Raw genomic sequence first — 55,300 nt, 5'->3', positions numbered from 1 at the left:
GCTTGCCGACCGCACCCACAACATGCGTACCCTGGGCTCGCTACGCCCGGATAAACGCCGCCGCATCGCCCGCGAAACGCTGGAAATCTACAGCCCGCTGGCGCACCGTTTAGGTATCCATCACATCAAAACCGAGCTCGAAGAGCTGGGCTTTGAGGCGCTGTACCCGAACCGCTACCGCGTCATTAAAGAGGTGGTCAAAGCGGCGCGCGGCAACCGTAAAGAGATGATCCAAAAGATTCTCTCGGAAATCGAAGGGCGTTTGCAGGAAGCGGGGATCCCCTGCCGCGTTAGCGGTCGCGAAAAGCATCTGTACTCGATCTACTGCAAAATGGTGCTTAAAGAGCAGCGTTTTCACTCGATCATGGATATCTACGCCTTCCGCGTTATCGTCCATGATGCCGATGTCTGCTACCGCGTGCTTGGCCAGATGCACAGCCTCTATAAACCGCGTCCAGGTCGTTTCAAAGATTACATCGCTATTCCGAAAGCGAACGGCTATCAGTCTTTGCACACCTCGATGATCGGCCCCCACGGCGTCCCGGTCGAGGTACAAATTCGTACCGAAGACATGGACCAGATGGCGGAGATGGGGGTCGCGGCGCACTGGGCTTATAAAGAGCACGGCGGCGAAAGCAGCACCACCGCGCAAATCCGCGCCCAGCGCTGGATGCAGAGCCTGCTGGAGCTGCAGCAGAGCGCCGGCAGCTCGTTTGAATTTATCGAGAGCGTTAAATCCGATCTGTTCCCCGATGAGATTTACGTTTTCACCCCGGAAGGGCGCATTGTCGAACTGCCCGCTGGCGCCACGCCGGTGGACTTCGCCTATGCGGTGCATACCGATATCGGCCATGCCTGCGTCGGCGCGCGCGTCGACCGCCAGCCCTATCCGCTGTCGCAGCCGCTCTCCAGCGGTCAGACTGTCGAAATTATTACCGCGCCGGGCGCACGTCCGAATGCCGCCTGGCTGAACTTTGTCGTCAGCTCGAAGGCGCGCGCCAAGATCCGTCAGTTGCTGAAAAACCTCAAGCGCGATGACTCGGTCAGCCTTGGCCGCCGTCTGCTTAACCACGCGCTGGGCGGTAGCCGCAAACTCGCCGAGATCCCGCCGGAGAATATCCAGCGCGAGCTCGACCGGATGAAGCTGGCCTCGCTTGACGATCTGCTGGCGGAGATCGGTCTGGGCAACGCCATGAGCGTGGTGGTGGCGAAAAACCTGCAGCAGGGCGAAGCCGCTGCGGCGCCGGTGCCGGCCAATGCCTCAAACCACGGCCATCTGCCGATCAAAGGCGCCGATGGCGTGCTGATCACTTTCGCCAAGTGCTGTCGCCCTATCCCCGGTGACCCGATTATCGCCCACGTCAGTCCCGGCAAAGGGCTGGTTATCCATCATGAATCCTGTCGTAACATCCGCGGCTACCAGAAAGAGCCGGAGAAATTTATGGCGGTTGAGTGGGATAAAGAGACCGCTCAGGAGTTCATTACGGAGATCAAGGTGGATATGTTTAACCACCAGGGCGCACTGGCTAACCTGACGGCGGCGATCAACACCGCCTCTTCCAATATCCAGAGCCTGAATACGGAAGAGAAAGATGGCCGCGTATACAGCGCCTTTATCCGCCTGACCGCCCGCGACCGCGTGCATCTGGCGAATATCATGCGCAAAATACGCGTCATGCCGGACGTGATTAAAGTCACCCGTAACCGAAATTAGCTTTTAGACAAAACATTCGAATTGCATCAAGGCGGCAAGCGAATGACAGATCTGCCGGGAGCAGATTTGAACGCTGCCTGCAGCGCCCCCGTCAGGGGCGAGGCCCAGGGATGGGCCGCGTGATCCGCAGCGGCTAAAGAGGTAATTCGAAGGATTAAGAGTAATGAATTCACAGCGTTATGCGCGTATCTGCGAGATGCTCGCCAGGCGTCAGCCTGACCTGACGGTCTGCGTGGAGCAGGTCCATAAGCCCCATAACGTCTCTGCGGTCATCCGGACCGCAGACGCCGTTGGCGTACACGAGGTGCACGCGGTCTGGCCGAGCAGCCGGATGCGCACCATGGCCTCCGCCGCCGCGGGCAGCAACAGCTGGGTGCAGGTGAAAACCCACCGTACCATCGCAGATGCCGTCGGCCACCTCAAAGGCCAGGGTATGCAAATCCTCGCCACCCATCTTTCCGACAAAGCCATCGATTTCCGTGAAATCGACTATACGCGTCCAACCTGCATCCTGATGGGTCAGGAGAAAACCGGCATCACTCAGGAAGCGCTGGCCCTGGCGGATCAGGACATTATTATCCCGATGATCGGCATGGTGCAGTCGCTGAACGTCTCCGTCGCCTCGGCGCTGATCCTGTATGAAGCCCAGCGGCAGCGACAGAATGCCGGGATGTACCAACGCGCCAACAGCATGCTGCCGCCGGAAGAGCAACAGCGCCTGCTGTTTGAAGGCGGCTATCCGGTGCTGGCCCGCGTCGCGAGACAAAAAGGGCTGCCTTACCCCCACGTTAACGAGCAGGGCGAAGTGGAAGCCGATGCCGCGTGGTGGGCCACCATGCAGGCTGCGAGGTAAACCCGATGTCAGGCCGCCTGTTAGATGCCGTTCCGCTCAGTTCACTCACCGGCGTCGGGGCTGCGCAGAGCAGCAAGCTGGCGAAGATCGGCCTGCATACGGTACAGGATCTGCTGCTGCACCTGCCTTTGCGCTACGAAGATCGCACCCATCTTTATCCGATAGCCGATCTGCTTCCCGGCGTTTATGCCACCGTGGAAGGCGAAGTGCTCAACAGCAATATCACCTTCGGCGGCCGCCGAATGATGACCTGCCAGATCAGCGACGGCACCGGCATCCTCACCATGCGCTTTTTCAACTTCAACGCGGCGATGAAAAACAGCCTCGCGACCGGTCGACGCGTGCTGGCCTACGGTGAAGCCAAACGCGGGAAGTACGGCGCCGAAATGATCCACCCGGAATATCGCGTCCAGGGCGATATGAGCACCCCGGAGCTGCAGGAGACCCTAACGCCGGTCTATCCGACTACCGAGGGCATTAAGCAGGCGACCCTGCGCAAGCTCACCGATCAGGCGCTCGAGCTGCTGGAGACCTGCGCTATCGGCGAACTCCTGCCGCCGGAGCTGGCGCAGGGGATGATGAGCTTGCCGGAGGCGCTGCGCACCCTGCATCGTCCGCCGCCATCGTTATTGCTTAGCGAGCTGGAAAGCGGCAAGCACCCGGCGCAGCAGCGCCTGATTCTGGAAGAGCTGCTGGCGCACAACCTCAGCATGCTGGCGCTGCGGGCAGGCGCCCAGCGCTATCACGCCCTGCCGCTCGGCGCCAACGATACCCTGAAAAATCAGCTGCTGGCCTCCCTGCCCTTTAAGCCCACCGGCGCGCAGGCGCGGGTCACCGCCGAGATCGAGCGCGATATGGCGCTGGACGTGCCAATGATGCGCCTGGTGCAGGGCGACGTCGGCTCCGGTAAAACGCTGGTCGCCGCCCTGGCCGCGTTGCGCGCTATCGCCCACGGCAAACAGGTGGCGCTGATGGCGCCCACCGAACTGCTCGCCGAGCAGCACGCCAATAACTTCCGCAGCTGGTTTGCACCGCTGGGCATTGAAGTCGGCTGGCTGGCGGGCAAACAGAAAGGCAAAGCCCGCCAGGCGCAGCAGGACGCGATCGCCAGCGGCGAGGTGCAGATGATTGTCGGCACCCACGCCATCTTCCAGGAACAGGTGCAGTTTAATGGCCTGGCACTGGTGATTATCGACGAACAGCACCGCTTCGGCGTACACCAGCGGCTGGCGCTGTGGGAGAAAGGTCAGCAGCAGGGTTTCCATCCGCATCAGCTGATCATGACCGCCACGCCGATCCCGCGCACCCTGGCGATGACCGCCTACGCCGACCTTGATACCTCGGTTATCGACGAGCTGCCGCCGGGCCGAACCCCGGTGACCACCGTCGCTATCCCGGACACCCGGCGCAGCGATATTATCGACCGCGTGCGCAACGCCTGCACCCACGAAGGCCGCCAGGCCTATTGGGTCTGTACCCTCATCGAAGAGTCCGATCTGCTGGAGGCCCAGGCGGCGGAAGCCACCTGGGAGGAGCTCAAGCTGGCGCTGCCGGAGCTGAATATCGGTCTGGTGCACGGGCGGATGAAACCGGCGGAAAAGCAGGCGGTGATGCAGGCTTTCAAGCAGGGCGAAATGCACCTGCTGGTAGCCACGACGGTCATTGAAGTCGGTGTCGACGTGCCGAACTCGAGCCTGATGATTATCGAAAACCCGGAACGTCTGGGTCTGGCGCAGCTGCACCAGCTCAGAGGGCGCGTCGGGCGCGGCGCGGTCGCTTCCCACTGCGTGCTACTCTATAAATCGCCGCTCTCTAAAACGGCGCAGAAGCGTCTGCAGGTGCTGCGCGACAGCAACGACGGTTTCGTCATCGCCCAGAAAGACCTTGAAATTCGCGGTCCCGGCGAGCTGCTCGGCACCCGCCAGACCGGCAACGCCGAGTTTAAAGTGGCGGATTTACTGCGCGATCAGGCGATGATCCCCGACGTTCAGCGCATTGCGCGCCACATTCATGAACGCTATCCGCTGCAGGCCCAGGCGCTGATCGAGCGCTGGATGCCGGAAACCGAACGCTATTCCAACGCGTAGCGCGCTTTTGCCGCGCTGCGGGCAATTTTTCTACACAATGAGTGGATTATGAAACGAGAACTGGCCATCGAATTTTCGCGTGTCACCGAAGCCGCCGCGCTGGCGGGCTATAAATGGCTGGGCCGCGGCGATAAAAACTCCGCCGACGGCGCCGCGGTGAACGCCATGCGCATTATGCTTAACCTCGTCAATATCGACGGCACCATCGTCATCGGCGAGGGCGAAATCGATGAAGCGCCGATGCTCTATATCGGCGAAAAAGTGGGCACCGGCAAGGGCGATGCGGTGGATATCGCCGTCGATCCCATCGAAGGCACCCGGATGACGGCGATGGGCCAGGCTAACGCCCTGGCGGTGATGGCGGTCGGCGATAAAGGCTGCTTCCTCAACGCGCCGGATATGTATATGGAAAAGCTGATTGTCGGCCCGGGCGCTAAAGGCGCTATCGACCTCAGTCTGCCGCTGGAAGAGAACCTGCGCAATATCGCCCGCGCGCTGAACAAGCCGCTGGGCGAGCTGACCGTCACCGTGCTGGCGAAACCGCGCCACGACGCGGTGATTGCTCAGCTGCAGCAGCTGGGCGTGCGGGTGTTCGCCATTCCCGATGGCGACGTCGCGGCCTCCATTCTCACCTGCATGCCGGATAGCGAAGTCGACGTGCTGTACGGCATCGGCGGCGCGCCGGAAGGGGTGGTTTCCGCCGCGGTGATCCGCGCGCTCGACGGCGATATGCAGGGCCGCCTGCTGGCTCGTCACCACGTGAAGGGCGACAGCGAAGAGAATCGTCGCATCGGTGAAAACGAGCTGGCGCGCTGCAAAACCATGGGCATCGAAGCGGGTAAAGTGCTGCGCCTTGATGAAATGGCGCGCAGCGATAACGTCGTCTTCTCCGCCACCGGCATCACCAAAGGCGATCTGCTGGACGGCATCACCCGTAAGGGCAATATGGCCACCACCGAGACGCTGCTGATCCGCGGCAAGTCGCGCACCATCCGTCGGATCCAGTCGATTCATTACCTCGACCGTAAAGATCCGGACGTCCAGCAGCACATCCTGTAATACCGCTTTCTCTCCTCCAGGCAACCGTCCGCGGGCGGTTGTCCTGTTCTTCGTTTATATTTGATCAATAGAGCTTTCTTGCGCCTGCGGGGTGGAAATCTTGCCCGTCTGGGCCGAAGATAAAGCATCGCTTGGCAACAGGAGAAGACGATGGCGGACTGGGTTAGCGGCAAAGTGACAAAAGTGGAGTACTGGACGGACGCCTTGTTCAGTTTATACGTGCGGGCGCCGGTTCAGCCGTTTACCGCCGGGCAATTTACCAAGCTCGGGCTGGAAATCGACGGCGAACGCGTGCAGCGCGCCTACTCCTACGTCAACGCTCCCGGCAATCCCGATCTCGAGTTCTATCTGGTCACCGTCCCGGAAGGCAAGCTGAGCCCGCGTCTGGCGGCGCTGAAGCCGGGCGATGAGGTCCAGGTGGTGAGCGAAGCGGCTGGCTTCTTCGTCCTCGAGGAAGTACCGGATTGCGATACCCTGTGGATGCTGGCGACCGGCACCGCGCTTGGGCCTTACCTGTCGATTCTCCAGGAAGGCAAAGATCTTGAGCGCTTTAACCATCTGGTGCTGGTCCATGCCGTGCGCTACGCCGCGGACCTGAGCTATCTGCCGCTGATGCGCGAGCTTGAGCAGCGCTACGCCGGCAAATTACGCATCCAGACGGTGGTCAGCCGCGAAACCGTGGCAGGCTCGCTGACCGGCCGGGTGCCATTCCTGATTGAAACCGGGGCGCTGGAGGAGGCGGTCGGCCTGCCGATGACCAACCACACCAGCCATGTGATGCTGTGCGGCAACCCGCAGATGGTGCGCGATACCCAACAGCTGTTAAAAGAGACCCGGCAGATGACCAAACATCTGCGTCGCCGGCCGGGCCACATGACGGCGGAGCATTACTGGTAATCAGGCGTCCGCTTTCCAGCGCACGTCCTGGGTCTCCTTGCCGAACTTATTCTCGCCCTGGGTGCCGACAAACGCCCCCAGGTCGATCAGCATCATGACGATAATCAGCGTCGGCACAAAGCGCCCGACGCCCCACTGCCAGACCTGCGGCAGCATCGCCCAGTTCCCCGCCAGCAGCATCCACGCCAAAATCATCAGCAGCGCCCACAGTCCGGATTTGCCGCGATCGTGCAGTCGCTTCACCACCACCGCCGCCGTCGGCCACAGCAGGCAGACGATAATAAACGCCGCCGTCTGCAGATTAAGCAGATTGCTCCCTGCGAGGGTGAACAGAGCGCTCATGGTCACCAGCCAGATGGCAATCCAGATCCAGAAATCGCGGCGGCCAATGCGCCCTTTAATTGAGAATAACCACTGCTGTAGGGTCATGCGTTTTTCCTTATCATCATCGTCTGCGTAGTTTACCCTGGCGTCGTGACTTTTTGACAAGCGCCGCGCTTCCCGATTTAATCGTCAGCAGGCAAAAAAAGGAACGACGGGCATGAAGAAGTGGACAATCTTGTGTTTCAGTGGGCTGATGGGCCTTGCCGTCGGCCCGCACGCGTTGTCCGCAGAAAGCGAATCGACGACCGCTGCCCCCTACCTGCTCGCCGGCGCACCGAGCTTTGACCTGTCGATCAGCCAGTTCCGGGAAAAATTTAACGCCGATAACCCGAAGCTGCCTCTGAATGAATTCCGTTCCATATCAACCAGCCGCGATCGGGCTAACCTGACCCGCGCCGCCAGCAAGATAAACGAAAATCTCTATGCCTCCACCGCGCTGGAGCGCGGCACGCTGAAGATCAAATCCATGCAGATCACCTGGCTGCCGATCCAGGGGCCGGAGCAAAAAGCGGCGAAGGCCAAAGCGCTGGAGTATATGAGCGCCATGATCCGCGCCTTCGTGCCCACCCTTAGCCCGGCGCAGAGCCAGCAAAAACTGCAGAAACTGCTGACCGCCGGCAAAGGCAAACGCTACTTCGCCGACACCGAGGGCGCCGTGCGCTATGTGGTGGCAGATCATGGCGAAAAGGGTCTGACCTTCGCTATTGAACCGATTAAGCTGGCGCTATCTGAAACGCTGGAAGGTAACAATAAATGACAAAAAGCAAAGCCTTTCCAGTGACGAGTCTCTATACTGTTTCACAGACCATGCTGCCCTCGGGGGCGGCTATATTCCTTAATTCGCTTAAGTAGCGTGGAGAATTAAAATGCGACATCCTTTAGTGATGGGTAACTGGAAACTGAACGGCAGCCGCCACATGGTAAACGAACTGGTTGCGAACCTGCGTACCGAGCTGGCTGGCGTAAGCGGCTGTGCAGTTGCCATCGCCCCGCCGGAAATGTATCTGGACCTGGCTAAGCGTGCGGCAGAAGGCAGCCACATCCACCTGGGCGCGCAGAACGTTGACGTGAACCTGTCCGGCGCTTTCACCGGTGAAACCTCCGCCGAAATGCTGAAAGATATCGGCGCGCAGTACATCATCATCGGCCACTCCGAGCGTCGTACCTACCACAAAGAATCCGACGAGCTGATCGCGAAGAAATTCGCCGTGCTGAAAGAGCAGGGTCTGACTCCGGTACTGTGCATCGGTGAAACCGAAGCGGAAAACGAAGCGGGCAAAACGGAAGAAGTTTGCGCGCGTCAGATCGACGCGGTACTGAAAACACAGGGCGCTGCCGCTTTCGAAGGCGTGGTTATCGCTTACGAACCCGTATGGGCTATCGGTACCGGCAAATCCGCGACCCCGGCTCAGGCTCAGGCGGTGCACAAATTCATCCGTGACCACATTGCTAAAGCTGACGCCAAAATCGCTGAGCAAGTGATCATCCAGTACGGCGGTTCCGTTAACGCTGGCAACGCAGCAGAGCTGTTCACCCAGCCGGACATCGACGGCGCGCTGGTTGGCGGCGCTTCCCTGAAAGCAGACGCTTTCGCGGTGATCGTGAAAGCTGCAGAAGCGGCGAAAAAAGCCTAATCCGCTTTTCCCGGCGGCGACACGCGACCGGGATGACTGATAAATCTCTGAAGCCCGGCTTCGCACAGCGCAAGCCGGGCTTTTTTTGCCGCTACAGTTTCCCCAACAGCTGATACCAGGCGTAGTCCAGCGGCAGCAAAATCAAATAGCTCACCGCCGCCAGCGCCAGACACAGCAGCATCCCCGCCCTCGCCGGGACCTTGCCTAACCCCATCGCGACCACGATCGGCGACGCTTGATACGGCAGCAGCGGCGTGGAATAGCCCAGCACCTGAATCATAATTACGCTCAGCAACGGGAAGCCGGTGGCGTCGGCAAAGCTCTGGGCAAAGGTGGTGTAGAGCGCCGGCACGCCGTTGGCGGTCATAATAAAGTTCAGCGCGCTGGTTATCCCGGTCAGAGCGAGAAAGCTGGTGAAAGGATTGTCTTTATCCAGGGGCATCACTTCCAGCAGCGCATTGCCCACCACGCCGCCAATCCCGGTTTGGGTGACGGTGATCGCCAGCCCCAGAATCCCGGCGACGTAGATGCAGGTGCGCATATTCACGCCGCTGGCAAACTCCTCGCCGCTGATAAAGCCCACCCGCGGCAGCAGCGTTACCACCGCCGCCGCCAGGCCGGTCCACGCAGGGCCAACGCCGTGCCAGCTCTCGGTCACCCACAGCGTGAGGACCACCGCCAGCAGCCACGCCAGACGCTTCTCGTCGCGGCTCATCGCCGGCAGCGGCGCCAGGTCGCGCGGCGGATGCGGCTTACCAGGAAACAGCCAGCAGATTAGCGCCACCAGCGCCGCCCCTTTCAGCCAGCCAAGCACCGGCGTATGCAGCAGTAAATAGGGGACATAATTCAGGTGGATACCGTACGAGCCTTCCGCCGCGCCGCTCATCACCAGATTCGGCACGTTGGCGGGCAGAATGGTCGCCGACAGCTGAAAGGTGCCGAATCCCACCGCCAGCGCCAGGCCGAACCAGCCGCGGCTACCGTCGGCAATGCCCGCCCGGCGGGCCATCGCCGCCACGATCGGCATCAGCAGCGCGATGCGCCCCATGTTGGAAGGCATCACGAACGCCAGGGCGTAGCTCAGGAGTACCACGCTGGCGACCATCCGCGGCCAGGAGTCGGTTAGCCGCGCCGACAACGCCTGCGCCGCCCGGTCCGCCAGCCCGGTTTTACGGATCGCGATGCCGAGCACAAAACCGCTGAACACCAGCCAGAAGGCCGAGGAGGCAAAGCCGCCAAAGATCACCTCCGGCGGGGCGATTTTCGCCATCATCGCCGCAGCGAAAAACAGCAGCGCGGTGATAAACTCCGGCAGCAGCGACGTCGCCCAGAGCACAATGGTGACGCCGACAATCAGTGAAGGGAGGAACAGCGGGTGGGTAAGCCAGAGCGACATGCCTGTCTCCTGTCGTTTTTTTCAGCAAGAATACGACGACAGGTAAGACAGGTAAACGCCAGAACTAGTGGTTTGCGTTAAGGATGGCGCAGCGATGATCCTGAATCTCTTCCGCCGAGGCCCGGTTCAGGGAGAGCAGGTTACGCTCCGTCGCCAGCAGCACCAGCGAGCCGTCGCTCTGCTGGGCCATCGCCAGCGCGAAGCGTCCCATATGCTGACGCGCCTCCGGCACCTCTTCCGCCAGCATCAGGAATGGGCTGCGCTGGGCCAGCTCCGCCTCCGTCACCCGGCGCGCCAGGTATTCATGGCCCTCAAGCCCACCCGGTAGCGGCAGCCAGCGGCTGCTGATCGCCGCCGCATCCTTATCTAACTGCGCGCGCACATCGGGGCGCAGGCAAGAGATATGAATATGGAAATGGTTTTGCGTGCGTCCGCTGCGCGAGTTGATTGCCAGCGATACCGCGTTATCCGGGACCGGCGCGCCGTGGCGCTGGCTCATGATTTCACGCCCCTGCCAGGCCTGCCAGAAGAAGTTGGGCGTCAGCGGATCCAACAGCAGCGGGCTTTCGGTGCCGTTAATGCGGTAGGTCGGCATCAGCAAATACTGCAGCGGGCCGTTACGGTCTTTAAACAGCACATAGCCGCCCTTGAGGTTCACTTCGGCGCACGGCGACGGGTTTTGCTGCTGTTGCTGATGGGGAACGCACTGCTGCAGCACAATCTTGCGCAACGCGTCCGGGTTGCCAGAGTGCAGCCAGTAGTAGCCGCCGGCCAGCGCCGCGAGGATCGCCACCAGCAGCGCCAGCAAAAAGTATCTTACTCTTCTCATTTTCATTCCCTGTTAAGCCTGAAGCGGAAGAGTAACGTAATTTGATGACTAAATGAAAACAGATGACGGGCGGGGCGCTTTTCCGGATGGCGTCTGGCGCGTTGCCCGGGCTACGCTGGCGGCCTGAAGGCCCGCGCAAGCACAGCCGCCGCAGGGCGATGGCAGCAAGCCCCGCCGGAGCGGGGCTGGAGAGGTTTAACGCTGGCTAATCTGGTCGAAGGTGCCGCCGTTGGAGAAGTGCGCTTTCTGCGCTTTCGTCCAGCCGCCGAACTCCTGATCGATGGTGAACAGCTTCAGTTTCGGGAATTCATTAGCATATTTTTTCGCCACGTTCGGATCGCGCGGACGGTAGAAGTTCTTCGCCGCAATCTCCTGGCCTTCCGGCGAGTAGAGATACTTCAGGTACGCTTCCGCCACCTGGCGGGTGCCTTTCTTATCCACGACTTTATCGACCACCGAAACGGTCGGCTCAGCCAGAATCGACTCACTCGGAGTCACGATTTCAAACTTGTCTTTGCCCAGTTCGTTGGTCGCCAGCAGCGCTTCGTTTTCCCAGGCGATCAGCACATCGCCGATCCCACGTTCTACGAAGGTATTGGTCGAACCGCGCGCGCCGGAGTCCAGCACTTCCACGTTTTTATACAGCGCCTTGACGAACTCCTGGGCTTTCGCCTGGTCACCATGGTTCTGATGCAGGGCATAGCCCCAGGCCGCCAGGTAGTTCCAGCGAGCGCCGCCGGAGCTTTTCGGGTTCGGGGTAATGACCGACACGCCCGGTTTGATCAGGTCGTTCCAGTCATGGATCTGTTTCGGGTTGCCCTTACGGACGAGGAACACGATGGTGGAAGTATAGGGCGCGGAGTTATCCGGCAGGCGCTTCAGCCAGTTTTTATCGATACGGCCGCGCTCGGCGATCGCGTCGACGTCGTAGGCCAGCGCCAGCGTAACCACATCCGCTTCAATACCGTTAATCACCGAGGTCGCCTGCTTGCCGGAGCCGCCGTGCGACTGGCGGATCACCACGTTGTCGCCGGTCTCCTGCTTCCAGTGCGCGCTGAACGCTTTGTTGTACTGTTCGTACAGCTCGCGCGTTGGATCATAAGATACGTTTAATAGCTGAATGTCTTTTGCCAGAACGCTGGCGGATGCCAGCAACAGAGTTAACCCTACGCCCCACTTATTCATCGCACCGCTCTCTTTATGTCGTGTTGTGATGGGCTAAGCGTGCCAGAAAGCGATTCAATGATTAAAGAATAAAAAAAGATTGGCTATAACTTGCGAGTATAAAGGAAGGGATAAGGATCACCCCCTCCCTGGCGGGAGAGGGCGCGAAGCGATTAGACTTCTTCCATGCGGCCCAGCAGCGCCTGCAGACGCTCCTGCCAGCCCTGCTGCTGCTCTTTCAGCTGGCTGTTTTCGCGCTCCAGCTCTTCACGACCATGCTGCGCGCTCTGAACTTCCTGCGCCAGGGTGTTGTTCTTTTCTTTCAGCTCTTCGATTTCCATCTGCAACAGAGTGATGGTATCAATCGCCTGCTGAACCTTAGATTCTAATTTCTCAAACACTTCTAATGACATCGTCATACCTCTCCTGAACTTGCAAGGCGTTGATAGAAACTGGTGTTTCGTATACGCGGTCCCGCCTTAACGAAAATTAGCGCACATAGCGGTGTTATCGTCGATTGTATGAATCCCCGCCTCCCCTGTCCAGCGGCAAGCCGCGCAGATTGCGGTTTGCAACACTTTTCAGTCTTTACCTGGTACTTTCAGCGCAGTTCGCTCGTACTTCATGAGCCATTGTTAATTTTATGGTTAACAAAATGCGAGGTGAAACGCTCCGGCAGCGCGCTCAATGCGCGCGAATGGCGCGAAAACGCTCATTTTCTTGACGTGGTACACACATTTGAAGTTCGATATTTCTCGTTTTTGCTCGTTAACGATAAATTAACACTATGCCTACATGGCAATATGGTCGTCTGTGACCACCCTACATACAATAATCATCACCACGCTTCAGGATTCGATTATGAGCCAAACATCAACCTTAAAAGGCCAGTGCATCGCAGAGTTCCTCGGTACCGGGTTGTTGATCTTTTTCGGCGTTGGGTGCGTGGCTGCGCTCAAGGTCGCGGGAGCCAGCTTCGGACAATGGGAAATCAGCATCATCTGGGGTCTGGGCGTCGCCATGGCGATCTACCTGACCGCCGGGGTATCCGGTGCGCACCTTAACCCTGCGGTGACCATCGCGCTCTGGCTGTTCGCCTGCTTCGATGGCCGCAAAGTGGTTCCTTTTATTATTTCGCAATTCGCTGGCGCCTTTTGCGCTGCGGCATTAGTTTACGGGCTTTATTACAATCTTTTCCTCGATTATGAAACCACCCACCATATGGTACGCGGCAGCGTGGAAAGCCTTGATCTGGCTGGCATCTTCTCCACTTACCCGAACCCGCATATCAATTTTGTGCAGGCCTTCGCGGTAGAGATGGTGATTACCGCTATCCTGATGGGCGTCATCCTGGCGCTGACCGACGATGGCAACGGCGTGCCGCGCGGCCCGCTGGCGCCGCTGCTGATCGGCCTGCTGATCGCGGTGATTGGCGCCTCTATGGGCCCGCTGACCGGCTTCGCCATGAACCCGGCGCGTGATATCGGCCCGAAAGCCTTCGCCTGGCTGGCCGGCTGGGGTGATGTCGCCTTCACCGGCGGCAAAGATATACCTTATTTCCTGGTGCCGCTGTGCGCACCGGTGGTCGGCGCGGCGCTGGGCGCGTTCAGCTATCGTAAGCTGATTGGCCGCCACCTGCCTTGCGACACCTGCGTGGACGAAGAGCAACAGAGCCCCTCCTCTTCCACCACTCAACATAAAGCTTCGCTGTAATCTGACTACGGGACACCGACTATGACCGACAAAAAATATATCGTTGCGCTTGACCAGGGCACTACCAGCTCCCGGGCCGTTGTGATGGATCATGATGCCAATATCGTCAGCGTCTCCCAGCGAGAATTCGAACAAATTTATCCTAAGCCAGGCTGGGTCGAACACGACCCGATGGAAATCTGGGCGTCCCAAAGCTCGACGCTGGTCGAAGCGCTGGCCAAAGCGGATATCAACTCCGATCAGATCGCGGCCATCGGTATCACCAACCAGCGTGAGACCGTGGTGGTGTGGGAGCGTGAGACCGGCAAACCGATCTATAACGCCATCGTCTGGCAGTGCCGCCGCACCGCAGAGATCTGCGAGCAGCTCAAGCGTGACGGGATGGAGGAGTATATCCGCAAGGCCACTGGCCTGGTGGTGGACCCCTACTTCTCCGGCACCAAGGTGAAATGGATCCTCGACCATGTCGAAGGTTCCCGTGAGCGTGCGAAGCGCGGTGAGCTGCTGTTTGGCACCGTGGACACCTGGCTTATCTGGAAGATGACCCAGGGTCGCGTGCACGTCACCGACTACACCAACGCCTCGCGCACCATGCTGTTCAACATCCACGACCTGGACTGGGACGATAAGATGCTCGACGCGCTGGATATTCCGCGCGCCATGCTGCCGGAAGTGCGCAAGTCGTCCGAAGTGTACGGCCAGACCAACATCGGTGGTAAAGGCGGGACCCGTATTCCTATCGCCGGGATCGCCGGTGACCAGCAGGCGGCCCTGTTCGGCCAGCTGTGCGTCAAGGAAGGGATGGCAAAAAATACCTATGGCACCGGCTGCTTTATGCTGATGAACACCGGCGAAAAAGCAGTGACCTCCACTCACGGTTTGCTGACCACCATCGCCTGCGGTCCGCGCGGCGAGGTGAACTACGCTCTGGAAGGGGCGGTGTTTATGGCTGGCGCCTCCATTCAGTGGCTGCGCGACGAGATGAAGCTCATCAGCGATGCGTTCGACTCCGAGTACTTCTCCACCAAAGTGAAGGACACCAACGGCGTGTATGTCGTGCCCGCGTTCACCGGTCTTGGCGCGCCTTACTGGGACCCGTATGCCCGCGGCGCGATTTTCGGCCTCACCCGCGGCGTGAACTCGAACCACATTATCCGTGCGACGCTGGAGTCCATCGCCTATCAGACCCGCGACGTGCTGGAAGCAATGCAGGCTGACTCCGGTATCCGTCTGCACGCCCTGCGCGTGGACGGCGGCGCAGTGGCCAACAACTTCCTGATGCAGTTCCAGTCCGATATCCTCGGCACCCGTGTGGAGCGTCCGGAAGTGCGCGAAGTCACAGCCCTGGGCGCCGCCTATCTGGCCGGGCTGGCGGTCGGCTTCTGGCAGAACCTTGATGAGCTGCAGGAGAAAGCGGTGATTGAGCGCGAATTCCGCCCGGGCATTGAAACCACCGAGCGCAACTATCGCTACAGCGGCTGGAAGAAAGCAGTGAAACGCGCCCTGGCGTGGGAAGAGCACGACGAAGCGTAAGATTGTTGAGGTATTCCCGGCTGGCGGCGTAAACGCCTTGGCCGGGATACAACCAGCAGGCCGCACACCCCGTAGCCCGGCTAAGCGCAGCGCGAGCCGGGGAGAAGCCGCGCCAACGCATAAATCCCGGGGTATCCCCGGGTTGCGGCGTAAACGCCTTACCCGGGCTACACAGCCCGCAGACCGCATAATCAGGTAGCGCACCGCCTCCGGGTTTTTATCAGCCAAACACCGGCAGCAGCAGAAACAGCTTAATCACCAGCGCGTTGACGATATCGATAAAGAACGCCCCCACCATCGGCACCACCAGGAAGGCCATGTGCGACGGGCCAAAACGGTCGGTAATCGCCTGCATATTGGCAATCGCCGTCGGCGTTGCCCCCAGACCAAACCCACAGTGGCCCGCCGCCAGCACCGCGGCATCGTAGTTTTTGCCCATCATCCGGTAGGTGACGAACACCGCATACAGCGCCATCGCCAACGCCTGGACCGCCAGGATAATAATCATCGGCAGCGCCAGGGAGGCCAACTCCCACAGTTTGAGGCTCATCAGCGCCATGGCGAGGAACAGCGACAGGCTGACGTTGCCCAGCACCGACACCGCGCGATCGAACACCCGATACAACCCCGCCAGCGCCAGGCTGTTGCTAAGGATCACGCCGATAAACAGCACGCAGACGAAGGTCGGCAGCTCAAAGACGCTGCCCGCCAGCAGTTGCGCAACCACCTTGCCCAGCGTCAGACAGATGGCGATCAGGGCGATACTCTCGATCAGCACCAGCGACGTGATGACACGCCCCACGTCCGGCTTTTCAAAGGCGGTCGGCGCCACCTGATCGTCCGGCGTCCCGTCAGGAGAGGAAGAGTGCTTCACCAGGTAACGCGCCACCGGGCCGCCGATCAGACCGCCGAGCACCAGGCCGAAGGTCGCGCAGGCCATCGCCACCTCCGTGGCATTGGCAAAACCATAGCGCTCAATGAACAGCTTGCTCCACGCCGCGCCGGTGCCGTGGCCGCCGGAAAGGGTGATAGTGCCGGCCAGCAGACCCATCAGCGGATCCAGCCCCAGCAGCTTCGCCATACCGATACCGAGGGCGTTCTGCAGCAGCAGCAGACCAACCACCACAATCAGAAAGGTACCCAGCACCTTGCCGCCCGCCCGCAGGCTGGCGAGGTTGGCGTTAAGCCCGATGGTGGCGAAGAACGCCAGCATCAGCGGATCTTTGAGGCTCATATCGAAATCAATTTCGATATCCATACTTTTTTTCAGCACCAGCAGCGCCAGCGCCACCAGCAGACCGCCGGCAACAGGTTCAGGAATGGTGTATTGCTTGAGGAGGGGAACGGTTTGGACGAGTTTTCTGCCGAGTAACAGCACAAGCGTTGCGGCAACGAGCGTCGATAAGGTATCGAGATGAAACATAAAAAGCTCCTTATGGCGCATGATCCATTCACACGCGACGATATTCCTGGTGTCTTTAGCTTCTCATCATGAGGAGTCAGAGGGGGATTTTACGCAGAACGGCGGAAAAAATGACAGAAAAACATATTTTGTATCCTGAATGATGCGATTTAGCATACAAAATGTTAATTATCTCGTTGCGCATATTCACGGCATAAATTTTTATGGGCAAACGCTGGCAAACGTTTGCTTTTGGTCTACAGTCCGATAAAATTCCCGCTTTGCCACCTTGGGATTGCTTGTGATGTCCGTTAACACCGCAGAGTCAGAAAATGCGCAACCGGTTGCGCATAAACCAGCCAGCGAATTAATCTACCGCCTCGAAGATCGCCCACCGCTACCGCAAACCCTGTTCGCCGCCTTCCAGCACCTGCTGGCGATGTTTGTCGCGGTGATCACCCCGGCGCTGTTAATCTGCCAGGCTCTCGGTCTCCCGGCGCAAGATACCCAACATATCATCAGCATGTCGCTGTTCGCCTCGGGCGTGGCCTCCATTATTCAGATCAAAGCCTGGGGCCCGGTCGGTTCCGGACTGCTCTCCATCCAGGGCACCAGCTTCAACTTTGTCGCCCCGCTCATCATGGGCGGCACCGCGCTGAAAACCGGCGGCGCCGACGTCCCGACAATGATGGCCGCCCTGTTCGGCACCCTGATGCTGGCCAGCTGCACGGAAATGGTTCTCTCCCGCGTCCTGCATCTGGCGCGCCGCATCATTACCCCGCTGGTCTCCGGCGTGGTGGTGATGATTATCGGCCTGTCGTTGATTCAGGTCGGATTGACCTCCATCGGCGGCGGCTACGCGGCGATGGCCGACCACACCTTCGGCGCGCCGAAGAACCTGCTGCTGGCGGGCATCGTGCTGGCGCTGATCATCATTCTCAACCGCCAGCGTAATCCCTATTTGCGCATCGCTTCGCTGGTGATTGCCATGGCGGCGGGCTATCTGGCGGCGTGGTTCCTCGATATGCTGCCGGCCAACACCGCCCCGACCAACAGCAGCCTCATCACCGTTCCGACGCCGCTGTACTATGGCCTCGGCATCGACTGGAGCCTCCTGCTGCCGCTGATGCTGGTGTTTATGATCACCTCCCTTGAAACCATCGGCGATATCACCGCCACCTCCGATGTCTCCGAGCAGCCGGTCTCCGGTCCGCTGTATATGAAACGCCTGAAAGGCGGCGTGCTGGCTAACGGCCTCAACTCCTTTGTTTCCGCGGTCTTCAACACCTTCCCGAACTCCTGCTTCGGCCAGAACAACGGCGTGATCCAGCTGACCGGCGTCGCCAGCCGCTACGTCGGCTTTGTGGTAGCGCTGATGCTGATCGTCCTCGGGCTGTTCCCGGCGGTGAGCGGTTTCGTACAGCATATCCCTGAGCCGGTGCTTGGCGGCGCCACGCTGGTGATGTTCGGCACCATCGCCGCGTCCGGCGTGCGCATCGTCTCCCGCGAGCCGCTGAATCGCCGGGCGATCCTGATTATCGCCCTGTCGCTGGCGGTGGGCCTCGGCGTGTCGCAACAGCCGTTGATCCTGCAGTTCGCACCGGACTGGCTGAAGAATCTGCTCTCCTCCGGCATCGCCGCCGGCGGTATCACGGCGATTGTTCTGAATTTAATTTTCCCGCCGGAAAAAGCCTGATTTAACGCGCCCCCGGTCGTGCCATCGGCCGGGACGCCCCCCTGTTGTCCTCCACCGCCTGCTCCGTCACGGAAATAAACCACGCCTGCCTTGAGAAGTGCGCCTAAATCGGGCATAACACGGTTATGTGCATCTCACAGAATGGAAGACCATGAAATTTCTTGGAAAGCTGATTCTCTGGCTGCTAGTCGCTCTGCTGCTCGTCATGGTTGGCGCGTGGTTCCTGCTGCAAACCCACTGGGGCGCCCGCCAGGCCAGCGCCTGGCTCAGCAATGGCACCGGCTGGCAGGTCTCCTTCGATGCGATGGATCATGATTTCTCCTCCCCTCTGCATGTGCAGTTGCAAAACGTCACCTTTGGCCGGGAAGGCAAGCCGGCAACCCTGGTGGCGAAAACGGTCGATATTGGCTTCAGCACCCGCCAGTTTAGCGACCCGCTGCATGCGGATGAGATTGTCCTTAACGACGGCACCCTGAATCTGTCCCCCCACTCTGCCGACCTGCCGTTCGCTGCCGACCGGCTGATGTTGCGCAATATGGCTTTCAATAGTCCGGAAACCGGCTGGGCGCTCAGCGCGCAGCGCGTCACCGGCGGCGTCAGTCCATGGGCGCCGGAGGCAGGCAATGTGCTGGGGAAAACGGCGCAGATCCAGATGAGCGCGGGTTCAATGACGCTCAACGGCGTCGAAGCCAGCAACGTCCTGATTCAGGGCAAGATTGATCAGGGCGAAGTCACCCTCTCCACCCTCGGCGCCGATGTCGCCCGCGGCACCTTAACCGGCAATGCGAAACGCAGCGCCGACGGCAGCTGGCTGGTGGATAACCTTCAGCTAAATGAGATCCGACTGCAGAGCGCCGCCTCGCTGGCCGACTTTTTCGCGCCGTTAACCACGGTCCCCTCTCTGCAGATTGGCCGCCTGGATATCACCGACGCCCGCCTGCAGGGGCCGGACTGGGCGGTAACCGACCTCGACCTGAACCTGCGCAACCTGACGCTCAGTCACGGCGGCTGGCAGAGCCAGGACGGCACGCTGTCGATGAATGCCAGCGAATTTATCTACGGCTCGCTGCACTTTTTCGACCCGATCGTGAATGCCGAATTTTCACCCCAGGGTATTGCCCTGCGCCAGTTCTCCTCGCGCTGGGAGGGCGGCATGGTGCGAACCTCCGGCAACTGGCTGCGCGCCGGTAACGCGCTGGTGCTCGACGACACCGCCTTCGCCGGGCTGGAGTACACGCTGCCGGCGAACTGGAAGCCGCTGTGGATGACGCCGCTGCCGGCCTGGCTGCAAAGCCTGACGCTGAAAAAATTCAGCGCCAGCCGCAACCTGATCATCGATGTGGACCCTGCCTTCCCATGGCAAATTACCGCTCTCGATGGCTATGGCGGCGAGCTTCAGCTGGTGAAAAACGGCAGCTGGGGGGTGTGGAACGGTAGTGCGACGCTGAACGCCGCGGCGGCGACTTTTAACCGAATTGACGTGCGCCGCCCTTCACTCAAGCTGAGCGCCACGGCGTCGACGCTCAATATCACTGAGCTCAGCGCGTTCACCGAGCGCGGTATTCTGCAGGCCACCGCCGCGGTATCCCAGCTGCCGCAGCGCCAGGTCAATCTGAGCTTGAACGGCCGCGGCGTGCCGCTGAATATTCTGCAGGCCTGGGGCTGGCCTTCGCTCCCCATCAGCGGGGATGGCAATCTCCAGCTGACCGCCAGCGGCAGCGTGCAGGCCGATGCCCCGCTCAAGCCGACGGTCAACGCACAGCTTAGCGCCGTGAACATGGAGAAACAGCAGGTGGCGCAAACGATGCGCAACGGCGAGGTCAATACCGCCCCCGCCGCGCCAGCGCCCGCTCCCGTCACGCCATAGCGATATCCCATCACCCTCTCCCCCACGGGAGAGGGAAGGCTTCTCAGCAAAAACGCCGCTCTGGCTACGCCCTCTCCCTGTCAGGGAGAGGGTCTGCAGGCATTCTGAAACCTGTGTGCAATAAGCGGCTATCTGTGCCTATTTACCGCTACTGGTTCCCTTCAAATATCAGAGTTGCTATAACCAAAATACTGGAAGTCGATAAAAAACCGCTCCCTGTCCCTACAAAAATATAAAAGGATCAATCATGCCTGAAATACGTCAGCGTATTCTGGAGAATATGCAAAAATTCTCCCGGGCCATGATCGGCGCCGTATTGTTCTTGCCGGTCATTGGCTTAATTCTGGCCCTCAGTTCAGTATTAACTAATCCGACATTAATTGCTGAAACCAGTTTCCTGCACCAGCTTGGGCAGATGCTCGGCGACACCTTTTGGCCTTTATTTGGCAACCTCGGCTTATTATTTTGCGTCGGCATTAGCTATGGTCTGGCAAAAGATAAAAAAAACGAAGTCGCGCTGGTTGCGGTGATGTGCTTCATTATGTTTCTTGGCGCCAACCACTCCTGGCTGGAACACACTCACGGACTCGCCGAAAAAATTAACGGTGAATATTATGGCACCGGGCAAACCCAGCTGCTGGGCTTTGTGGTGGTGGATATGGGCGTTTTCCTTGGCATTATTCTCGGCTGCACCATCGCGTGGGTGCACAATAAAGTCTCTACCATTGACCTGCCCGGCGCGCTGTCGATGTACGGCGGCGCCAAGCTGACGCTGGTGGCGATGACGCCGGTGGTTATCTTCTACGCCATCGCCTTTACCTGGATTTGGCCGTTTATGACCCACGGCATCTCCGCCCTCACCGGCTTTATGAAAAATGCCGGGGTCGCCGGGGTCTTCGTCTATGGTTTCTTTGAAAAATTTCTTATCCCGACCGGCCTGCACCATTTTGTCTGGTCCCCCTTCCAGCTCACCCAGATTGGCGGCACCCTGAACGTGGACGGCCAGGTGGTCTCGGGTACCCAGGCCATTTTCCTCGCCTATATGCGCCACCCGGATCTGACCCCGGTGATGAATGAGGCCCTACGCTTCTCACAGCAAGGGATGACCACCATCTTCGGCCTCGCCGGCGCCTCGCTGGCGTTCTACCACACCGCGAAGCCGGAGAAAAAAGTCATGGCTAAGGCGATTCTGCTGCCGGCGATTATCACCTCCATGCTGACCGGCATCACCGAGCCGATTGAGTTCACCTTTTTGTTTGTCTCGCCGCTGCTGTGGGTGATCCATGCGACGTTAACCGCCGCCTCGCAGGCCATTTGCGACCTCTTCACCGTACGCCCCTGGGGCGCATCGGGCCTGATCGAATTTCTGATCTATAACCTGCCGCTGCCGGTCTCCTTAACGCGCTGGCCGGGATATGTCCTTATCGGGATCGGCCAGTTCGCCGTCTACTACGTGATTTTCCGCACCCTGGTGGTGAAGCTGAATCTGAAAACGCCGGGCCGGGAAGATGACGAGAGCGTGAAGCTCTACAGCAAAGCGGAGTACCGCCAGAAAGTCGCGCAGCCGCAGTCGGTTACCGATGACATTATCCGCGGCCTCGGGGGCAAGGAGAATATTCTCTCCGTCGATAATTGTTTTACTCGTCTGCGCGTAGCCGTGCGCGATATGGCGCAAGTTGATGACGCGCAATTAAAAAATACCGGCGCCAACGGCGTGGTGCGCAATCGTAATGAAGTTCAGGTTATTTATGGCGTAAAAGTGGGACAGGTACGTTCCCGGGTTGATAACTGGTTAGCAGAAAATTAATGAGGAGTTTGTATGAAATTAACCGTATTAGGCGGGGGCGGCGTTCGCTCTGCATTTTTAGCGAAATCTCTGGCCTATAATGCTCACCGCATTGGTTTAACGGAGGTGGTTTTTCTCGATAACTCTGCGGATAATCTGGCGATATTCGGCGAAATTGCCCGCTATGTATTTACGACCATTCGCCCGGATATTCATTTCACGACCACCACCGACCCGGTCGCGGCGCTGCAAAACGCCAATTATATTATTACCACCCTGCGGGTCGGCGGCGATGAAAGCCGCATTCGCGACGAGCGCATTGCGCTGCAGCATAACACCCTCGGCCAGGAGACCACCGGCGCCGGCGGCTTCGCGATGGCCATGCGCTCGATCCCGGCGATCCTCGGCTATTGCCGGCTGATCGAAGCCCATGCCGCCGAAGACGCCATTCTGTTTAACTTTACCAACCCGTCAGGTCTGGTGACAGAAGCGATCGTCAAGTCCGGCTTTAAGCGTCGGGTCTATGGGATCTGCGATGCGCCTTCCGAGCTGATTCGTGAACTGCCGGCGATCCTCGGCTGTGAGGAGCGCGACCTGAGCGTGGAATGCTATGGGCTGAACCATTTCTCCTGGTTTACCCACTTCACCGTGCGCGGGGAAGCGGTGACCGAGCGGCTGATCGCCAGCCCGGCGCTGTACCAGAAGACCGCGATGCAGTACTTCTCACCCGAGCTGGTGCGGCTGTGCGATAACCAGTTACTCAACGAATATCTCTATTATTACTACTATCGCGACGAGGCGCTGAAGGCGATTCAGGGGGCAGGTGAAACGCGCGGGGAGCAGATCGCCCGTATCAATCAGGAGATGCGCCAGGCGCTGCGCACCGTGGATGCCAGAACGCAGCCGGAAGCCGCCTTCAATATCTGGATGCAGCACTACCTGCGCCGGGAAAACAGCTATATGCAGAACGAATCCCGGCAGGAGAAATTTCATACCCGCGAGCCGCTGACGCTGCGGCAGTTTATCGAAGAGCCGGACACCGGCGGCTATGCCGGGGTGGCGCTGGATATTCTGGAAGCGGTGAACAGCACCACCACCAAGCGGATCGTGGTGTCGATCCAGAATAATGGCACGCTCGACTTTTTGCGCCCTGACGACGTGATTGAGATCAGCTGCGACCTGAGCCGGGAGGGCCTCAAGCCGGTCACGCCGACGAAGGTGCCGACGGCGCAGAAGAATATGATTTCCTGCGTGAAAGAGTATGAGCGGCTGGCGGTAGCGGCGATCCTGCAGCAGGATAAGTCGCTGGCGGTGCGGGCGCTGATGGCGCACCCGCTGATCGGTTCCTGGTCGCTGGCGAAAACCCTGGTCGAAGCTTATCTCGACGATAAGCAGTTCGCCGCCTGGCGGTAAATCACTGACCGGACCTGGACGCGTAGGCCGGGTAAGGCGCAGCCGCCACCCGGCAACATGGCGGCGCGGCGCCTGATATATTGCCCGGCGGCACTGCGCTTAGCGGGGCTAGCTATTGCTACGTGCGCGGGTAAACCACATCTTCAGTAGCCGCTCAAAGCCTAGGATGCAGTAGCCGAAAAACGGGTTGCTCCAGTAAATATCATCGTCGAATTTCTGCGGATCGTGAATGATAAACGCCGTATCCGCAGCCTGCGCCAGCGGGCTCTGATAATCACCGGTAAAGCAGACCAGGTTGATCTCCTTCCCCTCCATGGCCTTCACCCAGTTGAGCGCCGAGCTGCTGCGCCCGGATTTAGAAATGATCCAGATGGAGTCGAAGCGAGCGGCGTTTTTCTGCTCAAGGATTTCGTAATCCGGCCACAGCGCCAGGCTGGCATTCACCCCAGTGACGAGAAACTTGTTATAAATATACTGGGCAATCAGCTGCGAAAAGCCGCTGCCGTGGATCAGGACGCGCTGCTGCGCGAGGCTTGCCAGCAGCGGCGTCAGCGCCTCCGCCGGCTGAATGCTCATATAGTCGATATCGTTGGTGACATCGAGCTTCGGCATGGTGATATTGAACTTGATGAAATAGACCAGCTCCAGCCAGCCGCTGAACTTAAGCTTTTTCGCCAACCGCACCAGCGAGGAGGGGTTACTGTAGCACTGCTCCGCCACGGCGCGGATCCCCTGGCGGATACACAGCTCCGGGTCGTTCTGGATAAAGCGCAGCACGGTCATTTCCGTTTTGCTTAGCTTCACGTCACGAAAGATATTTTCTAAGTCCATGGCGGGCTCCTCTCAGCGGCAGCATACGCTATCACCGTTCAGGAATAGCGTCTGCGGCCTGAGTCACCAGACTGAAATGAATGTTACTTTTTGTACAAAAATGGAATAAAAAAACCCTCTCCCCCGGAACGAGGGTGAACAAAGCGAGAATAATGGGGAGGGTGGCGCCGTCGCCCATGATGCCGTAGCACATTTTCTCTTTGACGGACAAAACAGGATCTTTCATATGGGCACAATTCCCTTGGCGGCACCACAGATGGGTACCGGTTACATTTTTTATCAGCCTTTGCCGCAGGAAGATGAATTAGGTCATTATCAGAATATGTTTCATGTATTTTGCGATCGCGTTAGCCTGAAAAGAGTATGAAAAAGTGTAACTCATGGATTTTGAACGGATTTGTCTCAGACTGTTCTGCAAAGTCCAGTTTTAACAGTAAAAAAGTGCGTTCAGGTATGTGGTAAACGGCTGAAAGTAGCTATAATGCGCCCCGCCTCCATGTAGCAATCGAGGCGCGGAAGATCGTCATCTCCGGTGAGGTGGCTGGACTTCAAATCCAGTTGGGGCCGCCAGCGGTCCCGGGCAGGTTCAACTCCTGTGATCTTCCGCCAGTTTGCCTCTGCTCGCCCACAGCCACGCCCAACCAAACTGAGTCGCAAAACCCATCATCTCAGCCAATCATTTTCATTCAAACCCTGCGTTATTTTGTCTCCTGCAAACCCGTTACACTGACGCAAAGGCCGCGTGTCGTTGCCAACCGAAACAGGAGAGCCATGATGACCCCCGAACTGAGACACTGTTTTTCCATTACCATCCAGGTTGATAAACCGGTGATAGTCTCCCGCAGTCCGCAGACCGGCAAGCGCCAGCTGATCCCGATTCTCGGCGGCAGCGTCTCGGGTCAACTGCGCGGCCACGTGCTGCCCGGCGGCGTCGATAGCCAGATTATCGGGCCCGACGGCACATGCAGGCTATCCGCCCGCTATGCCCTGCAGGTGGAGGAAGGGACGGTGTACGTGGAAAACAACGGTATCCGCCGGGTGCCGGCCCACTATCATGACCAACTGTTCGCCGACGATATGCGCTTTTTTAGCACTATTCCGCCGGAAGATATCTATTTTCGCACCGTCCCCACCTTCGAGGTGGATACCCCCGCGCTCAGCTGGCTAACCACCTCGCTGTTTATCTGTGCTGGCGGGCGTACTCAGGATGGGGTGATGCTCGATTTCTATCAGGTGGGCTGATTTTCACTTTCTGCATATAACTGTTATTGCCGTTAACCCGTTTTTCCCCTCCCGGCACCGGTCTACTATCGCGTCATCGCTTTATTCACCCGATTCACAGACCGGAGCAGTTATGAAAGCTATCGCCATTACTCAAGCCGCCGCTGACGGCGACAATATCCCTTTTTTAACCGAGATCGACCTGCCGGTCCCCTCCGCCCACGGGCGTGACCTGCTGGTTGCCGTGAAGGCGGTCTCGGTCAATCCGGTAGACACCAAAGTGCGCGCCGGCTTCCAGGGCGACACGCCGCGGGTGCTGGGCTGGGACGCCGTTGGCGTGGTGCAGTCCGTCGGCGAGGAAGTGACGCTGTTCGCGCCAGGCGATGAGGTCTGGTACGCCGGCGCCCTGGGCCGGGCCGGCAGCAACAGTGAATATCAGCTGGTGGATGAGCGCCTGGTGGCGCACAAACCGCGCACCCTCGATAACGCCTCCGCCGCCGCGCTGCCGCTGACGGCGATCACCGCCTGGGAGCTGCTGTTTCACCGTCTCGGCGTCACGGAAGGCGGTAACGCGGGCGACACGCTGCTGATCGTCGGCGCGGCGGGCGGCGTGGGCTCGATCCTGACCCAGCTGGCCAGCAAACTGACCGCCATGACGGTGATCGGCACCGCCTCGCGTCCGGAGAGTCAACGGTGGGTCCGCGAGGCGGGCGCGCACCATGTTATCGATCACAGCAAGCCGCTCGCCGACGAGCTGGCGCGTATCGGCATCAACGCGGTGACCCATGTCGCCAGCCTGACCAACACCGACCAGCACTTCAACGCGCTGATTGACGCCCTCGCCCCGCAGGGCAAGCTGGCGCTGATTGATGATCCGGAGACCCTGGACGTGGTGCCGCTGAAAGCCAAAAGCCTCTCCCTGCACTGGGAATTTATGTTCACCCGCTCAATGTTTGAGACGGATGACATGATCGCCCAGCATCAGCTGCTGACCCGCGTGGCGGCCCTGATTGACAACCACACGATCAAAACCACCCTCGGCGAACACTACGGCGCCATCACTGCCGACAATCTGCAGAAAGCGCATCGCCAGCTGGAAACCGGACGCGCGGTGGGCAAGATTGTGCTGGAGGGATTTTAAGATGATAACCCTGCTCGCCGTGCTCAAGGCGAAACCAGGCCAAACGGACGCGCTGCGCCAGGCCCTGCAGAAGCTGCTCCTGCCGACGAGACAGGAGCCGGGCAATCTCGACTACGCGCTGTTCCAGCTGCGCGACGCGCCGGACACTTTCTACATGCGCGAAGCGTGGCGTGGGCAGGACGCCCTTGATGCGCATGTAGAGATGCCCTATTTTCAGGCGTTTGTTATGCAGATGGAGCGTCTGCTGGCTGAGCCGCTGCGGCTGGACTACCTGACGGCGATTGAGCCCTAAGCGGACCAGCAGGTGGGGGGCGACAAATCACGCCCTTCGCCTGCCAGGCTCAAAAATTGGCGGGAAGCGGTTGGGCGATAGTCATCAACACCCCGCGGTGGATAATAATATAACCGCCTTTGCGCAGCTCCGACAGAATCGACATAATGCGGCTACGCGACAGGTTGGTACGCCGCTGGATAAACCTTAATACATTGATCTGTCTACGGTACGTCTCCGAATAGACCGCCAGTTCCATTAACAGGATGCGCACCATCTGGTAAGAGTCCACCCCCAGCAGCTCCCGCTCGCGCATGCTCAACACCATCAACCGCTGCGTCAGGATATGGGCCATCTCCTGCCACAGGTTTTTCTCATTCAGGATATTGACCGCGGCCTGATGCGCTATCCAGCGCCCGCTTAAATCCGTCTCAGCAAACAGAGAACAGTGGCGTTTATCCGGGAGCCCGTTAAACACGCCATAATTATCAATTAATCCCAATATTGCCGGGGCGAGGATCGTCGATATCACCAGTTGATTTTCCGCAAAGCAAACTGAAGCCACGCCTTCTTCGAGGAGAATGAAGCCGGATTCGCTTTGGGCCAAGGGAAAATGGTAATAGTTTGACTGCGCCAGTTCAAAAGGGGTGCTGACAGGCCGGAACGCGGATAATAAGGATTCCACCGCAGGTAACGGTTTTGTTCGTCGTCCATAAAAAAAAGAGGGTAATGACCGGGAATTCTGGCCGTTGGCGTCAGGTTTCGACATCGTGTTGTGTCATTAAGTCAGGTTGAAGGGCATGATTTTCAGCGGTAATAGTATCAACACGCGCAATCATGAATAAAAACCAAGTCGTTTCCATAATAAAAAGAGTGTAAGCATTATTATCGGCATAAGCGGTTTACCTCGATGTTACATCACTAAAAAACAATAATTTTCGTAAATATTTATACGGTTTAGCCGCTTAAATGATAAACCTGTCTTATAAATTGCGACTCCGGTGACTCGCTCGCTTACGCCGTGCCTGATGCCGCTTTCCCCCTCGCATCTCTCCCAGTCCAGGCTACCCTTATCGATGCCACTGACCACCCGCATCCATCTCCCGCTCTATTCGATCAAGAGGTTTCGCTATGCTGATCAACGCTATAGGTACCTACTCCGCCAGCCAGCCGCTGGAATCAATGGCCATCACCCGCCGCGAACCGGGGCCGCAGGATGTGCAGATCGCCATCGCCTACTGCGGCGTCTGCCACTCCGATCTCCACCAGGCGCGATCGGAATGGGCGGGAACGCTCTATCCCTGCGTGCCGGGGCATGAAATTGTGGGCCGGGTCACCGCGGTCGGCGACGCTGTCTCGCGCTACGCCGTCGGCGATCTGGTGGGCGTCGGCTGCATGGTCGATAGCTGTCAACAGTGCGAGGAGTGCGCTGAGGGGCAGGAGAACTACTGCGACCATATGGTGCTGACCTACAACGGACCGACCCAGGACGCGCCGGGCCACACCCTGGGCGGCTATTCACAGCAGATCGTGGTTAAAGAACACTACGTGCTGCGGATAACCCATCCCGAAGCGCAGCTGGCCGCCGTCGCGCCGCTGCTGTGCGCCGGGATCACGACGTACTCGCCGCTGCGCCACTGGCACGCCGGGCCGGGTAAAAAAGTCGGCGTGGTCGGCATCGGCGGCCTTGGGCATATGGGAATCAAGTTGGCCCACGCCATGGGGGCTCACGTGGTGGCCTTTACCACCTCCGAATCCAAGCGTAATGCGGCCAGAGCGCTGGGCGCCGATGAGGTGGTGGTGTCGCGTAACGAAGACGAAATGGCGGCCCACGTCAAAAGCTTCGATTTCATCCTCAACACCGTGGCGGCGCCGCATAATCTCGATGCCTTCACCACGCTGCTGAAGCGCGATGGCACCATGACGCTGGTGGGCGCTCCGGCCACGCCGCATCCGTCGCCGGAAGTGTTCAATCTGATCATCCGCCGCCGGTCGATTGCCGGGTCGATGATTGGCGGGATCGCGGAAACTCAGGAGATGCTCGACTTCTGCGCTGAACACGGCATCGTCGCCGATATCGAACTGATCCGCGGCGATGAGATCAATGAAGCCTGGGAAAGAATGGTCAAGGGTGACGTGAAATACCGCTTCGTGATCGACAGCGCGACCCTCGCCGGCTAAGCGCCGCGGCGAAAGGTGCGCCGCCATTCGGTCGGACTGACGCCAAAGCGCGCCTTAAACTGCTGACGCCAGGTGACGGCAGAGAGATAACCCACCGCCTCCGCCACCTGCTCAACCGGCAGATCGCCCGCCTCAAGCAGGCTCTGGCTGCGGCGCAGGCGTTCGGCGGTCAGCCAGTCGGTAATGCTCATCCCGGTCGCCCGGGCGAAGTGGCGGGTCAGGCTGCGGCGGCTCATCGCTACCACCCGGGCCAGCGAATCGAGATTATGCGGCTCGGCAATATGCTGCTGCAGATAATCCAGCAGGCAGTTGATTCGCGCATCGCGGGTGTTTTTCGGCACCGGCTGGGCGATGAACTGCGCCTGGCCGCCCTCACGGTGCGGCGAAACAATCAGCCGCCGGGCGATCTGGTTGGCCGCGAGGCTGCCGAAACGCTGGCGGATGATGTAGAGGCAACAGTCCAGCGCCGCCGCGGTGCCCGCCGAAGTAATGATCCGCTGGTCGTCGACGTACAGGGCGTTGATATCCAGCCGCACCTGCGGAAACCGGCGCTGAAAATCCTGCTCAAACTCCCAGTGGGTCGCCGCGCGTTTCCCGTCCAGCAGCCCGGCGTAGCCCAGGACGAACGCGCCGAGGCACAGACCGACGATTTCCGCGCCGTTATTCCGGGCCCGCACCAGGCTTTCAAGCAGCGCCTGCGGCGGGCGGCGGTCAACCTCGCCCCAGTAAGGCACCACCACGATATCCGCCTGTTCCAGCACGGCGTAATCGCCGCTGGCGTACAGCGCAAAGCCGTCGCGGGCGCGCAGTAGCCCCGGCCGCTCGGCGCAAATGTGCAGGTTAAAGCGTTTGCTTTCAGAGACCGAATCGCCAAACAGCATGCAGGGAACGGCGTAATGAAACGGGCTAAAGCCCTCTACGGCAACAATCGCCACGTCGGTGAGTTTCATCGTTCCTTCCCCTTGCGCACGTTAATAAACCACGGTTTCCCCATCCTGCGGGATACACACTACCTCGGCTATCTGATTATCCAGCGCATACTGGCGCATCTCTTCCCGGCTCACCAGGCAGTGGTTGACCGCTTCCATGTGAATCGCCATGATTTTCGCTTCCGGCAGGGTGAAGTGTACGTTCAGGAGATCCTCTTTGCCCATGATAATCGGGCCAAAGCCGATGACGTGGGCGTAGCCGGCGTTGAGGACCACCACGTCCGGGCGCAGCTTCAGCAGGTCGGCTGCAATTTCATCACGCCAGATGGTATCCCCCACCAGCCACAGCGTCTTCTCCTGCGGATGGCGAAACAGCACGCCGCAGGCCTCGCCCAGGCGTTCGGCCATCGCCGGCACCGCGTAGGTGCGATCGCTGCCGTGCTGGCCGGAGGTGGTTTTCAGCAGGCGCACGCCGGCAAATTCGCTGTCTGCCGTCAGCAGGCGGATATCCAGGAAACCCTGGCTGCGCAGCAACGCGCCGTCGGCTTCGTGCTGGACGAACACCGGCAGGGTTTTCGGGATCGCGGCGATCGCCGCCTCGTCCCAGTGATCGTCATGGGTATGGGTGACGATCACCGCGTCAACGTCGATGATTTTATCGCGGGAAAAAGGCAGCGCCACCAGCGGGTTGCGCAGCTCGCTGCGCGCGGTGCCAGGAAAACCCGGCCAGGCGCCCTTGTCCGCCAGCATCGGATCGATCAGAAACTTTTTCCCGGCGTATTCAATAATCTGGGTCGCGTTACGGATATGGGTGATGTTCATGTTGGCGTTCCTCAGGGGGGTGATTTGACGAACATCGTACTGAGTACCAGCCTGGCGCAATAGGGGCATTTGGGCAAGGATCGATGAAATCGGGCCAACCTGCGGCGATTGCTATCCGCCTCCGGCTATGTTGTTCTGAAGGCTCCATTTTTGACAGGAGTGGCAGGATGAAGAAAAAACTGACCGCCGCCGATATGCACGACCCGCAGGTCATCGCCGAGACGCCGTGGTTCAGCATGCGCAAGGTGGGTATTGATATCGCCCCCGGCGAGCGCCGCGACTTTTACGCCATTCACTATCCGCGCCCGGCGGTGGGGATTGTAGCTATCCAGGATGACAAAGTGCTGCTGATTCGCCACTACCGCTACCTGATCGACAAGGTGGTGTGGGCCATTCCGTCAGGCGGCGTTGACGAAGGGGAAGATCCGGCGGCGGCCGCGCTGCGCGAGCTGCGGGAAGAGACCGGCTGGCAGGCGCAACGCGTCGAGGAGATCATGCGCTTCAACCCCTCCTACGGCAGCAGCGACCAGCTGTTTATCACCTGGCTGGCCACCGGTTTACGCTGGGTGGGGATGGATGCGGATCAGGATGAAGTGATGGAAACCGGCTGGTTTACCTTTGAGGAGATAAACCAGCTGATCGCCCGCGGCGAAATGCCGGACGGGCTGTCGCTGGTGCCGCTGCTGCAATTGATGGCGCAACCGCGCACCGGGCAGGCTACGGCTTAAGCATCCGCCAGCGGAACCACAGCTGGGCAACCAGGATCAGCACGCCGCCGATAATCTTCTGCAGCGGCAGCTGTTCGCCATACCACAGCGCGGCGGCAATGACCGTCAGCAGCGGTTCGAGCACCATAATGATCGCCGCGCTGGCCACCGCCGCGTACTTCTGCCCCTTCATCTGCAGACCGAAGCGCAGGCTGGTGGCGATGACAATGCTGGCCACCAGCCAGCCGAAGGTCGGCAGGGTCATCGGCTGGTCCCAGCGTTCAACGGCAGCGGAGAGGGTCAACCCGACGATACCAGTGATCGCCAGCTGCACGGTGGTCAGGGGGATCAGCGGTACTTCGCGCGCGCAGCGGCTGGTGTAACAGAACCAGATGGACTGCACCAGCGCCGTCAGCAAAAACCAGCCCTGGCTGGGATGGAAGACTATCGGCATGTGCAGGCTGAGCAGGCCCAGGCCCACCACCGCGATCGGCAGGCACTCCCACCAGGCCCGCGGCGGACGCACCTTCATCATCACCCACGCGGTCAGCGGGACGAACATCATCGACAGGCTCATGATAAACGCCCCTTCGCCGAGCGACGCCGTCGTGGAGACCGAGTAGATCCACAGGCAGAGGTTGAGCGCAAACCATAGCCCGCTGATGATGAGCTTTGGCCAGTGCTGCTTTTGCGGGCGAAACCCGCGGCAAAACGGCAGCAGCAGCAGCGCGGCGAAGAAAAAGCGCAGCCCAAGGAACGCGAATACCGGCATGCCGGCGATCGCCTCGCGGGAAAAAATCCAGCCGCAGGCGGCAATCACCGTCGCGGCAATCAGCAGCAGATCGGCCTGCCGTTGGCGTACCATACGCGCCTCTCCCTGTAAGTTGGCTTACCAGCCCGGCACCGCGCCGCCGTTGAAAATAGTCTCTGCCGCCTTCGCCACCTCCGGCGTCTGGTACGACTGCATAAACTCTTTCACGTTTTCCGCGTCTTTATTGTCTTCACGGGTCACGATGATGTTCACGTAGGGCGAGTTTTTATCTTCGATAAAGATGCCATCGCGAACCGGCGACAGCCCGGTTTGCTGCAGGTAGGTGGTGCTGATGATGGCCACGTCGACTTTAGGATCGTCGAGTACGCGCGGCAGTTGCGCCCCTTCCAGCTCCATAATTTTCAGATGATGCGGGTTGTCGGTGATATCCACCGCCGTCGGCAGCAGGCCGGTACCGGCTTTGAGGGTTATCAGCTTCTCTTTTTGCAGCAGCAGCAGCGCCCGCCCGAGGTTGGTCGGATCGTTGGGGATAGCGATCGTCGCGCCGTCTTTCAGTTCGGCGACTGACTTTATCTTGCGCGAATAGCCGGCCATCGGGAAGACGAAGGTATTGCCTACCGCCACCAGATGGTAGTTATGCGCTTTGTTGTCCTGCTCAAGGAAAGGCCGATGCTGGAAGACGTTGGCGTCCAGATCCCCGGCGTTGGTCGATTCGTTAGGCAACAGCGAGCCGCTGAACCCCACCAGCTCAACCTCCAGACCATACTTCTCTTTGGCCACTTTCTTCGCCACTTCCGCCACATCCTGTTCAGCGCCGTTAATCACGCCGACCTTAATGTGCTTCGCTTCATTACCCTTTTGGTCGCAGCCGACCAGCGCCAGACCCGCCAGCATTACCGCGGCGGCGGCACGTAAACGTAATCTCATCCTCTTCACCCTGTCCGTCCTGACTGTCATTGTTTTTTTCGTGCAAAACTATAGCGACTTTCGGGTGGGGTAATAAACAGCAAACCACGCAACCGGAAATAAAATCATCTTCGCCAGGCGCGAAGCGCTAGCCCCGTCGCCACTCGCCCGGCGTCACGCCATAGCGCATTTTGAAGCGCTTCGAGAAGGACGCCAGCGATTGAAAGCCACAGCGTTCGGCAATGACCTCGAGGTTGGTCTGACGCTCCAGGCGCAGCAGCCGTGCGGCCAGCGCCATTCGCAGCTGCGACAGCCACGCCTGCGGCGTCAGGTGATAAACGCGGGCAAAATGGCGGGCAAAGGTGGCCCGCGACAGAAAGGCGCGGGCGGCCATGGTTTCCAGCGTCCACGGCTGCTCCGGGGTCGCCATCACCGCCAGCACCGCCGGCATCAGGCGCTCATCGCTCATCAGACGCAGCAGCCCGCCTGGCGGCTGCTGCTCGCCAAGCAGCATGCGCAGCAGCAGCACCAGCAGCGTATCGCCGAGGCTGCGCACGATAGCGCTGCCGCCGGGACGCTGCGCCAGACTTTCGCGGACCAGTATGTTAAGCAACGGCTGCAGCTCCGGGCAGTCTTCGCGCGCATCGGTATGGAGATGGATCAGCGTCGATGCCTCAGTGAACAGCCAGCTGACGTGCGGACCAAAATAGAATTCGCCGCACAGCATCTCCAGCGCCCCCTCCGCCGGGCCGGCGCGCATTTCCGTCACCGTGCCGTTAAAGCGATGCGCCACCGGCAGCACCTGGCCCCACTCCACCAGGCTCTCCATCAGGTGCGGCGAACCGTGCGGCAGGAGGACCACATCTCCCGCGCGCAGGTGATGGGTCTGGCCGCCGACGTTGAGCCGCCCCTCGCCGCGCAGCACCACGTGCCATGGCACCACGCCGCTGCGCATTTGCTGGTGCCCGGCCTGCCAGCGGCCGCCGAAGCGACAGTGCAGGTTCACTTCGCAGCGCGGCGCCAGCAGCGCCAGCAGATGACTGAGACTGTCCATGCTTCTCCTGAGACGATAAGACAAAAAGGTGAGACGAAGACCGCCAGTCTAGCATGCGGCAACCGCCTAAGATGACCCCAATGCCAACACACACCCTCGAAAACAACAGGAGTTAACCATGAGCCGTTTAGCTGATATCCGTGAACAAGACGCCACCGGCAAAGCCGCCGATATTTTCGCCGGGATCAAAAAAGCGATGGGCAAAGTTCCGAATGCCTACCTGACCATCGGCGGCCACTCGCCGGCCGCGCTGCAGCAGGCGCTGGCGCACAATGCGATGCTACATAAAGGCAGCCTCAGCGCCCAACAGCTGGAAGCCATTAACCTGTCGGTCAGCGAAGCCACCGGCTGTGACTACTGCCTGGCCGCACATACGCTGATGGCGAAAAAAGCCGGCTTCAGCAGCGAACAGATCCACGCCCTGCGCCGCGGGGAGTATGCGGAAGAGGCACAGCTTGATGCGCTGGTGAAATTTGCGCAGACGCTGGTGACCACCACCGGCACGCTGCCGGAAGCCGACGTCGCCGCGCTGCGCAACGCCGGTTTTAGCGACCAGCAGGTGATTGAGATTATCAGCGCCATCAGCGCAATCTTGTTCACCAATATGGTGAACCGGGTTAACGACACGGTGGTCGACTTCCCGAAAGCCGAATAATCCGTCGCGCAGCGCCGGTTTTACAGCCCCAGGTCGCTGAGCCCCGGATGATCGTCCGGGCGACGCCCCTGGGGCCAGTGGAACAGGCGCTCGCTTTCGGCGATCGGCAGATCGTTGATGCAGGCGTAGCGCGTCTGCATCAGCCCGTGCTGATCAAACTCCCAGTTTTCATTGCCGTACGAGCGAAACCAGTTGCCGCTGTCGTCGCACCACTCATAGGCGAAGCGCACGGCGATGCGATTTTCCTGCCATGCCCACAGCTCCTTAATCAGCCGATATTGCTGCTCCTTACGCCATTTTCGCTGCAGGAATTCGACAATTTGCCCCCTGCCATGGACAAACTCGCTGCGGTTGCGCCATTCGCTGTCCATGGTGTAGGCCAGAGCGACCTTTTCGGCATCGCGGCTGTTCCAGCCATCTTCCGCGGCGCGGACCTTCTGAATAGCGCTGTCGCGGGTAAACGGCGGTAACGGGGGACGTTGTTCGGTCATGCTGACTCTCCTCTGCGGGCTAATTGCTGCTGCAGGCGCTGATTCTCCTGCTCCAGGTCATGAATACGTTGCTGCAGGTTCTGGCTGTACTCCGCCACCTGCTGCGCGCTGTAGCGCGGCGTAATGTGCTGCGGGCAGTTCCAGTCAAACGCCTGCAGATGAAAAAGAAACAGGCGCTCGATGCGGGCGCGATAGTTGGCCGGCGCCACTTGCGCCAGCAGCGGCGGGTGGTTCTCTGCCGCCACGACCTCGACGGTGGCGTAGATTTTCAGCCTGGCACGGCGCGGATAATCCATCAAAAACAGGCAGGCCCGGTCGCTGCCGCGCAGGTTGCCGGTGGTGATGTACTGACGGTTGCCGCCGAAATCCGCCATCGCCAGGGTGGTATCGTCCAGCAGATGCAGAAACCCCGGCGGGCCGCCGCGATGCTGAATGTAGGGCCAGCCGCTCTGCGACACCGTCGCCAGATAAAAGCTGTCGCGGGTGGCGATCATCCCCGCTTCGCTGTCGCCGAAGCGGTCGGCCTGGCGTCGGCTGTGCGGCGTTTGCCACAGCTGGTCGCTGCCCATTTCATGCTGCACATCCATCACGTCCGGGGTGATGGCGATATCGAGAAAGGTTGCTGCCATAGCGCCTCCTGTTGTCTGGCGCCATCATGGACTGTACTGCGAAAAATGATAATACTGGTTTCGTGGCAATCATCTTTCCAAAAATCGGGAGAATAATGGATCGATTAAGCACGATGGCGCTGCTGGTGAAAGTGACCGAGCTGGGGAGTATGTCGGCGGCGGCGCGGGCGCTGAATATGCCGCTGACCACCGTCAGCCGCCATATCGGCGAGCTGGAGAACGCGCTGGGGGTGCGCCTGCTGGCGCGGACCACCCGCAAACTGACGCTCACCGACGCCGGGGTCGATTATGTCGCTGCCGCGCGGCGGATCCTTGAGGAGGTGGAAAACGCCGAACGCCAGGCGACGGGCGAGTATCAGGAACCGAAAGGCGAGCTGGTGATCTCTGCGCCGACAATGTTTGGGCGCCAGCACGTTCTCCCGGTGATCGCTGAATTTATCGCCCGTTACCCGCAGATTCACGTCCGTTTGCTGCTCAGCGATCGTAACGCCGACCTGGTGGGCGACCATATCGATCTGGCGGTGCGGATAGGCGACCTGGCGGACAGCAGCATGGTGGCCACCCGCCTCGGCAGGATGCGCATCGTGGCCTGCGCCCATCCGGCGCTGCTGGCGAAATACGGCGAGCCGCAGCGGCCGCGCGATCTGGCGGCGCTGCCGATCATCCGCATTGAATCGCCGATGCCCTATCGCGGCTGGCGCTTTCGCGCCGCTGAGCGCGAGGACCAGTTGATTAACCTGCCGCCGGCGTTATCGGTCACCACGCCGGAGAGCGCTGCCGATGCCGCGCGGCTGGGGGTGGGCGTAGCTCGCTTACTGCACTATCAGGCACTGGACGGCCTGCGACAGGGTGAGCTCCGTCTGCTGCTGGAGCGCGTCGAGCCGGAGCCGGCGCCGGTCCATTTGCTGTATACCGCCCGGGACCTGGCGCCGCTTAAGCTGCGAAAATTTATCGATTTTGCCGCGCCGGCGCTGCGTCAGGCGCTGCTGCGCATCGCCGGGGCCGCTTAGTGCGTCGCAGTCTTCAGCGGCGCCTCCTTTAACAGCCAGGAGAGGACAAACGCCACCGCCATAATGCAGGCCGCCATGAGGAACGCCGCGTGGATCGCCGCGCCGAAGGCGTCGAGATAGTCAAGGCGGATATCCGCGGGCAGGTGCTGCACCGCCACCGGATTCATTCCCGGCGGCAGTACCGCGCCTTCCGGCAACAGCTTTTGCAGGTTGCTCTGCAGCACGTGCGTGAACACCGCGCCAAACAGCGCCACGCCGATGGAGCCGCCGATCGAGCGGAACAGGGTCACGCCGGAGGTGGCGACGCCGTAAAGCTTCGCCGGCATCGCGTTCTGTACCGCCAGGACCAGCACCTGCATCACCAGCCCCAGACCGGCCCCCAGCACGCCGGTAAACAGGTACAGCTGCCACAGCGGTGAGTGAATGGTGATCCGGGTCAGCAGCACCATGCCGGCCACGCCAAGCAGGGTACCGAGGATCGGAAACAGGCGATATTTACCGGTACGGCTGATAATCCGCCCGCTGATAATCGAGGTCAGCAGCAGGCCGCCCATCAGGGGGATCAGCTGCAGCCCGGCCTCGGTGGGGGTCGCCTCCTTCACCACCTGCAGATAGAGCGGCAGGAAGGTGACTGATCCAAACAGCGACATGCCGATAACGAAGCCGATCAGACTGCACAGCAGGAAGCTGCGGTTGCGGAACAGCGACAGCGGAATAATCGGCTCGGCGGCCATTCGCTCTTCGTAGATAAAACCGATGACCCCCACGATGCCGAAGGCCAGAATGCACCACAGCTGCGGGTCATTCCACGCATGAACGCTGCCCCCTTCCGAGGTAAACAGGATGATGCACAGCAGCGCCATGCTGAGGTAAATCGCCCCCAGCCAGTCAATCTCATGCTGGCTGCGTTTATTGCTGCTGTGGAATACCGCGCCGATCACCAGCAGCGCGAAGAGGCCCAGCGGCAGGTTGATGTAGAAGATCCAGCGCCAGGAGGCGTGCTGCACCAAAAAGCCGCCGATCAGCGGGCCGATCACCGTCGCCAGGCCAAAAACGCCGCCGAACAGCCCCTGATAGCGGCCACGGCTGGCGGGCGGGATGACGTCGGCCACCGCCGCCATGCTGATGACCATCAGGCCGCCGCCGCCGAGCCCCTGCAGGCCGCGCATCAGCACCAGCTGGGTCATGTTCTGCGCCAGCCCGCAGAGGGCGGAGCCGACAAGAAACAGCCCAATCGCCACCTGCAGCACGATTTTGCGGCCGAACAGATCGCCGAATTTACCGTACAGCGGCACCGCGATGGTGGAGCTGAGGATATAGGCGGTAACCACCCAGGAAAGCTTGTCCAGCCCGCCCAGTTCGCCGACAATCGTCGGCAGCGCGGTGGAGACAATGGTCTGATCCAGCGCGGAGAGGAGCATCACCAGCAGCAAGGCGCTAAACAGCAGGCGTATCGACTGCACCGGTGGGTTCGCGACTTGAGAAGTCATCACAACACTCGCTTGAAATTAATTAAATGCATAATTAATATTTAGTGAAAGAATGAGTCGGGTCAAGAGATCGCCATATCATGACAGCACAAAAGGATCAGGATACCCCCCGCCGCCCGGGGCGGCCGCGCGGTAAAAAACCGGGTACCGCCAACCGCGAACAGCTGATGGACATCGCCCTGACGCTGTTTGCCCGCGACGGCGCGGCCCGCGTGTCGTTGAACGCCATCGCCAAAGAGGCCGGGGTGACGCCGGCGATGCTGCATTACTATTTCAGTTCGCGGGATGCGCTGGTGACGCAGCTGATAGAAGAGCGCTTTATGCCGCTGCGCAACCACATCAGCCGCATCTTTGTCGACCATCCGCAGGACCCGGTGCTGGCGCTGACGATGATGGTCGAGACGCTGGCGCACATGGCGGAGAAAAACGCCTGGTTCGCGCCGCTGTGGATGCAGGAGATCATCGGCGAGATGCCGATCCTGCGTCAGCATATGGACGCCCGCTTCGGCGAGGAGCGTTTTCAGGTGATGCTGGAGGCGGTGCGCCGCTGGCAGCGGGAGGGCAAGATTAACCCGGCGCTGTCGCCGGAGCTGCTGTTTACCACGGTGATTAGCCTGGTGCTGGTGCCGTTTTCGCGCATCCACAGCGATCCGCGTTTACAGGCGGTCGACCGCCAGACCATCGTCAGCCACGCGCTGGCGTTAATGGGCCATGGCGTCGGGGGTTAAGGCGTGGTTTTGACGCTTTTGTAGCCCGGATAAGGCGCCACGCGCCGCCATCCGGGATTTTCCCTGCTCGCGCTACGCTTAGCAGGGCTACAAAAATAACGGCACAACCGTAAATTTCCCTGCTCGCGCTACGCTTAGCAGGGCTACAGAAATAACGGCACAACCGTGAATTTCCCTGCTCGCACTGCGCTTAGCAGGGCCAGCACTCCCGTGTTATGTCCGGGCAGATTGCGCTCCCGATATTTCTTCTGCGTTATGCCTGGCATGGCGCAGGGAGCGCACAGGGGGCGGCCAGTCGCCGCCGCCCCCTGTACCCCCGGGCTCCGGCCAGCAAAATCGCCGCTACGCGGTACCTTCGACTTATCCCTGCAGGCTTCGGGTCGGGCCGAGGCAGCGTCCATGCAAAACACGGCCCTCAGCCCGCATCCATGCGGGCTGCCCCGGCCTTCCGGGAACGTCTCAGCGATTTTGAGGCCGCCAGCACCGGCAGTTTCAGTCGCGCAAGTGGGTATATCAACAACAGGCCGCTCGGCATCATGGCGGGCACAGCACGAACCGTAGGCCGGGTAAGGCGCAGCCGCCACCCGGCAAGAATACAGGTGCCGTGCCTGATATCCTGCCCGGCGGCGCTGCGCTTGCCGGTCCTGGGTGGGGCGAAACGACGGGAGAACTGTGTAGGCCGGATAAGGCATTTATGCCGCCATCCGGCACAATCACAGGTACGGTACCTGACCGCCCGGCGATATCAGGACCGTTACAGCGCCTTCGACAAATAGTGACGCTGCATCCCCGCATGCGGGAAGTCGGGCAGCGACATCTGCAGCTGATAGCCTAATTTCTGATAAAACGGCAGCGCCTGGAAGCTAAAGGTATCCACCAGCAGATGGCTGCAGCCCAGCGCCTGCGCCTGCCGCTCCGCCTCGTGCATCAGCTCGCTCCCCAGTCCGCGACCGCGCGTCGCTTCGCTGACCCACAGATACTCAATGCACAGCCAGTTGCCCTTGCGTTTGGCAATCAGCCCGCCCTGCATCACCCCTTGCGCATCGCGGGAGTAAACGCCCAGATCGCCAAACTGCGCCGCATCAAGATACTGCTGATTATAGTGCCGCAGACCGGCAAACAATTCTTGTTGGTCGTCGGGATTAATGCTTTTTGTAATGATTAACGCCATTAACTATCTCCAGTATCGCAGTGCCGAAAGGTTATTTTCCCTCTCCACTTTCACAAAAAATTCTTATTTTCTCCATGATTATTTGCCTTAATTTTTTGCGTTCTAAAAGTAAGCAAAAAAACCTTTCCATTATCGCGGCGGATCGTATAATGGGAAAAAATGAGAATGATCATTCTCACCACAAAACCAGAGGAGATGCGCTTTTCACCTCCTGAAGGCCTAAGAGGTTGGCTTCAGCGGAGACACAATAACAATCACGTTCAGGAACATCTGTGTTCCTTTTTTGTCATTTTCGCTTAGCCGAAAATGCCTCAGCGCCCAACCTATTCCCTCGTTTTTAAATAAACGGGGCGGACGTCTTATATCTTGAGAAAATATAATGAAATACATCATAGCTCCCATCGCGACAGCATTATTTCTCCTCAGCGGATGCGATAATGCGCAGACATCTGCCCCGCAGCAACCCACGCCGGAAGTGGGCGTGGTCACTCTGCAAAGCCAGCCGGTTCCGGTAGTCAGCCAGCTCACCGGCCGCACCACCGCCTCGCTCAGCGCCGAAGTACGCCCGCAGGTGGGCGGCATCATCCAGAAGCGCCTGTTTACCGAAGGCGATATGGTGAAGGCCGGGCAGGCCCTTTACCAGATCGATCCCTCCAGCTATCGCGCGACCTGGAATGAAGCGGCGGCGGCGCTGAAACAGGCCCAGGCGCTGGTGGTCTCCGATTGCCAGAAGGCTCAGCGCTACGCGTCGCTGGTCCGGGATAACGGCGTCTCCCGCCAGGATGCCGACGACGCCGCCTCCACCTGCGCCCAGGACAAGGCCAGCGTGGCATCGAAGAAAGCGGCGCTGGAGAGCGCGCGCATCAACCTGAACTGGACCACCGTCACCGCGCCGATTGCCGGACGCATCGGCATCTCGTCGGTCACGCCGGGGGCGCTGGTCTCCGCCGATCAGGATACCGCGCTGGCGACGATCCGCGGGCTCGACACCATGTATGTCGATCTGACGCGATCCAGCGTCGATCTCCTGCGTTTACGCAAACAAAGCCTGGCCAGCAACAGCGATACCCTCAGCGTGACGTTAATCCTTGAAGATGGCAGCACCTACAGCGAAAAAGGGCGTCTGGCGCTCACCGAAGTCGCCGTCGATGAATCCACCGGCTCGGTAACCCTGCGCGCCATCTTCCCCAACCCGCAGCACGTCCTGCTGCCGGGGATGTTTGTCCGCGCGCGCATCGATGAAGGCATCATGAACGACGCGATCCTCGCCCCGCAGCAGGGGATTACCCGCGATGCCAAAGGCGACGCCACGGCGCTGGTGGTCGATGCCGACAACAAAGTTGCGCAGCGCGCCGTGGAAACCGGCGACACCTACGGCGATAAATGGCTGGTGCTGAGCGGCCTGAAAGCGGGCGACAAGCTGATCGTCGAAGGCACGGGTAAAGTGGCCCCAGGCCAGACGGTGAAGGCCGTTGCCGTCAACAATAACGGAGGCAACGCCTGATGTTCTCCCGTTTCTTCGTGCGTCGCCCGGTCTTTGCCTGGGTGATCGCCATTCTGATTATGCTCGCCGGCGTGCTGGCGATCCGCACTCTGCCGGTGGGCCAGTACCCGGACGTCGCCCCGCCGGCGGTGAAAATCTCCGCCACCTACACCGGCGCCTCCGCCGAAACCCTGGAGAACAGCGTCACCCAGGTGATCGAGCAGCAGCTTACCGGCCTCGACCATCTGCTCTACTTCAGCTCCACCAGCAGCTCCGACGGCTCGGTCAGCATCACCGTCACCTTTGAGCAGGGGACCGACCCGGACACCGCCCAGGTGCAGGTGCAGAACAAAGTCCAGCAGGCGGAATCGCGGCTGCCGAGCGAAGTCCAGCAGTCCGGCGTGACGGTGGAAAAATCGCAGAGCAGCTTCCTGCTGATCCTCGCGGTGTATGACAAAACCGACCGCGCCACCAGCTCCGATATCTCCGACTGGCTGGTCAGCAACCTGCAGGACCCGCTGGCGCGCGTAGAGGGCGTCGGCAGCCTGCAGGTGTTCGGCGCCGAATACGCGATGCGCGTCTGGATGGACCCGACTAAACTCGCCTCCTACTCGCTGATGCCTTCCGACGTCCAGTCGGCGATTGAGGCGCAGAACGTGCAGGTCTCCGCCGGTAAAATCGGCGCCCTGCCATCGTCCAGCGCCCAGCAGCTGACCGCCACCGTGCGCGCGCAGTCGCGGCTGCAAACCCCTGACCAGTTCAAAGCGATCATCGTGAAAAGCCAGGCCGACGGCTCGGTGGTGCGCCTGAGCGATGTCGCGCGGGTGGAGATGGGCAGCGAGGATTACACCGCTACCGCCAATCTCAACGGCCACCCGGCCGCCGGGATCGCGGTGATGATGGCCCCCGGCGCCAACGCGCTGGACACCGCGACCCTGGTGAAAAGCAAAATCGCCGAATTCCAGCGTCAGATGCCGCAGGGCTACGATATCGCCTATCCAAAGGACAGCACCGAGTTCATCAAAATCTCGGTCGAAGACGTGATTCAGACCCTTTTCGAAGCGATTATCCTCGTGGTCTGCGTGATGTATCTGTTCCTGCAGAACTTCCGCGCCACGCTGATCCCGGCGGTAGCGGTCCCGGTGGTGCTGCTCGGCACCTTCGGCGTGCTGGCACTGTTCGGCTACTCGATTAACACCCTGACGCTGTTCGCCATGGTGCTGGCGATCGGCCTGCTGGTGGACGACGCCATTGTGGTGGTGGAGAACGTCGAGCGCATTATGCGCGACGAAGGGCTGCCCGCCCGGGAAGCCACCGAAAAATCGATGGGCGAAATCTCCGGCGCGCTGGTGGCGATCGCCCTGGTGCTGTCGGCGGTCTTTCTGCCGATGGCCTTCTTCGGCGGCTCGACCGGGGTCATTTATCGCCAGTTCTCGGTGACCATTATCTCGGCGATGATGCTGTCGGTGGTGGTGGCCCTGACCCTCACCCCGGCGCTGTGCGGCGCGCTGCTTAGCCACTCCAGGCCTCATACTAAAGGGTTCTTCGGCGCGTTTAACCGCCTGTGGGGGCGCACGGAAGCGGGCTACCAGCGCCGCGTGCTCGGCGGCCTGCGCCGTGGCGCGGTGATGATGGGCGCTTACGTCCTGATTTGCGGGGCGATGGCGCTGGCGATGTGGAAACTGCCGGGCAGCTTTCTGCCGGTGGAGGACCAGGGCGAGATCATGGTCCAGTACACCCTGCCCGCCGGGGCCACCGCGGTGCGTACCGCCGAGGTGCGTCGCCAGGTCACCGACTGGTTCCTGACCAAAGAGAAAGCCAATACCAACGTCATTTTCACCGTCGACGGCTTCAGCTTTAGCGGCAGCGGTCAGAACGCCGGGATGGCCTTCGTGTCGCTGAACAACTGGTCGCAGCGCAAAGGCGACGACAATACCGCCCAGGCCATCGCCCTGCGCGCCAATAAAGAGCTGGGGACGATCCGCGACGCCACCCTGTTCGCCATGACCCCGCCGTCGGTGGACGGTCTCGGACAGAGCAACGGCTTCACCTTCGAGCTGATGGCCAGCGGCGGTACCGACCGCGACAGCCTGATGAAGCTGCGCAGTCAGCTGCTGGCCGCGGCCAACCAGAGCGGCGAGCTGCAGTCGGTGCGCGCCAACGACCTGCCGCAGATGCCGCAGCTGCAGGTGGATATCGATAACAACAAAGCGGTATCGCTGGGGCTGTCGCTGAGCGACGTGACCGATACCCTCTCCAGCGCCTGGGGCGGTACCTACGTGAATGACTTTATCGACCGCGGCCGGGTGAAGAAGGTGTACATCCAGGGCGAGAGCGACGCGCGCGCCGTGCCCTCCGACCTCGGCAAATGGTTCGTTCGCGGCAGCGATAACAGCATGACGCCCTTCTCCGCCTTCGCCACCACCCACTGGCAATACGGTCCGGAAAGCCTGGTGCGCTACAACGGCTCCGCCGCCTTTGAGATCCAGGGCGAAAACGCCGCCGGCTTCAGCTCCGGCGCGGCGATGGACAAGATGGAAAAGCTGGCCGACAGCCTGCCGGCGGGCTCCACCTGGGCGTGGAGCGGCATTTCGCTGCAGGAAAAGCTGGCCAGCGGCCAGGCGATGAGCCTGTACGCCATCTCGATTCTGGTGGTGTTCCTGTGCCTGGCGGCGCTGTATGAGAGCTGGTCGGTGCCGTTCTCGGTGATCATGGTCATCCCGCTCGGCCTGCTCGGCGCGGCGCTGGCGGCGACGCTGCGCGGCTTAAGTAACGACGTCTACTTCCAGGTGGCGCTGCTGACCACCATCGGCCTGTCGTCGAAGAACGCCATCCTGATCGTGGAGTTCGCTGAATCCGCAGTGGATGAGGGTTATTCGCTCTCCCGGGCGGCGATCCGCGCCGCGCAGACCCGTCTGCGCCCAATTGTCATGACCTCGCTGGCGTTTATCGCCGGGGTGCTGCCGCTGGCCATCGCCACCGGCGCCGGGGCCAACAGCCGCGTGGCGATCGGCACCGGCATCATCGGCGGCACCCTGACGGCCACCCTGCTGGCGGTGTTCTTCGTACCGCTGTTCTTCGTGCTGGTGAAACGCTTCTTCACCCGCCAACGTTCTTCTCAGGAGTAAGGTATGTTTCGTTTGAGTTTTATGTTTATCGCGCTCCTGACCGCGGGCTGCGTCTCGCTTGATCCGCATTATGATCGCCCGGCCGCGCCGGTGCCGGCTACCCTCCCCGGGGCGCACGGCGAATCGACGGCGGTGGTCGGCGACTGGCAGAAAGTGGTCAATGACGCGCGGCTGAAAAAAGTGGTCAGTATCGCGCTGAACAGCAACCGCGATGTGCAAAAGGCGCTGGCCGATATCGAGGCCGCGCGCGCCCAGTACGGCGAGACGCGGGCGTCGCTGTTTCCCACCGTCGATGCCGAGCTGAGCCATACGCGCAGCAAAACGGTGGCCAGCGGCCTGAGCTCCGCTTCGCAGGCCGACGGGGCGGTCTCCAGCTTCGAGCTGGATCTGTTTGGCAAGAACCAGAGCCTGTCGCGCGCGGCGCGCGAAACCTGGCTTGCCAGCGAATTCACCGCGCAGAATACCCGGCTGACGATGATTGCCGATTTGACCACCGCCTGGGTGACCCTGGCGACGGATAACAGCAATCTGGCGCTGGCGCAGCAGACCATGGACAGCGCAGCAAACTCGCGCAACATCGTCGCCCGTCAGATGGCGGTGGGCACCGCCTCCGCCGGCGATTTAAGCTCGGCGGAAAGCGTCTATCAGCAGGCGCGCGCCAGCGTCGCCAGCTACCGCACGCTGGTGGCGCAGGATAAAAACGCTATTAACCTGCTGGCGGGGGAAACCGTGCCGGAGAGCCTGCTGCCCGGCACCCTCGACAGTCTCGGGGATAACTGCATCGCCCTGGTGCCGGCGGGGGTGTCATCGTCGGTGCTGCTGCGCCGGCCGGATATTCAGGAAGCGGAGCATAATCTGAAGAGCGCCAATGCCGATATCGGCGCGGCGCGGGCGACCTTCTTCCCGTCGATTTCCCTGACCGCCAGCGCCGGCGTCGGCAGCGACTCGCTGTCGTCGCTGTTCAGCCACGGGATGCAGGTGTGGTCGTTCGCCCCCTCCATTAGCCTGCCGCTGTTCACCGGCGGCAGCAACCTGGCGCAGTTGCGCTATGCGGAAGCGGAGAAGAAGGGGCTGATCGCCACCTACGAGAAATCGATTCAGAGCGCCTTTAAGGACGTTGCCGATGCGCTGGCGCGCCGGGAAACGCTAAATGAAGAGCTCGATGCCCAGCAACAGTATGTCGCCGCCGAGCAGACCTCGCTGGATATCGCCATGAAGAGCTATCAGGCTGGGGTCGGCGATTATCTGTCGGTGCTCACCGCCCAGCGCACGCTGTGGTCGGCGAAGACGACGCTGCTATCCCTGCAGCAGACCGACCTCAATAACCGGATCACCCTCTGGCAGTCGCTGGGCGGCGGCGCCAGTTAATTTCACCCGCCGGGCGACCGCGCCCGGCTTCTGTAAGGAATCGTTATGCCACGTGTTTCCCTCTCCTGGGCGCTGATCCTCGGCCTGCTGTCGGGCATTGGGCCGCTGTGCACGGATTTTTATCTGCCGGCTCTGCCGGAGATCACTCAGCAGCTGCAGGCCACCAGCACCCAGACCCAGCTGTCGCTGACCGCCGCGCTGATTGGCCTCGGCCTGGGTCAGCTGTTTTTCGGCCCGCTGAGCGACCGCATTGGCCGCCTGAAACCGCTGGCGCTGTCCCTGCTGTTGTTTATCTTCTCTTCGGCGATGTGCGCCCTGACCCGGGATATCAACATGCTGATTGTCTGGCGCTTTTTACAGGGCTTCGCCGGCGCCGGTGGCTCGGTGCTGTCGCGCTCCATCGCCCGCGATAAATACCAGGGCACCCTGCTGACCCAGTTTTTCGCCCTGCTGATGACGGTGAACGGCATTGCGCCGGTCCTGTCCCCGGTGCTGGGCGGCTACGTGATCACCGCCTTCGACTGGCGAATTCTCTTCTGGACGATGGCCGCCATTGGCGGCGCGCTGCTGGTCATGAGCCTGACTATCCTGCGGGAAACGCGCCCGGCAGCGGCGACCCATGCCGCCCGCCAGCGGCCCGGCCAGCCGGTGCTGAAGAATCGTCGTTTTCTGCGCTTCTGCCTGATTCAGGCGTTTATGATGGCCGGGCTGTTCTCCTACATCGGCTCCTCTTCCTTCGTAATGCAGAGCGAATACGGCATGAGCGCCATGCAGTTCAGCCTGCTGTTTGGTCTGAACGGTATCGGGCTGATTATCGCGGCGATGATCTTTTCCCGTCTGGCGCGCCGCTTCAGCGCCGAAGGCCTGCTGCGCGGCGGCCTGACGCTGGCGGTGGGCTGCGCGGCGATCATGCTGCTGTTTGCCTGGCTGCAGCTGCCGGTTCTGGCGCTGGTCGGCCTGTTTTTTACCGTGTCGCTGATGAGCGGCATCAGTACCGTCGCCGGCGCGGAAGCGATGAGCGCCGTCGATGCCGCCCAGTCCGGGACCGCGTCCGCGCTGATGGGCACCCTGATGTTTGTTTTCGGCGGCATCGCCGCGCCGTTGGCGGGCCTCGGCGGCGAAACGATGCTGAAGATGAGCCTCGCGATGGCGATCTGCTACCTGCTGGCGCTGCTGATGGGCCTCAGCCAGCCGCGCGGCGCGCGCTAAACGCCAGGTGCGGTAATAAAATATTCCACCTTGATTACCGCACTATTTCCCGCCATCTCTACCATTCTCATATTATTCTCCTCGAACTAATCGTGATACTCTTCACAGGCAAGGAATAAATAATTCCTTATACTGCGCACGACTGAGAATAACGAGGTTTCTATGAGTATTGACCTGAGCAAACTGCTGACCGAGCGACGCAACGCCAACAGCGCCAACATTGACACCCTTTCCACCCTCGAGATGCTGACGGTGATAAACCAGGAAGACCAGCAGGTGGCCCAGGCGATTACGCCCTATCTGCCGCAGATTGCCGAGGTGGTAGATAAGGTCGCGACGGCGCTGCAGGCCGGTGGCCGCTTGATTTATATCGGCGCTGGCACCTCAGGGCGTCTGGGGATCCTCGATGCCAGCGAATGCCCGCCGACTTTTGGCACCCGCCCGGAGCAGGTGGTGGGGATCATCGCCGGCGGACATAAAGCGATTCTCAGCGCCGTGGAAAACGTGGAAGACAACAAAGCGCAGGGGGCGATGGATCTGCAGAACCTGAACTTCAGCAACCGCGATGTACTGGTGGGGCTGGCGGCCAGCGGACGCACGCCGTACGTCATTGGCGCCATGGAGTATGCCCATCGTCAGAATGCCTTTGTCGCCATCGTCATCTGTAACCCGCATGGCGAAATGGCTCAGTTGGCGGACGTCGCCATCACCCCGGTGGTCGGCCCGGAGGTAGTGACCGGCTCGACCCGCCTGAAAGCCGGTACCGCGCAGAAGCTGGTGCTGAACATGATCTCCACCGGGGCGATGATCCGCGTCGGCAAGGTCTACAGCAACCTGATGGTCGACGTCGAAGCGACCAACGCCAAGCTGATTGAGCGCCAGGTGTCCATCGTGATGGAGGCGACCGACTGCGATCGTCCCACTGCCCAGAAGGCGCTGGAGGCCTGCGGCCGCCACTGTAAAACGGCAATCGTGATGGTGCTGGCGGACTTAAGCGCCGAAGCGGCGCAGTCGCTGCTGGCGAAGAACAACGGCTATATCCGCAAGGCGCTCAGCAATACCTGAGCGCCGACAGACAGGTAACGGGCAATGGCAAAAATAACGAAAGAGATGATAGCGCGGATCCTCGCCCACGTAGGCGGCGCCGCTAACGTCGCGCAGGCAGGCAACTGCATGACGCGCCTGCGCTTGACCCTGCGCGATGAAGGCCTGGCCGACACCGCCGCCATCCGCCAGATTGACGGCGTGATGGGGGTGATCGTCAGCGACGAGCAGTTCCAGGTGGTGCTCGGCCCCGGCAAGGCGCAAACCGCCGCCGAGATGATGAACGGCCTGCTGGAGGAGGCGCCCGCCGCGCCGACGCTGGCCGACGTCGCGGCGGAGAAAAAACAGGCGCTGAAGGGCAAGCAGACCAGCGCGGTGCAGAAGTTTCTCGCCAAATTCGCCACCATTTTTACGCCGCTGATCCCCGGCTTTATCGCCGTCGGGCTGCTGCTGGGCTTCGCCACCCTGGCGGAACAGGTTTTCGTGCTGGAGAACGCCCATCCGAACGCCAGCCTGGTGGCGCTGATTGGCTATATGAAGGTATTCAGCAAAGGGATGTTCACCTTCCTGAGTATCCTGATTGGCTATAACGCCCAGAAGGCGTTCGGCGGCTCCGGCGTGAACGGCGCGATTATCGCCTCGCTGTTCGTGCTGGGCTACAACCCGGAGGCGACCAGCGGCGTCTACGCCGGGATCTCCACCTTCTTCGGCCACGGTATCGATCCGCGCGGCAATATCATCGGCGTATTGATCGCCGCCATCCTTGGGGCGTGGGTTGAACGCCAAGTGCGGCGGGTCATGCCGGCCAACCTCGATATGATCCTCACCTCGGCGGTGACGCTGCTGATCATGGGCGCGGTGACCTTTACGGTGATCATGCCGATTGGCGGCTGGTTGTTTACCGGCATGTCGTGGCTGTTCCTGCATCTTAACGGCAATCCGTTTGGCTCGGCGGTGCTGGCCGGTCTGTTCCTGCTGGCGGTGATGTTCGGCGTCCATCAGGGGTTTGTCCCGGTCTATTTTGCGCTGGTGGATGCCCAGGGCTTTAACTCGCTGTTCCCAATCCTGGCGATGGCCGGGGCCGGGCAGGTGGGGGCGGCGCTGGCGCTGTTCTGGCGGGCGAAGCGCGATTCGCTGCTGCGAACCCAGATTAAGGGGGCGATTATTCCGGGCTTCCTCGGGATTGGCGAGCCGCTAATCTACGGCGTCACCCTGCCGCGGATGAAGCCGTTTGTCACCGCCTGCCTCGGCGGCGCCTGCGGCGGCTTCTTCGTCGGGCTGATCGCCTGGCTGGGGCTGCCGGTCGGCCTGAACACGGTGTTTGGTCCGTCCGGCCTGGTGGCGCTGCCGCTGATGACCTCCGGCAGCGGGATTTACGCCGGGATGGCGGTCTACGCCGGCGGACTGGCGGTCTCCTACCTGTGCGGCTTTGCGCTCACCTGGCTGTTCGGCAGTAAAAATGTCGATTTAAGTTAGAGCGCGATTGTCGGTTAATGCCCGGCGGCGGCTTCGCCTTACCGGGCCTGCAAAATAGTTGTACCGCCGCGCCCGACTACCATTTCCTGCCCCGCCGCCCCGGGCGGGCGCATGCTATGATTCCCCTTTGTCATATTTAGCCAGAGGAAAAGATGGGCTCCAGCAAAAAAGGGATGCTGAACGTACTGATTGCCGCCGTGCTGTGGGGCAGTTCCGGGGTGTGCGCGCAGTTTATTATGCAGGAAAGCCAGATGTCGTCGCCGTTTCTGACCATGACGCGTCTGCTGTTCGCCGGGCTGATCCTGTTGATGCTCGGCTTTGTTCACGGCGACCGCATTTTCCGCGTGCTGCAAAACCGCCGCGACGCCGTCAGCCTGCTGTTTTTCTCGCTGTTTGGCGCGTTAACCGTGCAGTTCACCTTTCTGATGACCATTGAAAAATCGAATGCCGCCACGGCCACGGTGCTGCAGTTCCTGTCCCCGACGATCATCGTCGCCTGGTTCGCCCTCGCCCGTAAAGCGCGCCCCACTCCGCTGGTGCTGGGGGCTATCTGCACCTCGCTGGCAGGCACCTTTCTGCTGGTGACCCACGGCAACCCGACGACGCTGTCGATTTCGCCGGCGGCGCTGTTCTGGGGGATCGCCTCGGCGTTTGCCGCCGCGTTTTATACCACCTATCCCTCGACGCTGATTGCCCGCTACGGGACGCTGCCGATCGTGGGATGGAGCATGCTGTTCGGCGGCGCGATGCTGCTGCCGTTTTATGGCGGCCAGGGCACCGATTTTGTGGTTAACGGCAGCCTGCTGTTAGCCTTTTTCTACCTGGTGGTGATCGGTACTTCGCTGACCTTCAGCCTTTATCTTAACGGCGCGCAGAAGATTGGCGGCGCCAAAGCCGGGATCCTCAGCTGCGCCGAACCGCTGAGCAGCGCCCTGCTGTCGCTTCTGCTGCTGGGGATCACCTTCACGCTGCCGGACTGGCTGGGCACGCTGCTGATCCTGGCCTCGGTGGTGCTGATCGCCATCGACTCGCGGCGGCGGGTGAGAGCCGCCTGAGGCGATGATAACAAACGCCTTTTCAACAAGTTAAATTAACCGCTATTTGCGTGTTTGCCCGCCTGCGCATATAGTTGACGGAAGCGATTACGGAAGGAGAAGCCTGATGAAAGCATGTTGGATGGTATGCCTGGTCACCGCCCTGAGCGCCACGTCGGCGTGGGCTGAATCACCGCTGCAAAGCCTGCAGTTCGAACAGCAAAAGCAGCAGGTGCTTAAAGCGGTGAAGGAAAAATGCGCGCCAGCAAGCCACCTCAGCGACAACGATTTTGCCAATAACGTGCTGGCGACCGACGGCAACAAGAACGCGGTCCGCGAAGCAACGCTGGCGAAAGAGCGCAATAACCAGAAAAGCTACCAGGCCGCGATCGACAAAATCGTCTGTCCGGCCAAATAGCCATCTCGGCATGACCGCCGTCCTGTCGTGGACAGACGGCGGGAGATCTCGGTGAGTGCTGCGTTTAGTGCTTCGGAATAATTAAATCGCCGCGCAGCGGGCTGCCGCCCGGGTTGTCCGTTTTCGCGGTCAACCAGTTGACGATCCGCGACGCCATCGCGTCCATGGAATATTCAATCGCCGGGATAGTCGGGATACCGGGCAGCTGTAACGATCCGGCGAGGCTAAACACCATCACATTTTGCGGAACGGCGCGGTTAAACGCCTGCAGCTGCGGCACCACGCGCTGCGCCTGCTGTTCATCGCTCACCAACAGCGCATTAAAGTTCAGCGTCGTGGCGTTATTGACCAGCTCCTGCACCGCCACCGACGGCGAGGTGTTATCCAAAAACACCAGATTGCGATTAAACGGCAAAAAGTTTTTTTCCAGCGCGTGCTTGTAGCCCAGCAGCACCTGATCGGCGAAGCCGCTGCTCTGGGGATGGATCAGCGCAATCTGCCTTCTGCCCTGGCTTATCAGATAGTGACAGGCGGTTTCGGCGGCGAAGGCGTGATCGAACTGAATGCTGTTTTCGCCCTCGCTGTCGAGGCAGTCCACCAGCACCACGTCCGGGCGGTTAATATTCAGAGGAAAACGCGCGCCGATGATCAGCACGTTATCGCACAGCCCGCAGGTCAACTCCTCCAGCGAGTTCATCACGCCGCTGCTGGTGTTGGCGAAGCGCAGCAGCAGGTGCTTCTGGTGCTGGCTGAGCTGTTTTTCCAGGGCGTAGAGATAGCTGGTGGTTTGATTGATATTGTCCTGGGCGCAGATGACGCCGATGCAGCCGGTGGACTGGCTAAGCAACGACTGGGCTATCATGTTTGGCCGGTAATTGAGCGTTTCCGCCGCCTGCAGCACCGCCTGACGACTGGCCTCCTTCACGCCACGTGAGCCGCTCAACACTCGCGACACCGTGGCTTTGGAAACCCCGGCAAGTCGTGAAACATCATTGATTGTCGACATCATTTTCCCCTGCGCGGGCGCCGCGCCCCGCTAAAATCCCGTAAACCTGAATCGCTTCAATTATGACCAGCGCAGTATATCCATTTCGCCATTTGTTTGGAAACCGATTTTCCATTTCAGCGCAAAACATCGCCAAATCGACAGAATAATGTGAGCCAAATCCAATAAATCCGCCCCATAAGCAGGAGATCTTGACCACTATCACAGTTCTGCTTTTTATAAATGGAAACCGGTTTCCGTCTGATATCAAATCATCCACGCAATAACTTTTTACATTTTGAGGATGGTCGTCGATGTACAAGATTATGCTGTGCTGTTCTGCCGGAATGTCCACCAGTCTGCTGGTCAGAAAGATGGTGGAGGCGGCGAATGAACGTGATCTGCCGGTGCAGATTGACGCCTATGGCGTTTCCGAATTTGACATCCAGTTTCCGCAGTATCAGGTGGTGTTGCTTGGCCCCCAGGTGAAATACATGTTGAAAACCCTGTCTGACAAAGCGGCTTCCCTCAACATTCCGGTTCAGCCCATCGATACGATGGACTACGGCATGCAGCGGGGAGACAACGTCCTGAATTATGCTCTGTCGCTGATCCCAGCGGCGCACTGAGAGGTGTTGAAATGAGTTCTCTGTATCAGTCCATGATTGCCGTGATCGAGCAATCTATTACTCCGCTGGCAGGACGCCTTGGGCAGCAGAAATATGTTATCGCTATCCGCGATGGCTTCACTGCCGCATTGCCGTTTATGATCATCGGCTCTTTCATGCTGGTATTTATCTTTCCGCCGTTTTCACCCGATACCACCAACGGCTTTGCCCGCGGCTGGCTCGATTTCTCCCAGCACTACCGCGAACAGCTGATGCTGCCGTTTAACCTCAGCATGGGCGTAATGACCTTCTTTATCTCGGTCGGCATTGGCGCCAGCCTCGGTCGTCAGTTTCAGCTCGATCCGGTGATGTCCGGTCTGCTGGCGTTTATGGCCTTCCTGCTGGTCGCCGCGCCCTATGCCGATGGTAAAATTTCCACTCAGTATCTGTCCGGCCAGGGCATTTTTACCGCCCTGATCACCGCCATCTACTCCACCCGCGTCTACGCGTGGCTGAAGCAAAACAACATCACCATCCGTCTGCCGAAAGAGGTGCCGACCGGCGTCGCCCGTTCATTTGAAATCCTGATCCCGGTGCTGGTGGTGATTGGTACTTTGCATCCGCTGAACCTGTTTATCGAAGCGCAAACCGGGATGATCCTGCCGCAGGCGATCATGCATCTGCTGGAGCCGCTGGTTTCCGCCTCCGACTCGCTGCCGGCGATTTTGCTCTCCGTTCTGATGTGCCAGATTTTCTGGTTCGCCGGGATCCACGGCTCGCTGATTGTCACCGGCATTATGAACCCGTTCTGGATGGCCAACCTGTCGGCAAACCAGGCGGCGCTGGCGGCCGGCACGGTGCTGCCGCACGTCTATCTGCAGGGTTTCTGGGATCACTATCTGCTGATTGGCGGCGTCGGTTCGACCCTGCCGCTGGCCTTCCTGCTGCTGCGTAGCCGGGCCACTCATCTGCGCACCATCGGCAAGATGGGCATCGTGCCGAGCTTCTTTAATATCAACGAGCCGATCCTGTTCGGGGCGCCGATCATCATGAACCCGATGATGTTTATCCCCTTCGTCTGCGTACCGATGGTCAACGCGGTGCTGGCTTACGGCGCGACGCGTCTTGGCTGGCTGAGCCAGGTGGTGTCTCTCACTCCGTGGACCACGCCGGCACCGATTGGCGCCTCGTGGGCGGCCAACTGGACGCTGAGCCCGGTAGTGATGTGCCTTATCTGCATGGTGATGTCGGCGGTGATTTACCTGCCGTTCCTGCGCGCCTATGAACGTTCCTTAATGAAAACCGAAGTTGAGAAAACCAAAAATAGCGTTCCGGTGGCAGAAACCGTTAGCTAATTCCTCTCCGCCCCGGAGAGATAATATGATGACAGCGTCATAATGCAGAAAAAGGACTTTCACTGCATTATTAAATAATAAAGACCTCAGGAATACACATGATTGAATTAGAAGATGCGGTAATGGAAATTATCGTCAATGCGGGACAGTCACGCTCATTATGTTTTGAAGCGCTGCATGCGGCCCGAACAGGAAATATCGACGAAGCGCGTTTACTCTTAAATGAGGCCGACGGTTACGCCCGCCGGGCGCATCAGATGCAGACCCAGCTCATCGAGCAGGATGCCGGTGAAGCGCGTCAGCCTATGACGCTTATTATGGTACATGCCCAGGATCATCTGATGAATTCGCTGCTGGCCCGCGAGTTCTCAGAAGAATTAATCCATCTGTACCAGCGTTAATTAATATGGAATAACGTCAGCGAGAATATTACTCTCCGGCGTCGCTGTACCCTAAAAAACAAATCAGCTTATTTTGGTTATTTATTTTAGCCAGAATGGGATGGTTATTATCTGAAATATATTAATTATTAAAGCGAGATAACCATGAATACTGTGAAAAAACTGCCTTTAGCCATGGCGGTTGTCGCCGCGCTGTGCCCAATTTCCGTAATGGCGCAAGAATTTACTCAGGAACAGATCGACGCCATTGTCGCCAAAGCCGTTGATAAAGCGCTGGTCGACCGCCAGGCGAAAATTGACGCCGCGGCCGACAAAAAGGTCGACGTCATTACCAACCCGCAGACCACCGCCGCCT

General features: G+C 60.1%; 54 protein-coding genes, 1 tRNA gene and 1 pseudogene (1 of these 56 cut by a window edge). 35 read left to right on the top strand and 21 right to left on the bottom strand.

Translation table 11 applies throughout. The features are described 5' to 3' along the window. From spoT to fpr, 5 genes are all read left to right on the top strand, one after another. A protein-coding gene (spoT, locus tag L2I46_RS09365; RefSeq protein ID WP_004205080.1) for a bifunctional GTP diphosphokinase/guanosine-3',5'-bis pyrophosphate 3'-pyrophosphohydrolase crosses the window boundary here: on the top strand, positions 1 to 1,714 show its 3' portion. Its footprint begins 407 nt before the window's first position; the window shows 1,714 of its 2,121 coding nt (coding positions 408–2,121); the start codon falls outside the window, past its left edge; its stop codon occupies positions 1,712 to 1,714. A 163-nt stretch (positions 1,715 to 1,877) separates the two neighbouring features. Next, complete coding sequence (gene trmH, locus L2I46_RS09360; RefSeq protein WP_236947799.1) at positions 1,878 to 2,567, top strand: tRNA (guanosine(18)-2'-O)-methyltransferase TrmH; 690 nt, start codon at positions 1,878 to 1,880, stop codon at positions 2,565 to 2,567. Between the two features lie 5 nt (positions 2,568 to 2,572). Then, a complete protein-coding gene (recG, locus tag L2I46_RS09355) occupies positions 2,573 to 4,654 on the top strand; it encodes an ATP-dependent DNA helicase RecG (RefSeq protein ID WP_023291375.1) in 2,082 nt (693 codons plus the stop codon). 48 nt (positions 4,655 to 4,702) lie between these two features. Then, positions 4,703 to 5,713 carry a class II fructose-bisphosphatase gene (glpX, locus tag L2I46_RS09350; RefSeq protein ID WP_023291376.1) on the top strand — a complete coding sequence of 337 codons (1,011 nt, stop codon included), beginning with the start codon at positions 4,703 to 4,705 and terminating at the stop codon, positions 5,711 to 5,713. A gap of 150 nt (positions 5,714 to 5,863) precedes the next feature. After that, positions 5,864 to 6,610 (top strand): ferredoxin--NADP(+) reductase, encoded by a 747-nt coding sequence (gene fpr / locus L2I46_RS09345; RefSeq protein WP_032454371.1) that lies wholly within the window; start codon positions 5,864 to 5,866, stop codon positions 6,608 to 6,610. Here the strand turns inward: fpr and L2I46_RS09340 are convergent, their stop codons facing one another. Further along, positions 6,611 to 7,039, bottom strand: a complete 429-nt coding sequence (locus L2I46_RS09340) for a DUF805 domain-containing protein (RefSeq protein WP_004173894.1) — start codon at positions 7,037 to 7,039, stop codon at positions 6,611 to 6,613. Between the two features lie 112 nt (positions 7,040 to 7,151). Between L2I46_RS09340 and L2I46_RS09335 the strand changes: the two genes are divergently transcribed. Together L2I46_RS09335 and tpiA are read left to right on the top strand one after the other, a co-directional pair. Beyond that, entirely contained in the window at positions 7,152 to 7,751 is a 600-nt protein-coding gene (locus L2I46_RS09335) for a YiiQ family protein (protein WP_023291378.1), read from the top strand. A 109-nt stretch (positions 7,752 to 7,860) separates the two neighbouring features. Beyond that, positions 7,861 to 8,628: a triose-phosphate isomerase gene (tpiA, locus tag L2I46_RS09330; RefSeq protein WP_002922909.1), complete on the top strand. Its 768-nt coding sequence runs from the start codon at positions 7,861 to 7,863 to the stop codon at positions 8,626 to 8,628. Positions 8,629 to 8,719: 91 nt separating this feature from the next. On the opposite strand, the gene L2I46_RS09325 is transcribed toward tpiA, so the two are convergent. The 4 genes from L2I46_RS09325 to zapB form a co-directional block, all read right to left on the bottom strand. Next, the gene (locus L2I46_RS09325) at positions 8,720 to 10,024 is read right to left on the bottom strand and encodes an SLC13 family permease (protein ID WP_023291379.1); all 1,305 of its coding nucleotides are present in this window, start codon (positions 10,022 to 10,024) and stop codon (positions 8,720 to 8,722) included. A gap of 64 nt (positions 10,025 to 10,088) precedes the next feature. After that, on the bottom strand, positions 10,089 to 10,859 hold the full coding sequence (locus L2I46_RS09320) for a CDP-diacylglycerol diphosphatase (protein WP_072199002.1): 771 nt from the start codon (positions 10,857 to 10,859) through the stop codon (positions 10,089 to 10,091). 189 nt (positions 10,860 to 11,048) lie between these two features. Continuing rightward, positions 11,049 to 12,038, bottom strand: a complete 990-nt coding sequence (locus L2I46_RS09315; protein WP_023291381.1) for a sulfate ABC transporter substrate-binding protein — start codon at positions 12,036 to 12,038, stop codon at positions 11,049 to 11,051. Positions 12,039 to 12,190: 152 nt separating this feature from the next. After that, positions 12,191 to 12,436: a septal ring assembly protein ZapB gene (gene zapB / locus L2I46_RS09310; RefSeq protein ID WP_086075620.1), complete on the bottom strand. Its 246-nt coding sequence runs from the start codon at positions 12,434 to 12,436 to the stop codon at positions 12,191 to 12,193. A gap of 442 nt (positions 12,437 to 12,878) precedes the next feature. On the opposite strand from zapB, the gene L2I46_RS09305 reads away from it, so the two are divergent. Then, positions 12,879 to 13,730, top strand: coding sequence for an MIP/aquaporin family protein (locus L2I46_RS09305; protein ID WP_012967047.1), 852 nt, complete (start codon positions 12,879 to 12,881; stop codon positions 13,728 to 13,730). 21 nt (positions 13,731 to 13,751) lie between these two features. Next, positions 13,752 to 15,263 (top strand): glycerol kinase GlpK, encoded by a 1,512-nt coding sequence (gene glpK / locus L2I46_RS09300; protein ID WP_236947798.1) that lies wholly within the window; start codon positions 13,752 to 13,754, stop codon positions 15,261 to 15,263. A gap of 220 nt (positions 15,264 to 15,483) precedes the next feature. Here glpK and gltS read toward each other — a convergent pair whose 3' ends face one another. Next, positions 15,484 to 16,686: a sodium/glutamate symporter gene (gltS, locus tag L2I46_RS09295; RefSeq protein ID WP_032454381.1), complete on the bottom strand. Its 1,203-nt coding sequence runs from the start codon at positions 16,684 to 16,686 to the stop codon at positions 15,484 to 15,486. A gap of 283 nt (positions 16,687 to 16,969) precedes the next feature. Here gltS and L2I46_RS09290 point away from each other — a divergent pair, with 283 nt between their 5' ends. From L2I46_RS09290 to L2I46_RS09275, 4 genes are all read left to right on the top strand, one after another. Beyond that, positions 16,970 to 18,361 (top strand): nucleobase:cation symporter-2 family protein, encoded by a 1,392-nt coding sequence (locus L2I46_RS09290; RefSeq protein ID WP_004150226.1) that lies wholly within the window; start codon positions 16,970 to 16,972, stop codon positions 18,359 to 18,361. A 151-nt stretch (positions 18,362 to 18,512) separates the two neighbouring features. Further along, on the top strand, positions 18,513 to 20,228 hold the full coding sequence (locus tag L2I46_RS09285) for an AsmA family protein (protein WP_044525058.1): 1,716 nt from the start codon (positions 18,513 to 18,515) through the stop codon (positions 20,226 to 20,228). Between the two features lie 247 nt (positions 20,229 to 20,475). Continuing rightward, complete coding sequence (locus tag L2I46_RS09280; protein WP_236947796.1) at positions 20,476 to 22,035, top strand: PTS transporter subunit EIIC; 1,560 nt, start codon at positions 20,476 to 20,478, stop codon at positions 22,033 to 22,035. Positions 22,036 to 22,047: 12 nt separating this feature from the next. After that, entirely contained in the window at positions 22,048 to 23,427 is a 1,380-nt protein-coding gene (locus tag L2I46_RS09275) for a family 4 glycosyl hydrolase (RefSeq protein WP_236947793.1), read from the top strand. A 108-nt stretch (positions 23,428 to 23,535) separates the two neighbouring features. On the opposite strand, the gene L2I46_RS09270 is transcribed toward L2I46_RS09275, so the two are convergent. Together L2I46_RS09270 and L2I46_RS09265 are read right to left on the bottom strand one after the other, a co-directional pair. Further along, on the bottom strand, positions 23,536 to 24,258 hold the full coding sequence (locus L2I46_RS09270; protein ID WP_064158087.1) for a MurR/RpiR family transcriptional regulator: 723 nt from the start codon (positions 24,256 to 24,258) through the stop codon (positions 23,536 to 23,538). A 31-nt stretch (positions 24,259 to 24,289) separates the two neighbouring features. Then, positions 24,290 to 24,484, bottom strand: a complete 195-nt coding sequence (locus L2I46_RS09265; protein WP_236947791.1) for a hypothetical protein — start codon at positions 24,482 to 24,484, stop codon at positions 24,290 to 24,292. Positions 24,485 to 24,772: 288 nt separating this feature from the next. On the opposite strand from L2I46_RS09265, the gene L2I46_RS09260 reads away from it, so the two are divergent. The 4 genes from L2I46_RS09260 to L2I46_RS09245 all read left to right on the top strand — a co-directional run bounded on the left by L2I46_RS09260 (position 24,773) and on the right by L2I46_RS09245 (position 26,912). Next, positions 24,773 to 24,867, top strand: a tRNA-Sec gene (locus L2I46_RS09260). A 165-nt stretch (positions 24,868 to 25,032) separates the two neighbouring features. Beyond that, positions 25,033 to 25,500: a DUF3237 domain-containing protein gene (locus L2I46_RS09255; RefSeq protein WP_032454383.1), complete on the top strand. Its 468-nt coding sequence runs from the start codon at positions 25,033 to 25,035 to the stop codon at positions 25,498 to 25,500. Between the two features lie 112 nt (positions 25,501 to 25,612). Next, the gene (locus L2I46_RS09250; RefSeq protein WP_044525062.1) at positions 25,613 to 26,620 is read left to right on the top strand and encodes a zinc-binding alcohol dehydrogenase family protein; all 1,008 of its coding nucleotides are present in this window, start codon (positions 25,613 to 25,615) and stop codon (positions 26,618 to 26,620) included. Position 26,621: 1 nt separating this feature from the next. Further along, on the top strand, positions 26,622 to 26,912 hold the full coding sequence (locus L2I46_RS09245; RefSeq protein ID WP_032454386.1) for a putative quinol monooxygenase: 291 nt from the start codon (positions 26,622 to 26,624) through the stop codon (positions 26,910 to 26,912). Positions 26,913 to 26,961: 49 nt separating this feature from the next. Here L2I46_RS09245 and L2I46_RS09240 read toward each other — a convergent pair whose 3' ends face one another. Beyond that, positions 26,962 to 27,660 (bottom strand): winged helix-turn-helix transcriptional regulator, encoded by a 699-nt coding sequence (locus L2I46_RS09240; protein ID WP_032454387.1) that lies wholly within the window; start codon positions 27,658 to 27,660, stop codon positions 26,962 to 26,964. Between the two features lie 362 nt (positions 27,661 to 28,022). Between L2I46_RS09240 and L2I46_RS09235 the strand changes: the two genes are divergently transcribed. Beyond that, positions 28,023 to 29,072: an NAD(P)-dependent alcohol dehydrogenase gene (locus L2I46_RS09235; RefSeq protein ID WP_032454388.1), complete on the top strand. Its 1,050-nt coding sequence runs from the start codon at positions 28,023 to 28,025 to the stop codon at positions 29,070 to 29,072. Here L2I46_RS09235 and L2I46_RS09230 read toward each other — a convergent pair. Together L2I46_RS09230 and L2I46_RS09225 are read right to left on the bottom strand one after the other, a co-directional pair. After that, complete coding sequence (locus tag L2I46_RS09230; RefSeq protein ID WP_236947789.1) at positions 29,069 to 30,022, bottom strand: GlxA family transcriptional regulator; 954 nt, start codon at positions 30,020 to 30,022, stop codon at positions 29,069 to 29,071. The genes L2I46_RS09235 and L2I46_RS09230 overlap by 4 nt on opposite strands. Positions 30,023 to 30,043: 21 nt before the next feature. Continuing rightward, complete coding sequence (locus tag L2I46_RS09225) at positions 30,044 to 30,823, bottom strand: MBL fold metallo-hydrolase (RefSeq protein WP_072421075.1); 780 nt, start codon at positions 30,821 to 30,823, stop codon at positions 30,044 to 30,046. A gap of 167 nt (positions 30,824 to 30,990) precedes the next feature. Here L2I46_RS09225 and L2I46_RS09220 point away from each other — a divergent pair, with 167 nt between their 5' ends. Further along, a complete protein-coding gene (locus L2I46_RS09220; protein WP_023291398.1) occupies positions 30,991 to 31,551 on the top strand; it encodes an NUDIX hydrolase in 561 nt (186 codons plus the stop codon). On the opposite strand, the gene L2I46_RS09215 is transcribed toward L2I46_RS09220, so the two are convergent. The 3 genes from L2I46_RS09215 to L2I46_RS09205 all read right to left on the bottom strand — a co-directional run bounded on the left by L2I46_RS09215 (position 31,541) and on the right by L2I46_RS09205 (position 34,262). Beyond that, complete coding sequence (locus tag L2I46_RS09215; RefSeq protein ID WP_023291399.1) at positions 31,541 to 32,395, bottom strand: DMT family transporter; 855 nt, start codon at positions 32,393 to 32,395, stop codon at positions 31,541 to 31,543. The two genes, L2I46_RS09220 and L2I46_RS09215, sit on opposite strands and share 11 nt — an antisense overlap. Positions 32,396 to 32,419: 24 nt before the next feature. Beyond that, entirely contained in the window at positions 32,420 to 33,229 is an 810-nt protein-coding gene (nlpA, locus tag L2I46_RS09210) for a lipoprotein NlpA (protein WP_032454390.1), read from the bottom strand. Positions 33,230 to 33,356: 127 nt separating this feature from the next. Further along, positions 33,357 to 34,262 (bottom strand): AraC family transcriptional regulator, encoded by a 906-nt coding sequence (locus L2I46_RS09205; RefSeq protein WP_023291401.1) that lies wholly within the window; start codon positions 34,260 to 34,262, stop codon positions 33,357 to 33,359. A gap of 118 nt (positions 34,263 to 34,380) precedes the next feature. Between L2I46_RS09205 and L2I46_RS09200 the strand changes: the two genes are divergently transcribed. Beyond that, positions 34,381 to 34,917, top strand: coding sequence for a carboxymuconolactone decarboxylase family protein (locus tag L2I46_RS09200; protein ID WP_236947787.1), 537 nt, complete (start codon positions 34,381 to 34,383; stop codon positions 34,915 to 34,917). Positions 34,918 to 34,937: 20 nt separating this feature from the next. Here L2I46_RS09200 and L2I46_RS09195 read toward each other — a convergent pair whose 3' ends face one another. Further along, positions 34,938 to 35,408 carry a nuclear transport factor 2 family protein gene (locus L2I46_RS09195; protein WP_023291403.1) on the bottom strand — a complete coding sequence of 157 codons (471 nt, stop codon included), beginning with the start codon at positions 35,406 to 35,408 and terminating at the stop codon, positions 34,938 to 34,940. Next, positions 35,405 to 36,037: a pyridoxamine 5'-phosphate oxidase family protein gene (locus L2I46_RS09190; protein ID WP_048298581.1), complete on the bottom strand. Its 633-nt coding sequence runs from the start codon at positions 36,035 to 36,037 to the stop codon at positions 35,405 to 35,407. The genes L2I46_RS09195 and L2I46_RS09190 overlap by 4 nt, the downstream gene beginning before the upstream one ends. A gap of 95 nt (positions 36,038 to 36,132) precedes the next feature. Between L2I46_RS09190 and L2I46_RS09185 the strand changes: the two genes are divergently transcribed. Beyond that, a complete protein-coding gene (locus L2I46_RS09185; RefSeq protein ID WP_236947785.1) occupies positions 36,133 to 37,047 on the top strand; it encodes a LysR substrate-binding domain-containing protein in 915 nt (304 codons plus the stop codon). On the opposite strand, the gene L2I46_RS09180 is transcribed toward L2I46_RS09185, so the two are convergent. Next, positions 37,044 to 38,537 (bottom strand): MDR family MFS transporter, encoded by a 1,494-nt coding sequence (locus tag L2I46_RS09180; RefSeq protein WP_236947783.1) that lies wholly within the window; start codon positions 38,535 to 38,537, stop codon positions 37,044 to 37,046. The genes L2I46_RS09185 and L2I46_RS09180 overlap by 4 nt on opposite strands. A gap of 80 nt (positions 38,538 to 38,617) precedes the next feature. On the opposite strand from L2I46_RS09180, the gene L2I46_RS09175 reads away from it, so the two are divergent. Further along, on the top strand, positions 38,618 to 39,265 hold the full coding sequence (locus tag L2I46_RS09175) for a TetR/AcrR family transcriptional regulator (RefSeq protein WP_023291407.1): 648 nt from the start codon (positions 38,618 to 38,620) through the stop codon (positions 39,263 to 39,265). Between the two features lie 754 nt (positions 39,266 to 40,019). Here the strand turns inward: L2I46_RS09175 and L2I46_RS09170 are convergent. Continuing rightward, a complete protein-coding gene (locus tag L2I46_RS09170) occupies positions 40,020 to 40,436 on the bottom strand; it encodes a GNAT family N-acetyltransferase (RefSeq protein WP_236947780.1) in 417 nt (138 codons plus the stop codon). Between L2I46_RS09170 and L2I46_RS09165 the strand changes: the two genes are divergently transcribed. Further along, positions 40,411 to 40,527, top strand: coding sequence for a hypothetical protein (locus L2I46_RS09165; protein WP_236947778.1), 117 nt, complete (start codon positions 40,411 to 40,413; stop codon positions 40,525 to 40,527). The genes L2I46_RS09170 and L2I46_RS09165 overlap by 26 nt on opposite strands. On the opposite strand, the gene L2I46_RS09160 is transcribed toward L2I46_RS09165, so the two are convergent. Continuing rightward, complete coding sequence (locus L2I46_RS09160) at positions 40,487 to 40,609, bottom strand: hypothetical protein (protein WP_032454401.1); 123 nt, start codon at positions 40,607 to 40,609, stop codon at positions 40,487 to 40,489. The two genes, L2I46_RS09165 and L2I46_RS09160, sit on opposite strands and share 41 nt — an antisense overlap. Before the next feature lie 206 nt (positions 40,610 to 40,815). Here L2I46_RS09160 and eefA point away from each other — a divergent pair, with 206 nt between their 5' ends. The 8 genes from eefA to L2I46_RS09120 all read left to right on the top strand — a co-directional run bounded on the left by eefA (position 40,816) and on the right by L2I46_RS09120 (position 51,596). Then, positions 40,816 to 41,940: a multidrug efflux RND transporter periplasmic adaptor subunit EefA gene (eefA, locus tag L2I46_RS09155; protein ID WP_032454398.1), complete on the top strand. Its 1,125-nt coding sequence runs from the start codon at positions 40,816 to 40,818 to the stop codon at positions 41,938 to 41,940. Beyond that, on the top strand, positions 41,940 to 45,047 hold the full coding sequence (eefB, locus tag L2I46_RS09150; RefSeq protein WP_044525073.1) for a multidrug efflux RND transporter permease subunit EefB: 3,108 nt from the start codon (positions 41,940 to 41,942) through the stop codon (positions 45,045 to 45,047). The genes eefA and eefB overlap by 1 nt, the downstream gene beginning before the upstream one ends. A gap of 3 nt (positions 45,048 to 45,050) precedes the next feature. Beyond that, the gene (gene eefC, locus L2I46_RS09145; protein WP_236947776.1) at positions 45,051 to 46,415 is read left to right on the top strand and encodes a multidrug efflux RND transporter outer membrane subunit EefC; all 1,365 of its coding nucleotides are present in this window, start codon (positions 45,051 to 45,053) and stop codon (positions 46,413 to 46,415) included. A 45-nt stretch (positions 46,416 to 46,460) separates the two neighbouring features. Then, positions 46,461 to 47,624, top strand: a complete 1,164-nt coding sequence (locus L2I46_RS09140) for a multidrug effflux MFS transporter (protein ID WP_023291412.1) — start codon at positions 46,461 to 46,463, stop codon at positions 47,622 to 47,624. Positions 47,625 to 47,786: 162 nt separating this feature from the next. Next, complete coding sequence (gene murQ, locus L2I46_RS09135; RefSeq protein ID WP_065805567.1) at positions 47,787 to 48,689, top strand: N-acetylmuramic acid 6-phosphate etherase; 903 nt, start codon at positions 47,787 to 47,789, stop codon at positions 48,687 to 48,689. Positions 48,690 to 48,713: 24 nt separating this feature from the next. Continuing rightward, the gene (gene murP / locus L2I46_RS09130) at positions 48,714 to 50,144 is read left to right on the top strand and encodes a PTS N-acetylmuramic acid transporter subunit IIBC (protein ID WP_065805566.1); all 1,431 of its coding nucleotides are present in this window, start codon (positions 48,714 to 48,716) and stop codon (positions 50,142 to 50,144) included. A gap of 152 nt (positions 50,145 to 50,296) precedes the next feature. Then, entirely contained in the window at positions 50,297 to 51,199 is a 903-nt protein-coding gene (locus L2I46_RS09125) for a DMT family transporter (RefSeq protein WP_004205129.1), read from the top strand. A gap of 106 nt (positions 51,200 to 51,305) precedes the next feature. Then, positions 51,306 to 51,596, top strand: a complete 291-nt coding sequence (locus L2I46_RS09120; protein WP_023291415.1) for a YicS family protein — start codon at positions 51,306 to 51,308, stop codon at positions 51,594 to 51,596. Positions 51,597 to 51,660: 64 nt separating this feature from the next. Here L2I46_RS09120 and L2I46_RS09115 read toward each other — a convergent pair whose 3' ends face one another. Then, positions 51,661 to 52,602 carry a LacI family DNA-binding transcriptional regulator gene (locus tag L2I46_RS09115; protein ID WP_065882906.1) on the bottom strand — a complete coding sequence of 314 codons (942 nt, stop codon included), beginning with the start codon at positions 52,600 to 52,602 and terminating at the stop codon, positions 51,661 to 51,663. Then, positions 52,586 to 52,903, bottom strand: a complete 318-nt coding sequence (locus tag L2I46_RS09110; RefSeq protein WP_124070018.1) for a hypothetical protein — start codon at positions 52,901 to 52,903, stop codon at positions 52,586 to 52,588. Before L2I46_RS09110 ends, L2I46_RS09115 begins: the two co-directional genes overlap by 17 nt. Here L2I46_RS09110 and L2I46_RS09105 point away from each other — a divergent pair. The 4 genes and pseudogenes from L2I46_RS09105 to L2I46_RS09090 form a co-directional block, all read left to right on the top strand. Continuing rightward, positions 52,896 to 53,210, top strand: coding sequence for a PTS sugar transporter subunit IIB (locus L2I46_RS09105; RefSeq protein WP_023291423.1), 315 nt, complete (start codon positions 52,896 to 52,898; stop codon positions 53,208 to 53,210). The two genes, L2I46_RS09110 and L2I46_RS09105, sit on opposite strands and share 8 nt — an antisense overlap. 11 nt (positions 53,211 to 53,221) lie before the next feature. Beyond that, positions 53,222 to 54,544: a PTS sugar transporter subunit IIC gene (locus tag L2I46_RS09100; RefSeq protein WP_023291424.1), complete on the top strand. Its 1,323-nt coding sequence runs from the start codon at positions 53,222 to 53,224 to the stop codon at positions 54,542 to 54,544. Positions 54,545 to 54,642: 98 nt separating this feature from the next. Then, entirely contained in the window at positions 54,643 to 54,945 is a 303-nt protein-coding gene (locus L2I46_RS09095; RefSeq protein ID WP_004205145.1) for a PTS lactose/cellobiose transporter subunit IIA, read from the top strand. Between the two features lie 144 nt (positions 54,946 to 55,089). Then, positions 55,090 to 55,300: pseudogene (locus L2I46_RS09090) on the top strand (carbohydrate porin); the annotation flags it as partial.

The organism is Klebsiella sp. 2019SCSN059 (assembly GCF_021739525.1).
In the GTDB taxonomy this organism is placed as follows: domain Bacteria; phylum Pseudomonadota; class Gammaproteobacteria; order Enterobacterales; family Enterobacteriaceae; genus Klebsiella; species Klebsiella quasipneumoniae.
This window is presented reverse-complemented; position numbering and strand designations above follow the sequence as displayed.

What these genes read in the sequence shown, in the direction of transcription:
- L2I46_RS09140 (WP_023291412.1), top strand. Translation starts at nt 46,461, where the DNA reads ATGCCACGTGTTTCCCTCTCCTGGGCGCTGATCCTCGGCCTGCTGTCG.
- L2I46_RS09280 (WP_236947796.1), top strand. Translation starts at nt 20,476, where the DNA reads ATGCCTGAAATACGTCAGCGTATTCTGGAGAATATGCAAAAATTCTCC.
- L2I46_RS09335 (WP_023291378.1), top strand. Translation starts at nt 7,152, where the DNA reads ATGAAGAAGTGGACAATCTTGTGTTTCAGTGGGCTGATGGGCCTTGCC.
- L2I46_RS09290 (WP_004150226.1), top strand. Translation starts at nt 16,970, where the DNA reads ATGTCCGTTAACACCGCAGAGTCAGAAAATGCGCAACCGGTTGCGCAT.
- nlpA (WP_032454390.1), bottom strand. Translation starts at nt 33,229, where the DNA reads ATGAGATTACGTTTACGTGCCGCCGCCGCGGTAATGCTGGCGGGTCTG.
- L2I46_RS09270 (WP_064158087.1), bottom strand. Translation starts at nt 24,258, where the DNA reads ATGGACTTAGAAAATATCTTTCGTGACGTGAAGCTAAGCAAAACGGAA.
- L2I46_RS09115 (WP_065882906.1), bottom strand. Translation starts at nt 52,602, where the DNA reads ATGTCGACAATCAATGATGTTTCACGACTTGCCGGGGTTTCCAAAGCC.
- L2I46_RS09105 (WP_023291423.1), top strand. Translation starts at nt 52,896, where the DNA reads ATGTACAAGATTATGCTGTGCTGTTCTGCCGGAATGTCCACCAGTCTG.
- L2I46_RS09220 (WP_023291398.1), top strand. Translation starts at nt 30,991, where the DNA reads ATGAAGAAAAAACTGACCGCCGCCGATATGCACGACCCGCAGGTCATC.
- L2I46_RS09215 (WP_023291399.1), bottom strand. Translation starts at nt 32,395, where the DNA reads ATGGTACGCCAACGGCAGGCCGATCTGCTGCTGATTGCCGCGACGGTG.
- glpK (WP_236947798.1), top strand. Translation starts at nt 13,752, where the DNA reads ATGACCGACAAAAAATATATCGTTGCGCTTGACCAGGGCACTACCAGC.
- L2I46_RS09095 (WP_004205145.1), top strand. Translation starts at nt 54,643, where the DNA reads ATGATTGAATTAGAAGATGCGGTAATGGAAATTATCGTCAATGCGGGA.
- L2I46_RS09205 (WP_023291401.1), bottom strand. Translation starts at nt 34,262, where the DNA reads ATGGACAGTCTCAGTCATCTGCTGGCGCTGCTGGCGCCGCGCTGCGAA.
- L2I46_RS09160 (WP_032454401.1), bottom strand. Translation starts at nt 40,609, where the DNA reads ATGATCATTCTCATTTTTTCCCATTATACGATCCGCCGCGATAATGGA.
- L2I46_RS09275 (WP_236947793.1), top strand. Translation starts at nt 22,048, where the DNA reads ATGAAATTAACCGTATTAGGCGGGGGCGGCGTTCGCTCTGCATTTTTA.
- L2I46_RS09340 (WP_004173894.1), bottom strand. Translation starts at nt 7,039, where the DNA reads ATGACCCTACAGCAGTGGTTATTCTCAATTAAAGGGCGCATTGGCCGC.
- L2I46_RS09320 (WP_072199002.1), bottom strand. Translation starts at nt 10,859, where the DNA reads ATGAAAATGAGAAGAGTAAGATACTTTTTGCTGGCGCTGCTGGTGGCG.
- L2I46_RS09315 (WP_023291381.1), bottom strand. Translation starts at nt 12,038, where the DNA reads ATGAATAAGTGGGGCGTAGGGTTAACTCTGTTGCTGGCATCCGCCAGC.
- L2I46_RS09225 (WP_072421075.1), bottom strand. Translation starts at nt 30,823, where the DNA reads ATGAACATCACCCATATCCGTAACGCGACCCAGATTATTGAATACGCC.
- L2I46_RS09125 (WP_004205129.1), top strand. Translation starts at nt 50,297, where the DNA reads ATGGGCTCCAGCAAAAAAGGGATGCTGAACGTACTGATTGCCGCCGTG.
- L2I46_RS09265 (WP_236947791.1), bottom strand. Translation starts at nt 24,484, where the DNA reads ATGAAAGATCCTGTTTTGTCCGTCAAAGAGAAAATGTGCTACGGCATC.
- L2I46_RS09305 (WP_012967047.1), top strand. Translation starts at nt 12,879, where the DNA reads ATGAGCCAAACATCAACCTTAAAAGGCCAGTGCATCGCAGAGTTCCTC.
- murQ (WP_065805567.1), top strand. Translation starts at nt 47,787, where the DNA reads ATGAGTATTGACCTGAGCAAACTGCTGACCGAGCGACGCAACGCCAAC.
- L2I46_RS09100 (WP_023291424.1), top strand. Translation starts at nt 53,222, where the DNA reads ATGAGTTCTCTGTATCAGTCCATGATTGCCGTGATCGAGCAATCTATT.
- L2I46_RS09195 (WP_023291403.1), bottom strand. Translation starts at nt 35,408, where the DNA reads ATGACCGAACAACGTCCCCCGTTACCGCCGTTTACCCGCGACAGCGCT.
- trmH (WP_236947799.1), top strand. Translation starts at nt 1,878, where the DNA reads ATGAATTCACAGCGTTATGCGCGTATCTGCGAGATGCTCGCCAGGCGT.
- recG (WP_023291375.1), top strand. Translation starts at nt 2,573, where the DNA reads ATGTCAGGCCGCCTGTTAGATGCCGTTCCGCTCAGTTCACTCACCGGC.
- L2I46_RS09245 (WP_032454386.1), top strand. Translation starts at nt 26,622, where the DNA reads ATGATAACCCTGCTCGCCGTGCTCAAGGCGAAACCAGGCCAAACGGAC.
- murP (WP_065805566.1), top strand. Translation starts at nt 48,714, where the DNA reads ATGGCAAAAATAACGAAAGAGATGATAGCGCGGATCCTCGCCCACGTA.
- L2I46_RS09200 (WP_236947787.1), top strand. Translation starts at nt 34,381, where the DNA reads ATGAGCCGTTTAGCTGATATCCGTGAACAAGACGCCACCGGCAAAGCC.
- L2I46_RS09230 (WP_236947789.1), bottom strand. Translation starts at nt 30,022, where the DNA reads ATGAAACTCACCGACGTGGCGATTGTTGCCGTAGAGGGCTTTAGCCCG.
- eefA (WP_032454398.1), top strand. Translation starts at nt 40,816, where the DNA reads ATGAAATACATCATAGCTCCCATCGCGACAGCATTATTTCTCCTCAGC.
- gltS (WP_032454381.1), bottom strand. Translation starts at nt 16,686, where the DNA reads ATGTTTCATCTCGATACCTTATCGACGCTCGTTGCCGCAACGCTTGTG.
- eefB (WP_044525073.1), top strand. Translation starts at nt 41,940, where the DNA reads ATGTTCTCCCGTTTCTTCGTGCGTCGCCCGGTCTTTGCCTGGGTGATC.
- L2I46_RS09235 (WP_032454388.1), top strand. Translation starts at nt 28,023, where the DNA reads ATGCTGATCAACGCTATAGGTACCTACTCCGCCAGCCAGCCGCTGGAA.
- L2I46_RS09165 (WP_236947778.1), top strand. Translation starts at nt 40,411, where the DNA reads ATGCTTTTTGTAATGATTAACGCCATTAACTATCTCCAGTATCGCAGT.
- zapB (WP_086075620.1), bottom strand. Translation starts at nt 12,436, where the DNA reads ATGACGATGTCATTAGAAGTGTTTGAGAAATTAGAATCTAAGGTTCAG.
- L2I46_RS09120 (WP_023291415.1), top strand. Translation starts at nt 51,306, where the DNA reads ATGAAAGCATGTTGGATGGTATGCCTGGTCACCGCCCTGAGCGCCACG.
- L2I46_RS09185 (WP_236947785.1), top strand. Translation starts at nt 36,133, where the DNA reads ATGGATCGATTAAGCACGATGGCGCTGCTGGTGAAAGTGACCGAGCTG.
- tpiA (WP_002922909.1), top strand. Translation starts at nt 7,861, where the DNA reads ATGCGACATCCTTTAGTGATGGGTAACTGGAAACTGAACGGCAGCCGC.
- L2I46_RS09325 (WP_023291379.1), bottom strand. Translation starts at nt 10,024, where the DNA reads ATGTCGCTCTGGCTTACCCACCCGCTGTTCCTCCCTTCACTGATTGTC.
- L2I46_RS09170 (WP_236947780.1), bottom strand. Translation starts at nt 40,436, where the DNA reads ATGGCGTTAATCATTACAAAAAGCATTAATCCCGACGACCAACAAGAA.
- L2I46_RS09250 (WP_044525062.1), top strand. Translation starts at nt 25,613, where the DNA reads ATGAAAGCTATCGCCATTACTCAAGCCGCCGCTGACGGCGACAATATC.
- fpr (WP_032454371.1), top strand. Translation starts at nt 5,864, where the DNA reads ATGGCGGACTGGGTTAGCGGCAAAGTGACAAAAGTGGAGTACTGGACG.
- L2I46_RS09240 (WP_032454387.1), bottom strand. Translation starts at nt 27,660, where the DNA reads ATGTCGAAACCTGACGCCAACGGCCAGAATTCCCGGTCATTACCCTCT.
- glpX (WP_023291376.1), top strand. Translation starts at nt 4,703, where the DNA reads ATGAAACGAGAACTGGCCATCGAATTTTCGCGTGTCACCGAAGCCGCC.
- L2I46_RS09175 (WP_023291407.1), top strand. Translation starts at nt 38,618, where the DNA reads ATGACAGCACAAAAGGATCAGGATACCCCCCGCCGCCCGGGGCGGCCG.
- eefC (WP_236947776.1), top strand. Translation starts at nt 45,051, where the DNA reads ATGTTTCGTTTGAGTTTTATGTTTATCGCGCTCCTGACCGCGGGCTGC.
- L2I46_RS09285 (WP_044525058.1), top strand. Translation starts at nt 18,513, where the DNA reads ATGAAATTTCTTGGAAAGCTGATTCTCTGGCTGCTAGTCGCTCTGCTG.
- L2I46_RS09255 (WP_032454383.1), top strand. Translation starts at nt 25,033, where the DNA reads ATGACCCCCGAACTGAGACACTGTTTTTCCATTACCATCCAGGTTGAT.
- L2I46_RS09190 (WP_048298581.1), bottom strand. Translation starts at nt 36,037, where the DNA reads ATGGCAGCAACCTTTCTCGATATCGCCATCACCCCGGACGTGATGGAT.
- L2I46_RS09180 (WP_236947783.1), bottom strand. Translation starts at nt 38,537, where the DNA reads ATGACTTCTCAAGTCGCGAACCCACCGGTGCAGTCGATACGCCTGCTG.